The organism is Pseudomonas sp. PvP025 (genome assembly GCF_017832155.1).
Lineage (GTDB): Bacteria > Pseudomonadota > Gammaproteobacteria > Pseudomonadales > Pseudomonadaceae > Aquipseudomonas.
In genome coordinates this window covers 4,362,066-4,419,736 of sequence record NZ_JAFIBJ010000001.1, presented here as the reverse complement: position 1 = coordinate 4,419,736, position 57,671 = coordinate 4,362,066, and the positions used below count along the sequence as shown (strand labels likewise).

Below are 57,671 nucleotides of genomic sequence, written 5' to 3'. Positions count from 1 at the left end.
GGGGTGGAAATGATGACTGACATCACCAGCTACCTCGACTTTGTAATGACGCTGTTCTTCGCCTTCGGCGTGGCTTTCGAGATCCCGGTGGCCGTGGTGCTGCTGGTGTGGATCGGCGTGGTCGACGTGAAGTACCTGAAGAAGATCCGTCCGTACGTGATCATCGGCTGCTTTGTGGTGGGCATGATCCTCACGCCGCCGGACATTTTCTCCCAGACCCTGCTGGCCGTGCCGATGTGGATGCTGTTCGAGATCGGCATCCTGTTCAGTGGTTTGATCAGCAAGCGGGGCGAACACCCCGAAGACCAGCCTGACGACGACCAGCCGCCAGCGACCCAGCCGTGAACCTGCTGCTGCTTGAGGAGGCCGACTTCATCGCGGCCGACCGCGTGGTGCTGCGCGACCGGCGCCTGGTGCACATGCAGGACGTCCACCGCGCCGCCGTTGGCGACAACCTGCGCGTTGGCCGCATCGGCGGGCTGATGGGCAACGCGCAACTGCTGCGCCTGGAAGCCGCCGAGGCAGAGCTGCACGTCAGCTTCGACCAGCCGCCGCCGGCCAAACTGCCGCTGACCCTGCTGCTGGCCCTGCCCCGCCCGAAGATGCTGCGCCGCGTGCTGCAAACCGTGGCGGCCATGGGTGTGCCGAGGGTGGTGCTGCTCAACAGCTATCGGGTGGAAAAAAGCTTTTGGCAGACGCCTTTCCTGGAGCCAGAGGCGGTACGTGAGCAGCTGATTCTCGGCCTGGAACAGGCCCGCGACACGGTACTGCCGCAGATCATCATCGAGAAGCGCTTCAAGCCGTTCGTCGAGGATCGCCTGCCGGCCATGACCGAAGGCACCCTCGGCCTGATCGGCCACCCCGGCGACTACCCGCCCTGCCCACGCGGCCTCGACGAGCCCGTCACGCTGGCCATCGGCCCCGAAGGTGGTTGGATCCCCTACGAGGTGGACCTGCTGACCAGGGCTGGCCTGCAACCGGTGCAACTGGGCGCGCGCATCCTGCGCGTCGAGACCGCCGTCACCGCCCTGCTCGCCCGCCTTTTCTGAAAAAACCCTGCGACAGCGGGTATGCACGGCTACAGAATCCCGAGCCCCTGCCGATAGCCCCTGAATAAGTCCAAGCCTTGTTCCAGGGGAGTTTGCAACATGTATCGTCAGTTAGCCGAAAAGCTGGGTAATGTCAGCGTCAAAACCAAGCTGGCCGTGGGTTTTGGCCTGGTATTGGTGCTGACATTAATGATCACCTTCACCGGCTGGACCAGCTTGGGCGATGTGATTGGTCGGGGTGACAAGCTGGGTTACATCTCCAGCCTCAACGGCGTGACCAAAGACCTGCGTCTGGCGCGCCTGGACTTCGAAATGCGCCGCGGCGAGCAAGGCACCGGCGCGGTCGACAGCCTGATCGCACAATTGGACGACGGCCTGAAAAAAGCCGCGCAGTTGATCGAGCAACCCGACGACAAGGCCCTGGTCGAACAGCAGCAGGAAGCCTTGAGCCAGTACAAAAAGGCCTTCGCCGCCATAGTCCAGGCCGGGCTCAAGCGTGAAGGCGCGCGCAGCAAGCTGGGCGATACTGCCGACAACGCCGTGGCCAAAATCAACGAGATCGAAGCCGCGCTGCTGCAAGGTGACAGCGTCAGCCAGTTCAACAGCGTGGTGAGCCTGAGCAAACTGATTCAGCAGGCACGCTTTCAGGTACGCGGCTACACCTACAGCGGCAAGGTCGAGGCCGAACAGCCCGCGCTGGACGCCATCGACAACGCGCTCAAGAAAGCCAGCGAACTCGAAGGCCAACTGCCGGCGCAGTACCTGACCAACCTGCAACAGGCCGGCGTGTCGCTGCAGGCCTACCGTGCCGCCGTCAGCCAGTACCGTGACTCCCAGACGGCCGCCGCCGCTGCGCTGAAGACCATCAACGCCCAGGGCGAGATCCTGATGGGGCACAGCGAAAAACTCACGGTTTCACAGACCGCCGTGCGCGACCGCGATGCCGCGCAAGCCAAATACCTGCTGCTACTGGCCGCCGCGCTGGCATTGATCGTGGGCCTGTTCGCCGCCTGGGCGATCACGCGCCAGATCATCATCCCGCTCAACCAGACCCTGCAGGTCGCCGAGCGCGTGGCCTCGGGCGATTTGAGCCACAACCTCGAGTCCGGCCGCAAGGACGAACTGGGCCAACTGCAACGGGCCATGCAAAGCATGACCCTGGGGCTGCGTGAGTTGATCGGCGGCATCAGCGACGGCGTGACCCAGATCGCCAGCGCGGCCGAGCAGTTGTCGGCGGTTACCGAACAGACCAGTGCAGGGGTCAACAGCCAGAAGGTCGAGACCGACCAGGTGGCCACCGCCATGAACGAAATGGCCGCCACCGTGCAGGAAGTGGCGCGCAACGCCGAAGAGGCTTCGGAAGCCGCTGTGGCCGCCGACCAGCAGGCCCGTGAAGGCGACAAGGTGGTAGCGCAAGCCATCGCCCAGATCGAACGCCTGGCCGCCGAGGTGGGCAGTTCCACCGAGGCCATGGGCCATCTGCAGCGCGAAAGCGACAAGATCGGCAGCGTGCTCGACGTGATCAAATCCGTGGCCCAGCAGACCAACCTGCTCGCGCTCAACGCCGCCATCGAGGCCGCGCGGGCGGGCGAGGCCGGACGCGGTTTTGCCGTGGTCGCCGACGAAGTGCGCAGCCTGGCGCAGCGTACCCAGAAGTCCACCGAGGAGATCGCCGAGCTGATCGTCGGCCTGCAGAGCGGCACCCAGCAGGTGGCAACCATCATGGACAACAGCCGTGGTCTGACCGACAGCAGCGTCGAGCTGACCCGTCGCGCCGGCACTGCGCTGTCGAGCATCACGCTGACGGTGTCGACCATCCAGGCGATGAACTCGCAGATCGCCACCGCCGCCGAGCAGCAAAGCGCCGTGGCTGAAGAGATCAACCGCAGCGTGCTGAACGTGCGCGACATCTCGGAGCAGACCGCTGCGGCCAGCGAAGAAACCGCCGCTTCGAGCACCGAACTGGCACGCCTGGGCACCCATCTGCAAGCATTGGTCAGCCGCTTCCGGGTCTGACGCACTTGCCTGTGCGGCGACCGGATCTCGGTCGCCGCCGGCCACCTCTGAAATTTCCTACGCGTTTATCAGGCCCGCCTGACCATCAATGGGGCTAGCGTTTAACCACGCCGGTTACGTTCCCGTTGGAGGTCGATCATGCTTCGTCGAATGACTCATCTGCTGGGTGACCTGAGTGTCACCTTCAAACTGATCCTGGGGTTTTCCCTGGTACTCGCCCTGAGCCTCGTGATTGCCACGACGGGCTGGCAAGCCCTGGAGGCGTCTCTCTACCGCTCGCAGACGCTAACGCTGCTGTCGCAACTGGCGGTGGCCGGTGAAGAATTGCGCGCGGACCGCATTGTTTACCGAACCCTGAACGATGCCGACAGCCTCAACAAGTTGGGCACCGGCATGCAGAAAGTCGATGACCTGCTGAGGCAGCTTCCCAGCCGACTCAAGGCGCCCAAGGCGGCCGAGTACCAGCAGGAGATTACCCGTATTTCCGGCACCTTCAAAACCCGCCTCAAGGAGGTGCCGGCACTGGTTGAGCAGCGCGAGACCGCCCGTGCGAAACTCAAGGAAAATTCCGCACAGACCGGCGACGTGCTGACGCAACTGGCCAGCGACCTGCCCGATCAGGACGATCAAAAAGCCCTGGATGCCGTGGAAGACCTGCGTCAGGCCATCGAACAGGCCGACGACCGTGCGCAAAGCCCGGCCTGGGCCGCCAGCTCACTGGAGACCTACGCGCAATCGGTCAGCGATGCCGAACGCGACCTGGAACAGGCTCAGGCCGCCGTGGCGAAGTTGCCGGTCAACAGCAACCTGTTGAACACCACCGTGCTGGGCATCCGCACCCATCTCACACGGCTCAAGGACACGCAACTGAGCACCGAAGCCCGGCAAAACCAGTTGGAGCAGCTGCTGGACCAATTGCTCGCGCAAAGTGATCTGCTAAGCCAGGACCAGACCCAGCGCCGCGACGGCGAGGCCGAGCAGGCGCGCACCCATACCTTGCTCATCACCGCTGCCGCCTTGCTGTTCGGCGCGCTGGCGGCGTGGCTGATTGCCGGGCAAATCGTCAAGCCGTTGCGCAAGGCACTGTCGATGGCCAACCGCATTGCCCAGGGCGACCTCAGCGACGACCTGCAAACCCGACGCAAGGATGAGCTGGGGCAGTTGCAACGCAGCATGAACCAGATGACGGCGAATTTACGCGGGCTGATTGGCAACATCAGCGACAACGCACGACAAGTCGCCAGCGCGGCCGAGGAGCTGTCCACGGTCACCGAACAAACACGCGCCGGGGTGAACCATCAGCGCGCGGAAACCGAGCAGGTGGCGACCGCCATGAACCAGATGCTGGCGACTGCCCAGGAGGTCGCGCGGCATGCCGAACAGGCTTCAATTGCTGCCAGTGCAGCCAATCAACAGACCGAAATCGGCGATCAGGTGGTGACCGATGTGGTGGCGCAAATCGAACACCTGGCCCATGAAATGGCGCGCTCAAGCCAGGCCATGCTGGCGCTGCAACGGGAAAGCCAGAAAATCGGCAGCGTGCTGGACGTGATCAAGTCCGTCTCGCAGCAGACCAACCTGCTGGCGCTCAACGCCGCCATTGAAGCGGCACGCGCCGGCCAAGCCGGTCAGGGGTTTGCGGTGGTGGCCGACGAAGTCCGCACACTGGCCCGGCGCACCCAGCAGTCCGCCGAGGAAATCGAAGGGCTGATCAGCGGCCTGCACAGTGGCACGCAACAAGTGGCCGACATCATGGACCACAGCCGCACCCTCACCGACAGCAGCGTCGGCCTGGCGCGCAACGCTGGCGATGCGCTGACGGAGATTGCCCGCACCGTCGCGGTTATCCAGGACATGAATCCGCAGATTGCGGCAGCGGCCGAACAGCAGAGCGCGGTGGCCGAAGAGATCAATCGCAGCGTGTTGAAAGTGCGCGACGCCTCGGAGCAGACCGCCACCGCCAGCGAACAGACGGCAGCGGCGAGTGTTGAACTGGCACGGCTGGGCGTGAGCCTGCAGCAGTGCGTCGAGCAGTTCAAGGTCTGACCGCTACAGGACCTGACGCAGAAACGCCTGGGCACGCGGGTCCCTGGGCGCGGCGAAGAATTCGGCCGGGGCCGCGTCTTCGAGCAACTTGCCGTGGTCGAAGAACAGCACCCGGTCCGCCACTTCACGGGCAAAACCCATTTCGTGGGTGACGCAGACCATGGTCATGCCTTCCAGGGCCAGGGTCTTCATCACGTCCAGCACTTCGCCGACCATTTCCGGGTCCAGCGCCGAGGTGGGCTCGTCGAACAGCATCACCTTGGGCTCCATGGCCAGGGCGCGGGCAATCGCCACCCGCTGTTGCTGCCCGCCGGAGAGGCGTGAGGGAAACTCATTGGCTTTCTGCGCAATGCCGACCTTTTCCAGCAGCGCCAGGGCCTTGGCTTCGCGCTCCTTTTTACCGCGCTTGCGCACCACTTTTTGCGCCAGGCAGAGGTTTTCCAGCACGGTCATGTGGGGGAACAGGTTGAAGTGCTGGAACACCATGCCGACCTCGCGGCGGTAGGCGTTCACATCGGTCTTGGGGTCGGCCAGTTGCAGGCCGTCAATGCTCACCGAGCCCGAGTCGAAGGCTTCCAGGCCGTTAAGGCAGCGCAGGAAGGTGGACTTGCCGGAACCGGACGGACCGATCACTACCAGCACCTCGCCCCTGGCCACCTGGGTGGTGACGTGATCGACCGCGCGCACCACCTGCCCACGGGTATCAAAGACTTTTACCAGATCGCGGACTTCAATCACTTTGCGCGAGCCTCCGCTCAAGCCGGCTGGCCATTTTCGACAGCGGCAGGTTGATCAGCAGGTACAGGCCTGCGACGCAGAACAGGATTTCAAACGGCGAAAACGAGGTGGTGATCACCTCACGGCCGCTTTTGAGCAGTTCGGTGATGGCGATGACCGAGACCAGCGACGTGTCTTTCACCAGGCTGATAAATTGCCCGGCCAGAGGCGGCAGTACGCGCTTGAAGGCTTGCGGCAGTACCACGTGACGCATCGACTGGCTGGCACTCAGGCCCAGGGAACGCGCGGCCTCGTCCTGGCCACGGGTGATGGACTGCACGCCGGCCCGCACGATTTCCGCTACATAGGCGCCGGTGAACAACGACAGTGCGGCGATCCCGGCGAACTCCCGGGACAGGTTGAGCACGGTGCCGATGAAGAAATAGAAGATGAAGATCTGCACCAGCAGCGGCGTGCCACGCACCAGTTCGACGTAGAGCGTCGACAGGTCGCGCAAGGTGGGGTTGCTGGACAGTCGGCACAGGCCGGTCGCCAGGCCAATCGCCAACCCGAGGACCCCGGAGACCACCGACAGCCACAAGGTTGTCCACAAGCCCCACATCAGCGGGCCGAGTGCCCAATGGCGGTTCACCCCAATCACATCGCCTTCGGCCACATCATCGCCGCGCGCCACTTGCAGGCTGTTGTCTGCCACGCTCACGCGTTGCTCGGCGCCGGCGTCATTGCGCAGGGTCACTTCAGCGATGTCGCCCTTGCGCACCAGGTCGATAACGGTGGAGATGTCGGCAGCGCGCTGGGCTTCTTCGGCCTGATAGGCGAAGTACTGCGGCACGCGGTTCCAGCGCCACTCGTAGGCCATCAGCGAGGTGGCGTAATACAACGCGCCAGCCAGGCCGACCAGCACGACCACGGTCAACAGGTGCCAGGGCCATTGGGCTTTTTTCTGTTTCATTTCACTTTCCGAAAGATTTTTCGCCTGTGATGCCGTCTTCGCGAGCAAGCCCGCTCCCACCGTTGGAGTGCGTTCCAAGTGTGGCAGCGGGCTTGCTCGCGAAGGCCGCGACGCGGTGCTCAGCCAGGCTTATTCCATGTCCTTGAGCCACTCGGCGCTCTTGAACCACTTGTCATGGATGCGATCGTAGGTGCCGTCGTTGCGGATCTGGTGCAGAAAATTGTTGATGTAGTTGAGACTGTCGTAGTCGCCCTTCTTCAGGCCGAACGCCAGGGGTTCAAAAGTGAAGGGTTCGTCGAGGAACACCAGCTTGCCGTTGCCGACCTTTTTCTCGGCGACCACGTTGTACGGTGCGTCGTAGACGAACGCGTCGGCCTTGCCATTGACCACGTCCAGCACGCCTTCCTGTTCGTTGTCGTAGCCGTGGTACTTGGCTTTGGCGATCAGCTTTTTGGCGACCATCTCACCGGTGGTGCCGAGCTTGGAGGTCAGGCGGTACTTCTCGTCGTTGAGGTCTTTGTAGGACTTGATGGTGCCTTCCAGCTCCTTGCGAATCAGCAGCGTCTGGCCGACCACGATGAAGGGTTCGCTGAAGTTCAGGCGCAGGTTGCGCTCCTGGGTCAGGGTCATGCCGCTGCCGATCATGTCGAACTTGCCGGTGAGGAAGGCCGGGATGATGCCGTCGTAGCCGGTGGACACCAGCTCCAGCTTGACGCCCATGGACTTGGCCATGGCCTTGAGGATATCGACTTCGAAACCGATGATTTCACCGCGCTTGTCGGTCATTTCGAACGGCATGTAGGTCGGGTCCATGCCGACCTTGAGCGTGCCGCGCTTGACCGCATCATCGATGGCGCCGGCCTGGGCCGCCGTGGCGGCTACCAGCGCAGTGACGCCGAGCATCAGCATCGACAGATACTTTTTCATCATCAAGTCCCCTGAACCATTCTTGTAAGGTCGGCGCGCAAAAAGGGCTGCACCATTTCGGGGTGCGATCCTAACTCACTCGCTGCCTGTCACAAAGGTTTCACGGGTAAATCTTGTTGGCATCATGACCTTCACTCGACGTCCGCCATCCAGTCAGTGTCCTTGAACCACTTGTCGTGCAGGTGATCGTAGGTGCCGTCCTGGGCCACCTGATTGAGAAAGTGGTTGATCCAGTTGACGCTGTCGTAATCGCCCTTTTTGAGGCCGAACGCCAGCGGCTCAAAGGTGAAGGGCTGCTCCAGGGCCAGCAACGTGGCGTTTTCCGGACGCGCCATGGCAATCAGGTTGTACGGCGCATCGTGAATGAACGCATCGGCCTTGCCCTCCACCACCTGCCGCACACCTTCCTCGGGGGTGACGAAACTGCTGAACCGGGGCATGCGCAAAAAACGTCGCGCGGCAGCCTCGCCGGTGGTGCCCTGATTGACAGCGATGTGATAACCCGCCTCGTCGAGGTCTTCGATGCTGGACACCTTGCCGGCCAGGCGCGGATGCAGCAGCACGGTCTGGCCCACCACGATAAAGGAGTCGCTGAAGTTGAGCGCGAGGTTGCGCTCCTGGGTGACGGTCATGCCGCTGCCGATGAGGTCGAATTTCTTCGCCATCAGCCCCGGCACCAACTCTGTATACGGCACCACGACCAGCTCCAGCTCGACACCCAGGGCTCGGCTCATGGTGCGCAGCAGGTCGATCTCGAAACCGACAATGCGTCCCTGCCTGTCCTTCATTTCGAAAGGGGTGTAAGTGGGCGTGGTGCCTACTTTGAGCACGCCACGGCGCACCGCGTCGTCCAGCGCACCGGCCGCCGACACGCCGGCGTGCGTCAATGCGACAGCGCCGATCAGCAGTGCCGAACAAAACCTTTTGATCATGAGTGCCCCGTGGCGCATTGAATGTGGGGGGCGATGCTACCCCAGCCACAGGCGCCGCAATACGTCTCGAACAAAGGTCTTTTGTTTCGAAATAACAAGGGGTTAACGCTTAAAGGAAGAAGCCGGAAACGCTGTAGGATCCGCGCTGGAAACGCCCCCGAGGAAAACCCTCGGGGGTGTCTGAATCAGGCCGGTTGGGCCCGCGACACTTGTGGCTGCAGTGGCAGCAAAGGCGCGTGCGGATCAGCCTTGATCGAGGCACGCCAGGCGTCAAGCCACTCGGCATGCCCTTCGCTCCATACCTGTTCATGCAGGCGAGCCAGGGCGACCGGGTCGCTGAGCAAGGCCACACGCTCGGCGTTGGTCAGGCCGGCAGGGCCGACTTTCAACGCATGGCGCACACGCTCGACGCGCAGGTACTCGATCGGCTCCGCTTCACGGTGCCGCGAGGTCGCCAGGGCACAGGCCAGGGCGTTCTGCTGCGGGTCGACCACCGAACGCACGAACCCGTCATTGAGGGCGTGCCAGCGGTTTTCGTGGGTGTACTTCTCGGTCGACAGCAGCGCCTGCGGCGGGTTGTATTCCTCTGGGATGAGGAACAGGCTCTCGTCGCGGGATTTGAGACCCAGGTTGACCCGGCTGGATATCACCGACACCGGAATCGACAGCATCAGCGACCCGACAATCGGCACCAGCCACCACAGGAAGCTTGGGTTCAACCACACCACCAGCAGTGCCCACAGGAAGCCCAGCACGGTTTGCGGACCGTGGCGCTTGACCGCTTCGCTCCAGGGTGTGGAGTCGTCGTCACGCTGCGGCGAATTCCAGGTCGCAGCCCAGCCGAGGAACGCGGCGAGCACGAAGCGGGTGTGGAAGATCATGCGCACCGGCGCCAGCAGCATGGAGAACAGCATCTCCAGCAGCATCGACAGGGTCACCTTGAACTTGCCACCGAACTCTTTCGCGCCCTTGGCCCAGATCAGGATGATGCTCAGCAGTTTAGGCAGGAACAGCAGCACGATGGTGGTGGAGAACAGCGCCACCGCCTTGTCCGGATGCCATTGCGGCCACAGCGGATACAACTGGCGCGGCGCCATGAAGTATTGCGGCTCCATCAGCGTGTTTACCGCCAGCAACGCGGTGGACAGCACCAGGAACAGGAACCACAGCGGCGCCGACAGGTAAGACATCACGCCGGTGAGGAATACCGCACGGTGCACCGGGTGCATGCCCTTGACCAGAAACAGGCGGAAGTTCATCAGGTTGCCGTGGCACCAGCGACGGTCACGCTTGAGTTCGTCGAGCAGGTTCGGCGGCAGTTCTTCGTAGCTGCCCGGCAGGTCGTAGGCAATCCACACGCCCCAGCCGGCACGGCGCATCAGCGCGGCTTCAACGAAGTCGTGAGACAGAATGGAACCGGCGAACGCGCCTTTGCCCGGCAATGGCGCCAGGGCGCAATGCTCGATAAACGGCTTCATGCGGATGATCGCGTTGTGACCCCAGTAGTGGGATTCACCCAACTGCCAGAAGTGCAGGCCGGCGGTGAACAGCGGGCCATAAACACGGGTAGCGAACTGCTGCATGCGCGCATACAGGGTGTCCATGCCCGACGCACGCGGCGCGGTCTGGATAATCCCGGCATCCGGCGTGGCTTCCATCAGGCGCACCAGGCTGGTCAGGCATTCGCCGCTCATCACGCTGTCGGCGTCGAGCACCACCATGTACTTGTATTCACCGCCCCAGCGACGGCAGAAGTCGTCGAGGTTGCCGCTCTTGCGCTTGACGCGACGACGACGACGGCGATAGAAAATCTTGCCGAAACCGCCGGCTTCGCGGCACACGTCGAGCCAGGCTTGCTGTTCGGCGATGCAGATGTCGGCTTCGTTACTGTCGCTGAGCACGAAGAAGTCGAAGCGATCCAGGTCACCGGTGGCGGCCACCGATTCGAACGTGGCGCGCAAACCCGCGAATACACGCGGCACGTCTTCGTTGCAGATCGGCATCACCAGCGCAGTGCGCGCGTCTTTCGGAATGGGCTCGTCGCCGGCGCTTTTACCGGAGATCCGGTATTTGTCGTGGCCGGTCAGCAATTCGAGGAAGCCCATCAACGCGGTCCAGAAACCCGCCGACACCCAGCAGAACAGAATCCCGAACATGATCAGGATGCTGGTTTGCAAGGCGTAAGGCAGGACCTGGGTGGCGGTTTGCAGCAGGGTCTGGTTGCGGATCTCGTCGAAGTCGACCAGCGACCAGCCCTGGTACGGCATGATGCCTTTCATGTACCAGCCGGCCACGATGGTCTGGCCGAGCATCAGCACCAGCAGGATATAGCGGCGGATCGAACCCACGGTACGCCAGCGCGCGGCCGGCAATACGCGCTCGTCCTTGGGTGGCGCGGGCGGGTTGGAGCGCCCGGTGATACGGCGCCAGCCGCGCACCAGGATATTGGTGCGCCATGGCTCCGGCACGACCTTGGTGCGCCGGATCGGCGGCGTGGCCTTGAGGCACACGCGACCGCTGGCATCGAGCGCGAGCATTTCCGCGTCCTGCAGCTCTTCGGCGCTGTTGAGCGTCAGGCGCCGGCCAACCGACGCCTGGGCGGCGTCGACCGGTGCGTCGAAGGTGGCGGACGACAGGCGTTCGTGCAGCTCGCTGAAGGATGAGCAACCGGCCAGTTCGGCCCGTTGCTCAGCGGTCATCGGCAGGTGCGCCAGGTACTCGGACAACGTCTCTGGCTTGGCTTGAGAATTACTCATCGGCTGGCAACTGGTAGCTCCAGGTCTCGCTCAGGACTTGTTCGGTCTTGATCGGCTCTGGTGTGACTGGGGCGGCGTCCGGCTGCTTGGCTTCCTTGTCTTTCGCTTCCTTGGCGTCCTTTTTAGCCTGTTTTTCGTGTTGCTTGGCCAGCACTTTGTCAGCCTTGAGTACGTGACTGGTGTCCTGCTCGGGGGCAGGCGGGGCAACATCCTGCACCAGTGCGGCACGCATTTCGGTCGGCTTGCCTGCGTCCTTGATCTTCATGCGCAGGGTCAAACGCCAGCCTTTGGTGTGCTCGTTGTAGCGCACGCTGTTTTCAACCAGTTCGGCGTTGTCGCCAACGCTCACCTGGCTGCGCACCGGAGCATCGGGCGGCAGGTTCTTCAGGGACGGACCCTCGAAGTCCACCAGGTAGGCCACGGTGCCATCCGGCTGACGGATCAGGTTGGACTGCTTGACGTCGCCGGTCGAACGCAAGGTCTGCTTGACCCAGGCGCTGTCGGTCGGGTGCAGGGCTTTTTCGTCCATGGTCCAGTGCAGGCGATAGGAAACGTCCAGCGGCTCGCCGACTTTCGGCAGCTCGGCCGGGCTCCAGAACGCAACGATGTTGTCGTTGGTCTCGTCAGCGGTCGGGATCTCTACCAGGTCGACGGTGCCTTTGCCCCAGTCGCCTTCAGGCTCGATCCAGGCGCTTGGGCGCTTGTCATAGTTGTCGTCTAGGTCTTCATAGTGGCTGAAGTCGCGGCCACGTTGCAGCAGGCCGAAACCACGCGGGTTCTCGACGCCGAAGTTGCTGACCGACAAGTGTTTTGGATTGTTCAGCGGGCGCCAGATCCACTCGCCGTTGCCGGCATGGATCGACAGGCCGCTGGAATCATGCAGCTCGCGGCGGTAGTTGAGCACCTTGGACGGCTGATTGGCGCCGAACAGGAACATGCTGGTCAACGGCGCAACGCCGAGCTTGCTGACCTTGTCACGCAGGAACATCTGCGATTTGACGTCGACAATGGTGTCGCTGCCAGGGCGCAGAGTCAGGCGGTAAGCGCCGGTGGCGCGTGGCGAGTCGAGCAGCGCATAGATGACCAGTTGTTTTTCACCGGGCTTGGGGCGTTCGACCCAGAATTCGGTGAAGCGCGGGAACTCTTCGCCGGACGGCAGGGCAGTATCGATCGCCATGCCACGCGCGGACAGGCCGTAGGTCTGGCCCTTGCCGACGACGCGGAAATAGCTCGCGCCGAGCATGGTCATGATTTCGTCTTGCTTGTCGTTCTGGTTGATCGGGTACAGCACACGGAAACCGGCGTAACCCAGTTGTTCGGTGGCCTTGGGATCAAACTTGACGTCGCCGAAATCGAAGCGCGTCGGGTCGTATTTGATTTCCTGAACGCTGTCGGCGGTCACTTCGTTGATCTTCACCGGTGTATCGAAGTGCATACCCTGGTGATAGAAGGACAGCTTGAACGGGGTGTTCTGATCGGCCCATTCGGCTTTCTCGTTGCGGAAACGAATTTTCTGGTAGTCCGCAAATTTCATTTCACGGAATTCGTTCGGCAGATTGCTGCGCGGAGCTTCGTATTTCTGCCCAGCCAGCTCTTTAGCCTTGGCCGACACATCGTCCAGACTGAATGCCCACAGTTGACCCGCGCCGAACAGGCAAAACAGGGCAGAGCCCGTTACCAGTGCGTTTCGTAACCGTTTGGCAGACAATTTTGGTGCATTACAGGGACTAACAATCACGAGCAACCCTCGCCGAAAACAGATCAAAAAACCAACGGCCAGCTATCTAAATGCCAGGTTGGCGAGCATTGTTCCGACTCCCATGGGGCAAAATGATTCCCCGCTGGTGGTCAGACAAGTCTCTACCTAAGTCAAAATTGGACCAAACCACGCTGATCCCCGTAGCGCGCGATTATCTAGTAGCCCGCGAGACAACGCATCAGGGACAACAAAGTATTTATAGCGAAACCCCACGATTTTTGGCCTTGAAGTCGTTTTTAGTACATTCACGTCTGTAACAGGAAGGTCACAGGGCCATCATTGACCAGATGCACCTGCATATCGGCGCCGAAACGCCCTGAAGCCACCCTGCCATGCAATTGTTGCGCTTGTAACAACAAGTGATCAAAAAGCGCCGCGCCCAGGGCAGGCGGTGCCGCCGTGGTGAAGCTTGGCCGCAACCCGCTTTTGGTATCCGCCGCCAGGGTGAACTGCGACACCAGCAGCAAGCCGCCGTCAACGTCCTTCAACGACAGGTTCATCTTGCCCTCGTCGTCGCTGAACACCCTGTAGTTAAGCAGCTTGTGCAGCAATTTGTCGGCGCTTTGCGGCGTATCTGAAGGCTCGACCGCCACCAGCACCAGCAAACCCTGGTCAATGGCCCCTACGACTTCACCGGCCACTTCGACCCGGGCGCCACGCACCCGTTGCAGCAGCCCTTTCATGCTTCTTCTGGCGGCAGATCAAGCAGGCGCCGTGCCATCTCGCCGGTCGCGCGCACCAGAGCATCGGTGATGCCGGGCTCGGAGGCCGCATGCCCGGCTTCGCGGATCACTTGCAGCTCGCTGTTGGGCCAGGCCTGATGCAGCTCCCAGGCGTTATCCAGCGGGCAGATCATGTCGTAGCGACCGTGAATGATGACGCCAGGCAGATGGGCGATCTTGTGCATGTCGCGAATCAGCTGGTTGGGTTCCAGGAAGGAATTGTTGGTGAAATAGTGACATTCGATACGCGCGATGGACAGCGCCCGCTGCGGCTCGGAGAACCGCTCCACATGTTGTGGGCTCGGGCACAGGCCGAGCATGCGCCCTTCCCAGCCGGACCAGGCCTTGGCCGCGTGCATCTGGGCGATCTGGTCGTTGCCGGTAAGGCGCTTGTGGTAGGCCGCAATCATGTCGTGGCGCTCGTCCGCCGGGATCGGCGCGAGGTAGTCCTGCCAGTAGTCGGGGAACAGGCGGCTGGCGCCTTCCTGGTAAAACCAGTGAATGTCCTGCGGGCGCGCCAGGAAAATGCCGCGAACGATCAGCCCATGCACGCGCTCGGGGTGGGTCTGGGCGTAGGCCAGCGACAACGTCGAGCCCCAGGAACCGCCGAACAGCACCCATTTGTCGATGCCCAGGTGCTCGCGGATGCGCTCAAGGTCGGCGACCAGGTCCCAGGTGGTGTTGTTTTCCAGGCTCGCGCGGGGGGTGGAGCGCCCGCAGCCGCGCTGGTCGAAGGTGACGATGCGGTACAGGTTCGGATCGAAATAGCAGCGGCTCTGCGCATCGCAACCGGAGCCCGGGCCGCCGTGAATGAACACCACAGGCAAGCCTTCGGGGGAGCCACTTTCATCGACATACAAGGTATGGGTGTCATCGACGGCCAGATCGTGCCGGGCGTAGGGTTTGATCTGCGGGTACCAAGTCTGCATTGCGCGCTCCGTAGGGGGTCGGGTTCATCCCTGGGGGGACGTCTTTTATTTTGCCGTCTGGCACTATAAACCCGAATTGTGCAATGAGCATGTCCTTGAGCAGGCAACGCTGTGAATACCCTGCAATCTGGGGCACTTAGCGCTGCCACGGCGCAAACTGGAGCCTCTGTGGCGAGCGGGCTTGCCCCGCGTTGGGGTGCGAAGCGCCCCCTATCAAGGAAAACGCGGTGTACCTGACCCTTCGCAGAGCATGGTTTCAGGGCTGCTGCGCAGCCCAACGCGGGACAAGCCCGCTCGCCACAGGGATGTGGTTACCTGAAAGTCAACGTTAGCGGGCTTTCTCCCTTCCACAGGCGTTCTGTGTTGTGTCTATGCATAGCGCGCCTGACCCCAGGCCAGCATCTGCTCAAGCAACTGCCTGAGCACCACCCGCGTCGGTTCCGCCAGGTCAGGGCGATAGCGGAACGGTTCAACCTCTTCCATATAAGCGCTCTGGCACAGCTCCAGTTGCACCGCGTGGATATCCTGCGCCGGGTCGCCGTAATACCGGGTGATATGCCCGCCCTTGAAACGCCCGTTCAGCACGTGGCTGTATTGCGGATGCCTGGCGCAGATGGCTTCCAGCTGGCTGGCCAGTTCGGGGTCGCAGGCGGCGCCGTTGAAGGTGCCGAGGTTGAAGTCCGGGAGTTTGCCGTCGAACAGGTGCGGGATCACCGAGCGGATCGAGTGCGCATCGAACAGCAGCGCGTAGCCGAACTCGGCCTTGAGTCGTACCAGTTCCTCTTGCAGCGCGCGGTGATACGGCCCCCAGATCTTTTGCAGGTAGCTGGCGCGCTCTGCCTCGCTCGGCTCCAGGCCTTCACGGAACAATGGCACGCCATCGAACAATGTTGCCGGATACAGCCCGGTGGTAGCGCCGGCGTAGAGCGGCTTGTCGTCCGACGGCCGGTTCAGATCGATGACAAACCGCGAGTACTCCGCCGAGAGGGTGCTGGCTCCCAACGCCTCGGCAAAGTCGTACAGCGTGGGGATGTGCCAGTCGGTGTCCGGCAGGCTTTGTGCCTCGGGAATCAGCCCCGCCTCGACGGCGGGCGTGAGACGCAGGCCGGCGTGGGGCATGCTGATCAGCAGCGGCGTGCGGCCTTGTTTGAAGTTCAGAACCTTATCCACAGCAATGCTCCTTACACAGTGACGTCGACGCCGTGGCGCACCACGCGTTTGTCCAGGTCGCCGCCCAGCCAGTAGGCCAGGTCGGCGGGGCGATCAATCTGCCAGGCGACAAAATCGGCGACCTTGCCCACCTCCAGCGAACCATGGGTGTCGCCCATGCCCAGCGCGGTGGCCGCATGCCGGGTGGCGCCGGCCAGGGCTTCTTCCGGCGTCATGCGGAACAGGGTGCACGCCATATTCAGCATCAGGCGCACCGACAGTGCCGGCGAGGTCCCGGGGTTGAGGTCGCTGGCGATGGCGATTTTCACGCCGTGTTTGCGCAGGGCGTCCATCGGCGGCAGCTGGGTTTCGCGCAGGAAGTAGAACGCGCCCGGCAGCAATACCGCGACAGTGCCAGAGGCCGCCATGGCGATGGCGTCTTCCTCGGTCATGAACTCCAGATGATCGGCCGACAGCGCGTGGTAGCGTGCCGCCAGGCTGGAGCCGTGCAGCGACGACAATTGCTCGGCGTGCAGCTTCACCGGTAAGCCAAGCTGCCGGGCAACCTTGAACACGCGCTCCACCTGCTCGGTGGAAAACGCCAGGTACTCGCAGAACGCGTCGACCGCATCCACCAGCCCCTCTGCCGCCAGGGCCGGCAGCATCTCGTTGCAGATGTGCTCGATGTAATCGTCGGCACGGTCCTTGTACTCCGGCGGCAGTGCGTGTGCGGCCAGGCACGTGGCGCGCACGCTCACCGGCAGCGCGTCACCGAGGCGACGGGCCACGCGCAGCATCTTGCGTTCGTTGGCCAGGTCCAGGCCGTAGCCGGACTTGATCTCCACCGTGGTCACGCCGTCTCTCAACAGGCTGCGCAGGCGCTTGTGGGCGCTGGCGAACAGCTCGTCTTCGCTGGCGGCACGCGTGGCGCGCACGGTGCTGGCAATGCCGCCGCCCTGAGCGGCGATCTCGGCATAGCTCACGCCCTGAAGGCGCTGCTCGAATTCGCCGCTGCGGTTGCCGCCGAACACGGTGTGGGTATGGCAGTCGATCAGCCCGGGGGTGACCCAGGCGCCTCGCAGGTCATGCACCTGAGCGTAGTCCGCCGCCGGCAACTGGCTGCGCGGGCCGATCCATTCGATCAGCGAATCGGCGGTGACCAGGGCGGCATCCTCGATGATCGAGTAGGTGCCGTCAGCCATGGTTGCGACGTGACAGTGTTGCCAAAGGGTTTTCATCCAACCTCCTCGTTACAGGCTCGGCAGCAACCGCGCCGGCACCAGCTCGTTCAGGCAGCGACCGGCAAGCAGTTCGCTGGCGGCGATGATGTCCGGGGCGAAGAAGCGGTCCTTGTCGTAGAACGCCACTTTATCGCGCAGCAAGCCTCGGGCCTGTTCAAGTACCGGCGAGGTGTTGAGGCCTTCGCGCAGGTCCAGGCCCTGGCAGGCTGCCAGCCATTCCACGGCGAGGATGCCTCGGGTGTTCTCGGCCATTTCCCACAGACGCTTGCCGGCGGCCGGGGCCATCGATACGTGATCTTCCTGGTTGGCGGAGGTGGGCAGGCTGTCGACACTGTGGGGATGAGCGAGGGCTTTGTTCTCGCTGGCCAGCGCGGCGGCTGTGACCTGAGCGATCATAAAGCCTGAGTTGACCCCGCCATTGCCCACTAGAAACGGCGGCAATTGCGACATGTGCTTGTCCATCATCAGCGAGATGCGCCGCTCGCTCAGCGCGCCGATCTCAGCCAGCGCCAGCGCCATGTTGTCGGCGGCCATCGCCACCGGCTCGGCGTGGAAGTTGCCGCCGGAGATCACATCACCTTCGGCGGCGAACACCAGCGGGTTGTCCGACACCGCGTTGGCTTCGACCGCCAGCACCTCGGCCGCCTGGCGCAACTGGGTCAGGCAGGCGCCCATCACTTGTGGCTGGCAGCGCAGGGAATAAGGGTCCTGCACCTTGTCGCAGTTCTGGTGCGACTGCGACACCTGGCTGCTGTCACCGAGCAGCGATCGGTAAGCCGCCGCCGCATCGATCTGCCCACGCTGGCCGCGCGCAGCGTGGATTCGCGCGTCGAACGGTGAGCGCGAGCCCAGTACCGCTTCAACCGTGAGGCCACCGCAGACAAGCGCGCCGGCAAACAGGTCTTCGCCTTCGAACAGCCCGCGCAAGGCGTAGGCGGTGGACACCTGGGTGCCGTTGAGCAGCGCCAGGCCTTCCTTGGCGGCGAGGGTCAGCGGCGTGAGGCCGGCGATTTTCAGCGCGTCCACGGCCGTCAGCCATTCGCCTTTGTAGCGCGCCTTGCCCTCGCCCAGCAGCACCAGGGACATGTGCGCCAGGGGCGCGAGGTCGCCGGAGGCACCCACCGAACCCTTGAGCGGAATGTGCGGGTAGACCTCGGCGTTGATCAGCGCGATCAGCGCGTCGATCACCTGGCGACGGATCCCGGAAAACCCGCGGCTCAGGCTGTTGACCTTGAGCACCATGACCAGCCGCACCAGCGCGTCGCTGATGGGTTCGCCGACGCCGGCGGCGTGGGACAGCACCAGCGAGCGCTGCAGGTTTTCCAGGTCTTCGCTGGCGATGCGGGTCGAGGCCAGCAGGCCGAACCCGGTGTTGATGCCGTAGGCGGTGCGGTTCTCGGCGAGAATCTGTTCCACGCAGGCGACGCTGGCTTCGATCTGGTTCGATGCACTGTCATCCAGGCTGAGGGTGACCGACTGCTGGTAGACGGTGCGCAGTTGGGCAAGGCTCAGTTGGCCTGGAATCAGGTTGAGTGCAGTCACGTTCATGCTCCTTGTGAATTATTTTTTGATTTCAATGCAAATTCGGTAATGCAGTGTCGGTGAGCACCCTGGCGGCGGCTTCAATGTCCGGCGCCAGCCAGCGGTCCTGCTCATACGCGGGGACCACCTCGCGCAGCAGACGCCAGGCGCGATCGGTGCCTGCACCGAAGCGCTGGTCCTTGAGAAACTCGAACGCCTGGGCGGCCAGCAGGTATTCGATGGCCAGAATCCGCGTCACGTTGGCCAGCAGCTGGTGCAGCTTGAGCGCGGCGTTGGTGCCCATGCTCAGGTGGTCTTCCTGCAGGCCCGAGGTGACGAAGTTGTCGAGCACCGCCGGTTGCGCCAGCTGGCGGTTCTGGCCGCACAGCGACGCGGCGACGTATTGCACGATCATCATCCCGGAGTTCACCCCGGGGTTGCTCACCAGAAAGGCCGGCAGGCCGCTGACGTGCGGGTTGATCAGGCGGTCCAGGCGCCGCTCGGCCACCGCGCCGATTTCGGCCATGGCGATGGCGAGCAGGTCGGCGGCCATGGCCACGGACTGACCGTGGGGGTTGGCCTGGGACACCACGCGGTAATGGTCCGGCGTGCCAAGCAGCAGCGGGTTGTCGGTGGCGCCGTTGAGCTCGGTTTCGATCTGGCGGGTCGCGTGCTCCACCTGATCGCGCGAGGCGCCGTGGATCTGCGGGATCGAGCGCAGGCTCAGGGCGTCCTGGGTGCGGATGCCCCTGCTGCCGGCGATCACTTCACTGCCGGCGAGCAGCGCGCGCAGGTTGCTGCCGACGCGCTGCATACCGGGGTGGCGCTTGAGGGCGAGGATCTCTTCGTCAAACGCATCGAGCTGGCCGCGCTGGGCCTCGAAGCTCATGGCGCCGATCACGTCGGCCCATTGCAGCAGGTGATGCGCGTCGGCCAGGGCCAGGCAGCTCAGGCCGGTCATGCACGGCGTGCCGTTGACCAGGCACAAACCATCCTTGGCGCCGAGCATCACGGGCTGCAAATCTTCTGCTTTCAGTGCGTCCTGCGCCGGGACGATCCGGCCGCGATAGCTGACGTCGCCAATTCCCAGCAACGCCACGCCGACATGGGCCATATGGGTCAGGTAACCCACCGATCCCTGGGACGGCACTTGCGGGGTGATGCCGTGGTTGAGCAACGCCAGCAGCGCTTGCACCACCTGCCGATGCAGGCCGGAGTGGCCGTGGCTGTAGTTGATGATGGCGGCGCAGATGATCGCGCGGGTCTGCTCGTCACTCAGCGCCGGGCCGACGCCGCAGGCGTGGCTCAGCAGGGTATTGCGCGACAGCTGGCTGAGCTGTTCGCCCTCAAGCGAGACATTGCACAGCGCCCCCAGCCCGGTGTTGACGCCATAGGCGCGCTCGCCGCTGGTGACGATGCGCTGCACGATGGCCTGGGCATTGTCGATGCGCGCCCAGGCCTGGCCCGACAGTTCGAGCACGGCGCCGTGGCGGGCGACGGCGACCACGTCCTGCCAGCGCAGCGGAGCGTCGGCGATGAGGATTGTTGCTGGCTGGGGCATCTTTGTACCTTCTTCAATGTTTGTGCAGCGTTGCCGGCCCTATCGGGAGCAAGCCCCCTCCCACAGGGAAGCGCATTTCAAATGTGAGAGGGGGCTTGCTCCCGATGAGGCCAGTCGCCTCACCACAAAACCCTGATCAGACCACCGCCGCCCGCCGCTGAACAAACCGGTCCACATACTCATCGGCCGGCGAGTGCAGAATCTCGCGCGGCGTGCCGACCTGGATCAGCTTGCCGTCCTTGAGGATCGCAATGCGGTTGCCGATGCGCACGGCCTCATCCAGATCGTGGGTGATGAACACGATGGTCTTGTGCAGGGTCTTTTGCAGCTCGAGCAACTGGTCCTGCATCTCGGCGCGGATCAGCGGGTCGAGGGCGCTGAAGGCTTCGTCCATCAGGATGATGTCGGTGTCGGCCGCCAACGCGCGGGCCAGGCCGACGCGCTGGCGCATGCCGCCGGAAAGCTGGTGCGGGTATTTGTTTTCGTAGCCCTTGAGGCCTACGGTGTCGACCCAGTGCGCTGCACGTTCGGCGCACACTTGCCTGCTTTCGCCGCGCACCTTGAGGCCATAGGCGACGTTGTCGAGCACACTCTTGTGCGGCAGCAGGCCGAAGCTCTGGAACACCATGCTGATCTTGTGGCGACGCAATTGGCGCAGCGCTTCCATGTCCAGCTGCAGAATGTCTTCGCCGTCCACCAGGATCGCGCCGCTGGTGGGGTCGATCAGACGGTTGAAATGGCGCACCAGGGTCGATTTACCGGAACCCGACAGGCCCATGATCACGAAGATCTCGCCAGTGGCGATGCTCAGGGACAGGTCATTGACCCCGACCACGCAGCCGGTCTCGGCCAGCACCTGGTCCTTGGTCTTGCCCTGGCCGATCAGCGCCAGGGCCTCCCTGGAGCGGTTGCCGAAAATCTTGAATACGTTGCGCACTTCGATTTTGCTGACGCTCGTCATTTGCTCGCCTCATGCCGTGGACGACCATAGGCCTGGGTAATGCGGTCGATGACCACCGCGAGAATCACAATCGCAAGGCCGGCTTCAAGGCCACGGCCAACGTTGAGGGTCTGGATGCCGACCAGTACGTCTTCACCCAGGCCACGGGCACCGATCATCGAGGCGATCACCACCATCGACAGCGCCATCATGGTGGTCTGGTTGATGCCGGCCATGATGCTCGGCAGGGCCAGCGGCAATTGCACGCCGAACAGTTGCTGCCAGCGGTTGGCGCCGAAGGCGTTGATGGCTTCCATGACTTCGCCGTCAACCTGGCGAATACCCAGGTCAGTGAGGCGAATCAGCGGTGGCGCGGCGTAGATCACCGTGGCGAAGATCGCCGGCACCTTGCCCAGGCCGAACAGCATCAGCACCGGGATCAGGTACACGAAGCTGGGCATGGTCTGCATGATGTCGAGCAGCGGCATCAGCACCGACCGCAGGCGATTGCTGCGCGCCGACAGGATGCCCAGCGGAATGCCGATCAGCACCGAGATCACCGTGGCGACCATCATCAGCGCCAGGGTTTGCATCAGCTTGTCCCACAGGCCCACGGCGCCTACCAGAAACAGCAAACCGACGATCACGGCGGTGGTCACCACCTTGCGCGTGGCGTGCCAGGCAATGGCGCCGACAATCGCCAGCATCAGCCACCAGGGCGCGGCGCGCAGCAGGCCTTCCAGGTTGACGATGGCCCACAGCAGGGTGTCGGAGATGTGCCGGAACACATCGCCGTAGTTGGTGACCAATGCGTCCACCCACTCGTTGACCCAGTCGGCGATGGAAAACGTAAAACTCTCAGGAAACATAGCGTGCTCTCGATCCAATGGGGTGTGGCCAGGCGCCCGGCCAGCCCTTCAGGGTAGCCGGACGCGCTTGACCTACAAGGCCGCGTCGATTTTTTTGGCGGCCTCGTCGCTGACCCAGGCGTGCCAGACCTCAGGATGTTCCTTGAGGAATATTTTCGCCAGTTTCGGCGATTCGATGCGCTCCTTGGCCATACGGCCCAGGTTCTGGTTGAGCAGGTCGATGGGCAGGTTGACCTTTTCCAGCACGGCCACCAGTTCCGGCGCCTGTTCATGGAATGCCTTGGACAGGCCGACCTTGATGCTCACGCTTTTATCCACGCCGGGTTTTTCCTGCAGCTTGACCAGGTCGACCTGACCCATCAGCGGCGTCGGCGACCAGTAGTAGAACAGGATCGGCTCGCCACGCTTGTAGCTCGACAGCACCGCCGCATCCAGCGCCGGGCCGGTGCCCGGGCGGAAGTTGGTGTAGGTGTTCTCCAGGCCGTAGCTTTTCAGCATTTCGCTGTTGTCCAGTTCGCAGGTCCAGCCGGCCGGGCAGTTGTAGAAGCGGCCCTTGGACGGTTCTTCCGGGTCCTTGAACACCTGGGCGTACTTGGCCAGATCTGCGATGTTCTTCAGGTCCGGCGCCTTGGCGGCAAGCTTGCGCTTGGCGTCGCCTTCGATCACGTAACGCGGCACGTACCAGCCCTCGATCGCACCGACGATAGGCGCGCCGACGCCCACGACCTTGCCGGCCTTCTCGGCCTTGTTCCAGACTTCGCTGCGGCCCACCCACTCTTCGGCGAACACCTGAATGTCGTTACTGCCCAGGGCGTTTTCCATGGTGATGGAGTTGCCCGGCAGGCTGTCGGTTTTGCAGTCGTAGCCTTTTTCCAACACGGTTTGCAGGATATCGGTCAGCAGCATGCCGCTTTCCCAGTTGAGGCCTGCGAACTTCACCGGCTTGCCGGATTCGCACCAACCGGCCGCCTGGGCGCCGGCGCTTGCCAGAAACAGAGTGGCCAGCAGGGTCTTATGTATTTTCATTGTGGTGACGCTCCCAATCTTGAAATGGATTACGGCAGTCAGTAGGCGTCCTGCCCTGTCCACGTCCCATCAGGCCTGTGCAACCGGCCTGGTTTTTATTGGCGCAGCGCCCTGCTCTGGCGGCAGGATCAGGTGGTCAGGTACCGCGCTGTGCCATTTTTTTGCGCACAGGTAATACAGGCCGGCGGGCAGCACCAGGCCGATGATCCAGGAGATATCCACGTCACCGAGGGCGGCCACCAGCGGGCCGGTGTAGAACTGGGTGGAAATGAACGGCAACTGCACCAGCACGCCAAACACATAGACGCTGATGCCCAGCAGGTTCCAACGTCCGTAGCGTCCGTTCGGATCGGCCAGGGCCGGCACGTCATAGCGCTCGCGGGTGATGCAGTAATAGTCGACCAGGTTGATCGCGCTCCACGGCGTGAAGAACGCCAGCAGAAACAGGATGAACGACTTGAACGCACCGAGGAACGAGTGCTGGCCGAGCAACGCGATCAGGGTTGCCGCGCCGACGATGACCAGCACGAACCCCAGACGCTGCCAGCGCGTGACTTCGAGGCGACCGCGAAAGCCGCTGATGATGGTCGCGATGCACATGAAGCTGCCGTAGGAGTTCAGGGTGGAAATCGTGACCTTGCCGAACGCGATGCTGAAATACAGCAACGCAGCGGTAGCCCCCGTGCCGCCCAGGCCGACGATGTAGGCCACTTCGTGACCGGCGAATTGCCCGTTGGACAACGCGGCGGCGAACACACCGAGGATCATCGCCACCTGCGCGCCGATCACCGAACCGGCACCGGCGGCGAGGAAGGTTTTCAGTGAGGACGTACGGCTCGGCAGGTAGCGTGAGTAGTCCGCCACATACGGGCCGAACGCGATCTGCCAGGAGGCCGCGAGCGACACTGCCAGCAGGAAACTGCTCCAGCTGAAGTGACGGATTTGCAGGAGCGCGCCAACGTCGGCCTGGCTCATCAGGCGGCTGAACAGATAGACAAACGCCACCATCCCAATGACGCTGGCGACGCGGCCGATGAAATGGATCACCCGATAGCCAAGCACCGTGACCAGCACGATGACACTGGCGAACATCAGGATACCGGTGCTGTCACTGACGCCGAACAGCTGGCCCAGCGCCTGGCCGGACAGCACGGTGCCGGTGGCGGTGAAGCCCAGGTACATCAGGCACACCAGCACAATCGGGATGGCCGCGCCGTACACCCCGAACTGCACACGGCTGGAGATCATCTGCGGCAGGCCGAGCTTGGGCCCTTGCGCCGCATGCAGGGCCATGACGCCGCCGCCGATCAGTTGGCCGATCAACAGACCGATCAACGACCAGAACACATCACCGCCCAGCACCACGGCCAGGGCCCCGGTGACGATGGCGGTGATCTGCAGGTTGGCGCCGAGCCACAGGGTGAACTGGCTCAAGAGACGACCGTGTCTTTCCGCTTCCGGGATGTAGTCGATCGAACGTTTTTCGATCAGCGGGGTGCTGCTTGCACGAGCGTCATTTACAGCCATTGTTGTTCAACCTCTGATGGATTGTTCTGCATGCGCATTGCTCTTCTGTGGGAGCTGGCTTGCCTGCGATGGCATCACCTCGGTCTTACTGACAAACCGAGTCGCCTGCATCGCGGGCAAGCCCGGCTCCCACAACAACCGAGCCGGTCTTTATTTGATCATCGGCAGGTTCAGGCCCTGCTCTTTGGCACAGTCGATCGCGATCTGGTAGCCGGCGTCCGCATGCCGCATCACCCCGGTGGCCGGGTCGTTGTGCAATACCCGCGCGATGCGTTCGGCCGCTTCATCGGTGCCGTCGCAGACGATGACCATGCCCGAATGCTGGGAGAAGCCCATGCCCACGCCACCGCCGTGGTGCAGCGAGACCCAGGTCGCGCCGCTCGCGGTGTTGAGCAAGGCGTTGAGCAGCGGCCAGTCGGACACGGCGTCGGAGCCATCCTGCATGGATTCGGTTTCGCGGTTGGGGCTGGCGACCGAGCCGGAGTCGAGGTGGTCCCGGCCAATCACCACCGGCGCCGACAGCTCGCCGCTGCGGACCATTTCGTTGAACGCCAGGCCCAGCTTGGCGCGCTGGCCCAGGCCGACCCAGCAGATACGCGCCGGCAGGCCCTGGAAGCTGATGCGTTCACGCGCCATGTCCAGCCAGTTGTGCAGGTGGGCGTCGTCCGGGATCAGCGCTTTGACTTTGGCGTCGGTCTTGTAGATGTCCTGCGGGTCGCCCGACAGCGCAGCCCAGCGGAACGGGCCGATGCCACGGCAGAACAGCGGGCGGATATAGGCCGGCACGAAGCCCGGAAAATCAAAGGCGTTTTCCACGCCGACTTCCAGGGCCATCTGGCGGATGTTGTTGCCGTAGTCGAAGGTCGGGATGCCCTGCTTCTGGAATTCGAGCATGGCTTTTACATGCACGGCCATCGACTGCTTGGCGGCCTGGATCACGACGGCCGGCTCGGTTTTGGCGCGGGCGCGGTATTCGTCCCAGGTCCAGCCGGCCGGCAGGTAGCCGTTGAGCGGGTCGTGGGCGCTGGTCTGGTCGGTGACCATGTCCGGGCGCACGCCGCGCTTGACCAGCTCCGGCAGGATTTCGGCGGCGTTACCCAGCAGGGCGATGGAAATGGCCTTGCCTTCCTGGGTGTATTTGGCGATACGGGCCAGGGCGTCGTCGAGGTCGGTGGCCTGCTCGTCGACATAGCGGCTGGCCAGACGGAAATCGATGCTGACCTGCTGGCATTCGATGTTCAGCGAGCACGCACCGGCCAGCGTGGCCGCGAGTGGCTGCGCGCCACCCATGCCGCCGAGGCCGGCGGTGAGCACCCAGCGGCCCTTGAGGTTGCTGTCGTAATGTTGGCGACCGGCTTCGACGAAGGTTTCGTAAGTGCCCTGGACGATGCCCTGGCTGCCGATGTAGATCCAGCTGCCAGCGGTCATCTGGCCGTACATGGCCAGGCCCTTGGCATCCAGTTCGTTGAAGTGTTCCCAACTGGCCCAGTGCGGCACCAGGTTGGAGTTGGCGATGAGCACGCGTGGCGCGTTGCTGTGGGTTTTGAACACGCCGACCGGCTTTCCCGACTGCACCAGCAGGGTTTCGTCGTCGTTCAGATGGGTGAGGCTCTCGACGATCTGGTCGTAGCACTCCCAATTGCGCGCCGCACGGCCGATGCCGCCGTACACCACCAGTTCTTTCGGGTTCTCGGCCACTTGCGGGTCGAGGTTGTTCATCAACATGCGCAGCGGCGCTTCGGTCAGCCAGCTTTTAGCGGTGAGCTTGTTACCGCGGGCGGCACGGATTTCGACATCACGGAACTGGGTAGGCTTGGTCACAACGCTGACTCCTGGGCGATCGATGCGCGAACAGGTGCGTGGGGAGGAAGAGTCTTACGCACACACCTTTACTTGTATGTACAAGCATATGCAATCGAGCGGCCAACTTGATGAGTCGGTCAGGGGGAATTTTTTATCGAATACACGGGAGCCTTGAGAATTAAGGCTTTGGGGGCTTTGTGAAATTTCCTGGGTGGGTGTTTTCAACGAGGGCGAAACACTGGAGTTGCATCACGCTGGGGCATTCGGTAACAAATTGGTGCACCGTTTTGTAAACACCGCCGAGAAATGTGGGAGGGAGCAAGCCCCCTCCCACATTTTTTAACCGCGCGCGGTCAGTTCGATAATGCAGCTACGGCCTGCCACGGAAATATCCAGCAAGCCGGTATTACCCTCCACTTGCAGGCAATCGTGATGGCCCAACTTCTGGTCCAGCACCTTCACTTCATCCGCCACGCTGAACACCAGCACCGTCTGCGCGGTGCTGAAAAAGCGCTGCACGCCGTCCACCCATTGCAAACGCGCGTGGTAACGCTGGGGCGAATAGATCAGGTTGAAATCGCGAATAGGCCCGGTGATCAGCCGGCAGGACACCTGACTGTCGCCACTGAAGGCGAAGGGTTGCAGCGGCAAGAGGCCGCGCTGCTCCTCGCCGTCCACGGTCAGCACCATGCCTGCGCCCTTGATCACGGTGATCACGCGCTGGTAGCCGGCGAAGGTGGAGAAACCGCCCGATTCGGCAATATCGGCAATCGACAGACGCCAGCCAAACCCCTCCAGGCCTTCGCCTGCATCACGGGTGATTTCTTCGGTGCTGCCGCCGCCATTTTTCCAGGGCATGCGCACATAGTCGGTGGCGCGCCACACGCTGACTTCACTCATTTGCTGAAACGCCCTTCGAGGCTGTGCCGGGAACCGGGGTGGATCAAGCGTGCGGCGGTTACCGGCTGACGGCCCGACCAGGTGCGCCGGCGAATCAACAGGCAGGGTTCGCTCGGCTCGATCTGCAGCAGTTTGCATTCGGCGGCGTCAGCGAGAATCGCTTCGACCACGTGCTCGCCTTCGGTGAGCGGCGCCACCTGGTTGAGGTACGCGTAGGGGGTTTGCTGGGTGAAGTCCTGCTGCAGGTAGTCGGGCGCGACTGCGGCGTTGACGAAGCGGTCTTCGATCTGCACGGGGATATCGTTTTCGTAGTGCACGATCAGCGAGTGGAACACCCGCCCGCCTTCACGCATTTCCAGCGCAACGGCGCGCTCGGAACCGGCAGCCTCTTCGCACAGGTGGATGACCTGGCAGGTATGACGATGGCCGCGCGAGGCAATCTCATCGGCAATGTTGTGCACTTCGAACAGTGCCGACTGGCTCTTGGGTTCAGCGACGAATGTGCCCACGCCCTGCATGCGCACCAGCAACCCTTCGGCGGTGAGTTCGCGCAGGGCGCGGTTGATGGTCATGCGGCTGAAGCCCAACTGGCTGACCAGTTCGCTTTCCGACGGCACGCGGTAATGGGGCGGCCAGTTACCGTTGAGAATCTGCTGGCTGATCATCTGTTTGACGCGGGCATACAAGGGCGCCGGACTTTCGTCCATGTGGGCAACCAGCGAAGACTTGGCAGGCGGAGTCGGCACAGGGAATCCTTGCAGGGAAAAAAGAAGCATAGATTGCCGGAGTTTACCGAGCAGGCAAACGTCTGTATATGTATATACAAATAAACACACGACCGGAGTCTTCTGATCATGTCCGCATTCTTTGCCGAACGCGCGCTGCTGCCTGATGGATGGGCCAACGATGTACGCCTTGAGGTGGGCGTCGACGGACTGCTGACTCGGGTCGAGGCCAATGCCGACGCAGACGGCGCCGAGCGGCTCAGAGGCCCGCTGTTGGCCGGCATGCCGAACCTGCATTCCCATGCCTTCCAGCGCGCCATGGCCGGCCTGGCGGAAGTGGCGGGCAACCCGAATGACAGTTTCTGGACCTGGCGCGAGCTGATGTACCGCATGGTCGGCAAGATCAGCCCGGACCAGTTGCAGGTGATCGCGCGCCAGCTGTACATCGAAATGCTCAAGGCCGGCTACACCTCGGTGGCCGAGTTTCATTACGTGCATCACGATGTCAGCGGCCAGCCTTACGCCGACCGCGCCGAGCTGTCGCGGCAGATCAGCCAGGCGGCCGCCCACAGCGGTATCGGCCTGACGCTGGTGCCGGTGCTCTACACCCACTCGGGGTTTGGTGGCCAGGCGCCGAACGAGGGCCAGCGGCGGTTTATCAACAGCACCGACAGTTACCTGGACCTGCAGGCCCGCTTGCGTCCGATGCTGGCGGCACAACCGGCGCAGCAGCTGGGGCTGTGTTTCCACTCGCTGCGCGCGGTCACCCCGCAGCAGATCCACGACGTGCTCGCAGCCGGCGACAAGGCGTGCCCCGTGCATATCCACATCGCCGAGCAGCAGAAAGAAGTCGACGATTGCCTGGCCTGGAGCGGCAAGCGTCCGCTGCAATGGCTGTATGACAACGTTGAGGTCGATGAGCGCTGGTGCCTGGTGCACGCCACCCATGCCGATGCGGACGAAGTCGCGCGCATGGCCAGGAGCCGTGCGATTGCAGGGTTGTGTCTGACCACTGAGGCGAATCTGGGTGACGGGATTTTCCCGGCGGTGGATTTTCTCGCCCAGGGTGGGCGCATGGGCATCGGCTCCGACAGCCATGTGTCGCTGAGCGTGGTGGAGGAATTGCGCTGGCTGGAATATGGCCAGCGGTTGCGGGATCAGCGGCGCAATCGTCTGTATCGCTCCGATCAGCCGATGGTCGGCCGCACGCTGTTTGATGCGGCGCTGGACGGTGGGGCCCAGGCGCTGGGGCAACCGGTGGGTCGATTGGAAGTGGGCAAGCGGGCGGACTGGATCGTGCTTGACGGTAATGATCCGTACCTGGCCACGGCGAGCGGAGATGGGATTCTCAATCGCTGGCTGTTCGCCGGAGGAGATCGGCAGGTGCGTGATGTGCTGGTGAACGGCAAATGGGTGGTGCGCGAGGGGCATCATGCCGACGAAGAGGAAAGCGCGACGGCCTTCACGCAGGTGTTGAGGACTCTACTCGGATAAAAAATGTGGGAGGGGGCTTGCTCCCGATTGCGGCATGTCAGTCATGAATATAGCGACTGATGCACGGCTATCGGAAGCAAGCCTCCTCCCACATTGGGTTGAGGGTGTTGCCGAGGTTATTGCGAGGTCTTGGCCATCTGCTTGTCCGAGGTGCGGAAGATCAGGCGCGTGGTGTCATAGCCCTGTTGCCGCGCCCTGCTGAGCAGGTCTTCACGAGTTTCAGCGCTCACCGTTGGTGTACGCGACAGGATCCACATGTAGCGACGGCTCGGGCTGCCCACGATGGCGGTCTTGTAGTCATCGCTGACGTACAACACCCAGTAGTCGCCCTTGGCAACGCCCGGCAGCAGCGCAGTAAACCAGTTATTGAATTCCACCCAGAGCTTGTCGGTCTTGCCCGGCACTTGCGGTGTGGCGGTGCCCTTGGCTTCTTCCCACTTCCACTCGGTGGTCAGGCAGCGATTGAACACCGACATGTCGCCATCCGGCAGCAGGTTGTAGCGGGCTTCCGACTGCGCGCAGTTGCGCTGGAAGTACATCGGCAATCGAGCCAACTCGTACCAGGTGCCCTGGTAACGTTTGAGGTTGACGTTGCTCGCGGTCTTGGGTTGCAGATCATCGCCAGAATGGCTGGCGCAGCCTGCCAAAAACAGGCTGGCGCAAAGGAACAAAACAAAACGCATCATTCTTCTTCTCCCGCAGGCTTGCGCCCCGGTTTACTTCAGGCCTTGCCCGGAAAACAACACAACCTTGTCACCGGCATATTGAACGCTGATAAAACTGTTTTTATCGCCCCAGGTGCAGCTGGACATGCCCAGTGCGCCGGAACAGTCAGTCGGCGTGCCCAGCAACGACTCCACCTCAGCCTTGGGCATCCCGGCCGACAACTTTGCGTAATTCTCTTGATTGACCTTGCTGCAAGCGGCCAGCAGCACGCAAAAAGTCAGCAAGGCGAGACGACGTAACGACATGGATAAACTCCTGGAAGGGCGAAGCAGCGTGGGTATCTGCCAGAACCTTAGAAGGGAAAAGGGGGGTCTGGTTCCCGACGCGCAAAAACAAAAAAAACCCCGAAAACGCTGAAACGTTTCGGGGCTTCTTCAACGGTGATCCGCCTCACAACACGGCGGATTGTTTATCGCACGCGCTTACTTCTTGTGATACGACGTCACGCGCTCAACTTCTTCCTTCGAACCCAGGAACACCGCCACACGCTGGTGCAGGCCTTCAGGCTGGATGTCGAGGATGCGCTGGTGACCGTCGGTGGACGCGCCGCCAGCCTGCTCAACCAGGAACGACATCGGGTTGGCTTCGTACATCAGGCGCAACTTGCCCGGTTTGGACGGCTCGCGGCTGTCGCGTGGGTACATGAACAAGCCACCACGGGTGAGGATACGGTGCACGTCGGCCACCATTGCAGCCACCCAGCGCATGTTGAAGTTTTTCTTCAGCGGGCCTTCTTCGCCAGCCATCAGCTCGCCAACATAGCGGGTCACCGGCTCTTCCCAGTGACGCTGGTTGGACATGTTGATCGCAAACTCCTGGGTGGACGCAGGAATGGTGATGTCTTCGTGGGTGAGTACGAAGCTGCCCATTTCGCGGTCCAGGGTGAAGCCTTTTACGCCGTCGCCCAGGGTCAGCACCAGCATGGTCTGCGGGCCGTAGATTGCGTAGCCGGCAGCCACCTGCTCGGTGCCTGGCTGCAGAAAGGCCTTTTCGTTCAGCGCTTCGTTCTGGCTCAGGTATTCGTTGGGGCAACGCAGTACCGAGAAGATGGTGCCGACCGGTGCGTTGATGTCGATGTTGGACGAGCCGTCCAATGGGTCGAATACCAGCAGATAGGCGCCCTTCGGGTATTTGCCCGGAATCTGGTAGGCATTGTCCATTTCCTCGGACGCCATGCCGGCCAGGTGACCGCCCCATTCGTTGGCTTCGAGCAGGATCTCGTTGGAGATCACGTCGAGCTTCTTCTGCACTTCGCCCTGCACGTTTTCAGTGCCCATGCTGCCCAGGACACCCCCCAATGCGCCTTTGGACACGGCGTGGCTGATTTCCTTGCAGGCACGCGCCACCACTTCGATAAGGAAGCGCAGATCGGCAGGCGTGTTATTGCTGCGGGTCTGCTCGATCAAATAGCGACTCAAGGTAACGCGGGACATGTAAGGCTCCGGACAATGGGGGGCTGAAAACCCGCGCAGTTTAGCGCGAGTCGGGGCTTAAATCCTCTCATCAGAGGATTTAAGCGCAATAGAGTTCATGGTCTGGCAACAGATCCAATGCGGGAGGGAGCAAGCCCCCTCCCGCACTGTGCATTGCAGCGTTTAGTCGAGCGCTTTCCAGATTTCGGTGGCGTACTCGCGGATGGTGCGGTCCGAGCTGAACCAGCCCATGCGCGCGGTGTTGAGCACCGCCGAACGCCACCACGCCTTGGAGTCGTGCCAATGCGCTTCTACCCGTGCCTGGGCGTCCCAGTAGGAATCGAAGTCGGCGCACACCAGGAAGCGGTCGTAGTCGATCAGCCCGTCGATCAGGCCCACGTAGCGGCCCGGATCATCCGGCGAGAACACCCCGCCGCGGATGGCCTGCAGCACGTCGTTGAGACGATGGGATGCAGCAATGTCCGGCCCGGCGCTGAATTCACCGGCGTGCTTGCGGGCTTCCACCTGCTGCGCGCTGAGGCCGAAGATGAACATGTGCTCGGCGCCGACCTGCTCGTGCATCTCCACATTCGCGCCATCCATGGTGCCGATGGTGAGCGCACCGTTGAGGCCGAACTTCATGTTGCTGGTGCCCGAGGCCTCGAAGCCGGCAGTGGAAATCTGCTCCGACAAGTCCGCCGCCGGGATGATGCTTTCTGCCAGGCTCACGTTGTAGTTGGGCAGGAACACCACCTTGAGCAGACCACGTACGGTCGGGTCGTTGTTCACGGTGCGCGCGATGTCGTTGGTCAGCTTGATGATCAGCTTGGCCTGGTGATAGCTCGCCGCCGCCTTGCCCGCGAAGATCTTCACCCGCGGCACCCAGTCGGTGCCCGGCTCGGCACGGATCGCCTGGTACAGCGCCACGGTGTGCAGCAGGTTCAGCAGTTGGCGCTTGTACTCGTGGATACGCTTGACCTGTACGTCGAACATCGCCGCCGGGTTGACCGAAATGCCCAGGCGCTCATGGATGATCTCGGCCAGCGCACGCTTGCTGTGCAGGCGCTGGTCGGCGAAGGCTTTGCGGAAGGCCTGTTTCTCGGCGAAGGTTTCAAGCTCCGTCAGGCGGGTTTCCATGGTGTCGAGAATGTCCGGCCCCAGCGCTTCCACCAGCATCTGCGTGAGCTTGGGGTTGGCCTGGTACAGCCAGCGGCGGAAGGTAATGCCGTTGGTTTTGTTGTTGATGCGTTCCGGGTAGAGCTTGTGCAGTTCGGAGAACACGGTGCTGCGCATCAACTGGGTGTGCAGGCCGGATACGCCGTTGACGCTGTGGGAACCGAGGAACGCCAGGTTGCCCATGCGCACGCGGCGGCCGTTGTCTTCTTCGATCAGCGAAACGGCGCGCAGCACGTCGAAATCGTGGATGCCTTTGGCGCGCAGCGAGTCGATGTGCTGGGCATTGATCAGGTAGATGATCTGCATGTGCCGGGGCAACATGCGCTCCATCAAGCCGACCGGCCAGGTTTCCAGGGCTTCAGGCAGCAGGGTGTGGTTGGTGTAGGACAGCGTTTCGACGGTCACGTCCCACGCGGCTTCCCAGGGAATGTCGTGCAGGTCCACCAGTTGACGCATCAGTTCGGCCACGGCGATGGACGGGTGAGTGTCGTTGAGCTGGATCGCGGCGTGTTCGCCCAGGCTCAGGACCGAGCCGTGCATGTTCTTGTGGCGGCGCAGCAGATCCTGCAACGAAGCGGAGACGAAGAAGTACTCCTGGCGCAGGCGCAGTTCCTGCCCGGCTTCGGTGCTGTCGGCCGGGTAAAGCACGCGGGAAATACTTTCGGCGCGGGCCACTTCGGCGACGGCGCCCAAGTGGTCACCGGCGTTGAAGCGCTCCAGGTGCAAGTCCTCAACGGCGCGCGCACGCCACAGGCGCAGGGTATTGACGCTGGCACCGCGCCAGCCGACCACCGGCGTGTCGTAGGCAACCGCGCGCACGGTTTCGCCGGGCGTCCACACCTGGATCATCTTGCCGGACGCATCCGGCAGGGTTTCGACGCTGCCGCCAAAACCAATCGGGTAAATCACTTCGGCGCGTTCGAATTCCCATGGGTTGCCGAAATCCAGCCAGCGTTCGGTCTGCTCCTGTTGCCAGCCATCGACAATCGCCTGGCGGAACAAGCCGTGCTCGTAGCGGATGCCGTAACCATGCCCGGCGATGCCGAGGGTGGACATGCTTTCCATGAAGCACGCGGCCAGACGCCCCAGGCCACCGTTGCCGAGCGCCGCATCGGGCTCCAGCAGACGAATGCGCTCAAGGTCGACGCCCAGCTCAGCCAGTGCGTCGCGCGCGATCTCCAGCACGCCCAGATTGCTCAAGCTGTCGTAGAGCAAGCGGCCAATAAGAAATTCCAGCGAGAGGTAATACACCCGCTTCTGGCCTTTGCGGTAGATACGCCGCGTGTGGTCCATCCAGTGGTCGACCATCTGGTCGCGGGCGGCCAGGGCAATGGCTTCGAACCAGTCGTGGTCGAAGGCGTGATCCGGGTCCTTGCCCACCGCGTAAGTGAGTTTGGTCAAGACGGCATCGCGAAATGCGGCTACCTCTGCTTCTCGTGCAAGTGGTTCCTGAGACATCAATTGCGACCTCGGGCGAGATAGAAGGAGTTGCTAGAGCCTAGACCGTCTGACAGACGGTAGCGGCTGCGGTTCGTCAGTTTTTTAACTCATTAACGGTTTGGTGAATTTGATGCAGGCGCCGTGCCCGCTTTTGGCTCAGGCGTGCCTTTTGGCTGAAACCCGCAAAATATTGTTCAAAAAACCACCAATCCCGGTATGATCGCGCGCCCTGCTACCGCCCCACCCTGGAACCCTGATGAAGCCTCAACTGATCGCCGCCGCGGAACTCGACCGTCTGGAAACCTGGCAGAAATATTCCGCCCACATGTGCGGCGGCTGCGTGTCCAGCTGCTGCACGCTGCCGGTCGAGGTGAAGATCAAGGACCTGATCCGCATTGGCATCGTCGACGAATTCGAGCGCGGTGACCCGCCGAAGAACATCGCCAAGCGGTTGCAGAAGGAAGGCATCGTGGAGCGCTACAACAACAAATCCGAGATCTTTACCCTGCAGCGCATGAGCAACAACGATTGCCTGTACCTGGATCGTAAGACGCGCTTCTGCACTATTTATGACAAGCGCCCGGATACCTGCCGCAACCACCCGAAAATCGGCCCGCGGCCGGGGTACTGCGCGTACAAGCCGAAGGAAGTGGTGCGCGAGACCAAGTTCAAGACCCTCGATAAGTTCTGATTCGGGTTTTGTGGGGCTGTTGAGGGCCCTATCGGGGGCAAGCCCCCTCCCACATTTTGATCTGTGAACACATTCAAAGGTGGGAAGAGGCTTGCCCCCGATGAGGCCAGTACAGCCACCACCAAAAACTGCAGGCATAAAAAAACGCCCCCGGCCTTTCGACCGGGGGCGTTTTTATTCAGCCTGAGTTAACTCAGTTCTTGGATTTCTTGGCAGCGCGGGTACGCTCGCCTTCGTCCAGGATCTTTTTACGCAGGCGGATCGACTTAGGCGTCACTTCGCACAGCTCGTCGTCCTGGATGAATTCCAGGGCCTGTTCCAGGGTGAAGCGAACAGGTGGGACCAGAGCGATGGTTTCGTCTTTGCCCGAAGCACGCATGTTGTCGAGCTTCTTGCCTTTGGTTGGGTTGACGCCCATGTCGTTGTCACGGCTGTTCAGACCAACGATCTGACCGTTGTAGATCTCTTGACCGTGTTCAACGAACAGCTTGCCACGCGCCTGGAGGGTTTCCAGGGAGTAGGTCAGCGCCTTGCCGGTTTCTACCGATACCAGAACACCGTTCTGACGACCGGACATGTCGCCGGACTTCATGGTGTCGTAGCGATCGAAGATCGAGGTCAGGATGCCAGCGCCGTTGGTCAGGGTCAGGAACTGGTTACGGAAACCGATCAGACCACGAGCAGGGATGTTGTATTCCAGACGTACACGGCCCTTGCCATCCGGCACCATGTTGGTCAGGTCGCCCTTACGCAGGCCCATCTCTTCCATGACCTTGCCCTGGGATTCTTCAGGGGTGTCGATGGTGACGTTTTCGAACGGTTCCTGCTTCACGCCGTCAACCTGACGGATGATCACTTCCGGACGACCAACACCCATTTCGAAGCCTTCGCGACGCATGGTTTCGATCAGTACCGAGAGGTGCAGCTCACCACGGCCGGAGACTTTGAACTTGTCAGCCGAGTCGCCTTCTTCAACGCGCAGTGCAACGTTGTACAGCAGCTCTTTGTCCAGACGCTCCTTGATGTTACGGGAGGTCACGAACTTGCCTTCCTTGCCGCAGAACGGCGAGTCGTTCACCTGGAAGGTCATCGAAACGGTTGGCTCGTCAACGGTCAGAGGCTTCATCGCCTCGACAGTGTCCGGCTGGCACAGGGTGTCGGAGATGAACAGCGAGTCCATGCCGCTGACGCACACGATGTCGCCGGCAAATGCTTCTTCAACGTCGATGCGGTGCAGACCGTGGTGGCCCATCAGCTTCAGGATACGACCATTACGCTTCTTGCCGTCGGCGCCGATAGCCACAACCGGGGTGTTCGGCTTGACGCTGCCACGGGCAATACGGCCAACGCCGATAACACCCAGGAAGCTGTTGTAGTCCAGTGCCGAGATTTGCATCTGGAACGGGCCTTCACGGTCAACTTTCGGCGGCGGTACGTTGTCGACGATCGACTGGTACAGCGGGGTCATGTCTTCAGCCATGTCGGTGTGGTCAAGACCAGCAATACCGTTCAGGGCCGAGGCGTAGATCACCTGGAAATCGAGCTGTTCTTCGGTGGCGCCCAGGTTGTCGAACAGGTCGAAGATCTGGTCCAGAACCCAGTCCGGACGCGCGCCTGGACGGTCAACCTTGTTGATGCACACGATCGGACGCAGGCCGGCTTCGAACGCCTTCTTGGTCACGAAACGGGTTTGCGGCATAGGGCCGTCTTGAGCGTCAACCAGCAGCAGCACGGAGTCGACCATCGACATTACGCGTTCTACTTCGCCGCCGAAGTCGGCGTGGCCCGGGGTGTCCACGATGTTGATGTGGTAGCCGTTCCAGTTGATGGCGGTGTTTTTCGCCAGGATGGTAATACCGCGCTCTTTTTCCTGGTCGTTGGAGTCCATCACGCGCTCGTCGTTGAGCTCGTTGCGCTCCAGGGTGCCGGATTGGCGCAGGAGTTTGTCTACCAGGGTGGTTTTACCGTGGTCAACGTGAGCAATGATGGCGATGTTACGTAGATTTTCGATCACTTGTGTATCTCGATCAGAGGATTCGGTGTGCTGACAGGTCGTGGCAGCGATTAACAGTAGAGTCAGGCCTTGCCGTTACAGCTTGACGGCAGAGTCGGGGGGCCGGTGACGCAGGCCACAGGCAAACAGCCCCGGGCTCTTAGCTCGGTCGATAAACGCGCACATTGGCATGCCCCTCACTGAGCAAATGGTGGGCATGCAGGCGACTCATCACGCCTTTGTCGCAATACAGCAGGTACTGACGGCTGTTATCCAGTTCCTTGAAACGCGCGTTCAATGCATAGAACGGCAGCGTTTGTACGTCGATGCCGGCGATTTCCAGCGGCTCATCCTCGGCGGCATCCGGGTGACGGATATCGACGACGATCTGACCGGCCAGGGCTTCGCTGACTTCTTCGATCTGCACATCCTGGCCCAACTCGTCGATCACGCGATCGATCGGGACCAGTTTGGCGTTCTCGAGCGCACGCTCCAGAACCGCCATATCAAACTGTTGTTCTTCATACTCCACGCGGTTGCGCTTGGCGTGGGTCTTGGGGTTCACCGAGATGACCCCGCAGTATTCCGGCATATGCTTGGCGAAATCGGCGGTGCCGATTTCTTCGGCCAGGTCGATGATGTCCTGCTTGTGGCTGGCGATCAGCGGGCGCAACACCAGCTTCTCGGTCACGCAGTCGATCAGCGACAGGTTGGGCAGCGTCTGGCTGGCCACCTGGGAGATCGCTTCGCCGGTCACCAGCGCGTCGATCTGCAACTGATCGGCAATGCGGGACGCAGCGCGCAACATCATACGCTTCAAAACCACGCCCATATGACTGTTATCGACTTTAGCGAGAATTTCGCCCAGCACTTCCTCAAACGGCACGCTCACAAACAGCACGCGCTGGGAGCTGCCGTACTTCTTCCAGATAAAGTGCGCGACTTCCATCACGCCCAATTCGTGTGCACGCCCGCCCAGGTTAAAGAAGCAGAAGTGGCTCATCAGGCCGCGGCGCATGATCTGGTAGGCCGCCACCGTGGAGTCGAAACCACCGGACATGAGCACCAGGGTCTGTTCCAGGGCGCCCAGCGGGTAGCCGCCGATGCTGTTGTGCTGGCTGTGGATCACAAACAACCGTTGGTCGCGAATCTCCATGCGCACTTCAATTTGCGGCGCTTTGAGGGAGATTCCGGCCGCGCCGCACTCGCGACGCAGCTTGCTGCCGACGTATTTCTCCACATCCATGGAGCTGAACGGATGTTTGCCGGCGCGCTTGCAGCGTACCGAAAAAATCCTGCCTTCCAGCTCATCGCCAAAGTGCAGTTTGCACTTCTCGGTGATGTCATCGAAGTCGCCCAGCGGGTACTCGTCCACCTGCAGGAAATGCGCGATGCCCGGCATGCAGCTCAGACGCTCGGTCATGTCCTTCAGGGCTTTGGCGTCGGTCAGGCGGGTTTCCAGCTCGAGGTTGTCCCACACACCGTTGACCACCACAGCCGGGTCCAGATCGCGGAGCACGGCACGGATGTTCTTGGCCAACTGACGGATGAAACGCATCCGTACCGGTCGGCTCTTGATGGTGATTTCAGGGAAGACTTTTACGATTAATTTCATGGAAACAGCGCGTGCCGGGCCTGCTGAAAAAGGGGGGCGCGGATTATAGCGGAAATCGCTCAAGGTTTAACCAGTTAATATGCACCGCACTTGCCACGCACTAAATGCGTGCATTTTCATCGGGCAACGCTACATTGCAGTGCGCATCTTTTTGCCATTTGTCGTTATGCACCTTTATAGGGTCGCATTTGGAGCACAAAACCCATGTTGGCGCACTGGCATGCAATTTGCTCTCTTGTGAGGCAGGTTGCCATGGCGGACTATCCGCGCCGGCATCACCCACATTCTAAGGGCTAACTCCACTACCCCAGCCCGAAGCCACCCGGAGGACACCATGTCGAAGTCGGTTCAACTCATCAAAGATCATGACGTTAAATGGATTGATCTGCGCTTCACGGACACAAAAGGCACTCAGCACCACGTGACCATGCCGGCTCGCGACGCGCTGGATGATGCTTTCTTCGAAGAAGGCAAAATGTTCGACGGTTCCTCCATTGCTGGCTGGAAAGGCATCGAAGCTTCCGACATGATCCTGATGCCGGACGACAGCACTGCCGTCCTCGACCCGTTCACCGAAGAGCCTACCCTGATCCTGGTATGCGACGTGATCGAGCCTTCGACCATGCAAGGCTACGACCGCGACCCACGTGCGATCGCCAAGCGTGCCGAGGAATACCTGAAGTCGACCGGTATCGGTGACACCGTATTCGTGGGCCCGGAGCCAGAGTTCTTCATCTTCGACCAAGTGAAGTTCAAGTCCGACATCTCCGGCTCCATGTTCAAGATCTACTCCGAGCAAGGCTCCTGGATGTCCGACCAGGACGTGGAAGGCGGCAACCATGGCCACCGTCCAGGCATCAAAGGCGGCTACTTCCCGGTGCCACCGTTCGACCACGACCACGAAATCCGCACCTCCATGTGCAACGCCATGGAAGACATGGGCCTGGTCATCGAAGTGCATCACCACGAAGTGGCCACTGCCGGCCAGAACGAAATCGGTGTGAAGTTCAACACCCTGGTAGCCAAGGCTGACGAAGTTCAGACCCTGAAATACTGCGTACACAACACCGCCGTTGCCTACGGCCGTACCGCGACCTTCATGCCAAAGCCTCTGTACGGCGATAACGGTTCGGGCATGCACGTTCACCTGTCCATCGCCAAAGATGGCAAGAACACCTTCGCCGGCGAAGGCTATGCCGGCCTGTCCGACACCGCCCTGTACTTCATCGGCGGCATCATCAAGCACGGCAAGGCCCTGAACGGCTTCACCAACCCGTCGACCAACTCCTACAAGCGTCTGGTCCCAGGTTTCGAAGCGCCGGTCATGCTGGCCTACTCGGCCCGTAACCGTTCGGCCTCGATCCGTATTCCTTACGTGTCCAGCCCGCGCGCTCGCCGTATCGAAGCACGTTTCCCGGATCCGGCAGCCAACCCGTACCTGGCCTTCGCTGCGCTGGTCATGGCTGGCCTGGACGGCATCCAGAACAAGATCCACCCTGGCGACGCCGCCGACAAAAACCTGTACGACCTGCCGCCTGAAGAGGCCAAGGAAATCCCGCAAGTGTGCGGCAGCCTGAAAGAGGCCCTGGAAGAGCTGGACAAGGGCCGTTCGTTCCTGACCAAAGGCGGCGTGTTCAGCGACGACTTCATCGATGCCTACATCGAGCTCAAGAGCGCTGAAGAAATCAAGGTGCGCACCTTCGTACACCCACTGGAATACGAGCTGTACTACAGCTGCTGATCCGGTAGCGCCGCCTAAGGCGGCGTGATGAAAAAAGACCTCCTTCGGAGGTCTTTTTTTTGCCTGAGCATGAAGAATGCGGGACGGGGCATACCCCGATGGCAGAGTGTCAGGCAATACCTGTATAACCTGACCCACCGCCATCGGGAGCAGGCCCCCTCCCACAAGGAGATCACCTTTGAAAGTACGTTTTTTGTTTGCCTTGATGTTTGCCAGCGCCACCGCCAGTGCCGCGCCGCCCACCCTTGAGCCGCTGCTCAACAGCATCGCCGAGCGTCTGGAGATCGCCGACCAGGTGGCCCTGAGCAAGTGGGACAGCCACAAGCCTGTGGAAGACAGGAAGCGCGAGCAGGAAGTGATCGCCAGCGTTGTCGCCCAGGCACCGAGCTACAAGCTCGACCCTGCCGCCGCCGAGCAGTTCTTCTCGGCACAGATCGAAGCGAACAAACTGGTGCAGTACACCCACTTGTCCGACTGGCAGTTCCAGGGCAAGGCGCCCGACGATCCGCGCCCTGACCTGGTCAAGCAAATCCGTCCGCAATTGGATGAGCTGCAAAAGAGCCTGCTCAAGCAACTGGCTGATTTCACCCCTCAGCGCACGGATCCGCAGTGCCCGCAATGGCTGGCCGAAGCCGTGCATGAACCGCTCAACGACCCGCTGCGCCAGCTGGCGATGATCCGCGCCACAGCCGAGTTGTGCATCTACAAAGGCTAGGCCTGTAACCCGATTAAAAATGTGGGAGGGGGCTTGCCCCTCCCACATTGGACTGTATGCATTCAGGACGTTCTCTGACACCTTGCTGAACAACCTTCACAAAATCGCACTATATTAGTGCGACAGTTTGCACCCTACCCATTCGCCGATCCCATTTTGGTTCGAAACTTCCCGCTCAAGCTGGCAGAACGCCACAGTTTCGCGCCTGCCCCCCCTATTTCAGGGCCTGCGCGCTTCTTTTCGGAGCCTTGGTTTGGTTTTTGCATTTTCCTTGTATCAGCGTGTGCCTCAAGCCTGCGCCTTGCTCCAAAAGAGGTCCTGATGACCATCAGCGATGCACTGCACCGTTTGTTACTCGACAACCTGACCACCGCGACCATCCTGCTCAATGCCGACTTGCGCCTTGAGTACATGAACCCCGCGGCGGAGATGCTCCTGGCCATCAGCGGCCAGCGCAGCCATGGGCAGTTCATCAGCGAATTGTTCACCGAGTCCGCCGAAGCCCTGAGCTCGTTGCGCCAGGCGGTCGAGCAGGCACACCCGTTTACCAAGCGCGAAGCGATGCTCACCGCCCTCACCGGCCAGACGCTGACCGTCGACTACGCCGTAACCCCCATCCTGAGCAACGGCGCCACTCTGCTGCTGCTGGAAGTGCACCCGCGTGATCGCTTGCTGCGCATCACCAAGGAAGAAGCCCAGCTGTCCAAGCAGGAAACCAGCAAGATGCTGGTGCGCGGCCTGGCCCATGAGATCAAGAACCCCCTCGGCGGTATTCGCGGCGCGGCGCAGTTGCTCGCGCGCGAGCTGCCCGAGGAGCATCTCAAGGACTACACCAACGTCATCATTGAAGAGGCCGACCGCCTGCGCAATCTGGTGGACCGCATGCTCGGTTCCAACAAGCTGCCGTCCCTGGCGATGACCAACGTGCACGAAGTGCTCGAACGCGTCTGCCAACTGGTCGAGGCCGAAAGCCAGGGCTGCATCACGCTGGTGCGAGACTACGACCCGAGCATTCCCGACGTATTGATCGACCGCGAACAGATGATCCAGGCGGTACTCAATATCGTGCGCAATGCCATGCAGGCCATCAGCAGCCAGAACGAGTTGCGCCTGGGCCGCATCAGCCTGCGCACCCGCGCGTTGCGCCAGTTCACCATTGGCCACATACGCCATCGCCTGGTCACCAAGGTCGAAATCATCGACAACGGCCCGGGCATTCCTGCGGACCTGCAGGACACCATTTTCTTTCCCATGGTCAGCGGCCGTCCGGACGGTACCGGACTGGGCCTGGCCATTACCCAGAACATCATCAGCCAGCATCAGGGCCTGATCGAATGTGAGAGCCATCCCGGCCACACCACGTTCTCGATCTTTCTGCCACTGGAACAAGGAGCCCCATCGACATGAGCCGTAGTGAAACTGTCTGGATCGTCGATGACGACCGTTCTATCCGCTGGGTCCTGGAGAAAGCCCTGCAACAGGAAGGCATGACCACCCAGAGCTTCGACAGCGCCGACGGCGTCATGAGCCGCCTGGCGCGTCAGCAGCCCGACGTGATCATCTCCGACATCCGCATGCCCGGCGCCAGTGGCCTGGACCTGCTGGCGCGGATTCGTGAGCAGCACCCGCGCCTGCCGGTGATCATCATGACCGCGCATTCGGACCTGGACAGCGCTGTCGCCTCCTATCAGGGCGGGGCTTTTGAATACCTGCCCAAGCCGTTCGACGTGGACGAGGCGGTGGCGCTGGTCAAACGCGCCAACCAGCACGCCCAGGAACAGCAGAATCAGGAAGCGCCACCGGCCCTGACCCGCACCCCGGAAATCATCGGCGAAGCGCCAGCGATGCAGGAAGTGTTTCGCGCTATCGGCCGCTTGAGCCATTCCAACATCACCGTGCTGATCAACGGCGAGTCGGGCACCGGCAAGGAACTGGTGGCCCACGCCCTGCACCGTCACAGCCCACGGGCAGCGTCACCGTTCATTGCATTGAACATGGCCGCCATCCCCAAGGACCTGATGGAATCTGAACTGTTCGGCCACGAGAAGGGCGCGTTCACCGGCGCGGCCAACTTGCGTCGCGGACGCTTCGAACAGGCTGACGGCGGTACGCTGTTCCTCGATGAAATCGGCGACATGCCGGCCGATACCCAGACCCGCCTGCTGCGCGTACTGGCGGACGGCGAGTTCTACCGGGTTGGCGGACACACGCCGGTCAAGGTGGATGTGCGCATCATCGCTGCGACCCACCAGAACCTGGAAACCCTGGTGCATGCGGGCAAATTCCGTGAGGACTTGTTCCACCGCCTCAATGTGATCCGCATCCATATTCCGCGCATGTCGGACCGTCGCGAAGACATCCCCACCCTCGCGCGCCACTTCCTCAGCCGCGCTGCCCTTGAGCTGGCGGTTGAGCCGAAGTTGCTGAAAACCGAGACCGAGGAATACCTCAAGAACCTGCCGTGGCCGGGCAACGTGCGCCAGCTGGAAAACACCTGCCGCTGGATCACGGTGATGGCGTCCGGGCGCGAAGTGCATATCAGCGACCTGCCGCCGGAATTGCTGAGCCTGCCGCAGGATTCGGCCCCGGTGACCAACTGGGAACAGGCCCTGCGCCAATGGGCCGACCAGGCGCTGGCACGCGGCCAGTCGAACCTGTTGGACAGTGCAGTGCCGGCGTTCGAGCGGATCATGATCGAAACCGCGCTCAAGCATACGGCTGGGCGTCGTCGCGACGCGGCGGTGTTGTTGGGTTGGGGACGCAATACCCTGACGCGCAAGATCAAGGAACTGGGCATGAAGGTGGACGGTGGAGACGACGACGAGGGCGATGACGCCTGATACTTTTCAGCATCCATCACCGTTCAAGTGTGGGAGGGGGCTTGCTCCCGATGGCAGTGTTTCTGTCAGCTTATCTTTAGCTGACACACCGCAATCGGGAGCAAGCCCCTCCCACACTTGGATCTTCATAGAGTTCGGGATAGTGCACCGCTTCAATGCACCATGAACCGGCATCGGGCATGAACACCGCGCCCAAAAACCAGACCCATTGAAAAAAAGTTTAAAGCTGAAAACACCAAAGCCCCGTATTCCGGGGCTTTGCGCTTTATGGCAAACGTTTTTAGCAAACCATGCAAACTCTGGCACGCGCCCTGCAATAACCCTTGTACAACCCAGTTTCGGGGACCTTGGTACAGGCAGGCCGAGAATCCCCTCTTTAACACCGAAGCCTCTGGCTTCACCCCGTTTTGGGAGCCCTGGTACAGGCAGGCCGGGAACTCCCTCTTTTATTGCTCCTGGAGATGGACCTCCAACCGCCAGCGGTCGTCGAACGACTCGCCCTTCCACTCCCCGCGCAACGGCCGAGCTGACACCAGGTTCAGCAGCAGGCCACCATCGGTCTTGCGCACGCGCCAGTTCACCAGACTTTCATTGACCTGCAATTGCCCTCCGGCAGACTTGCCCTGCGCGCCGAACAGCAGTGCCACGGTGCCGTCGATGTGTTCGCCATGCAGCTTGGGTTCGCGGTTGAACCACACCACGACGCCATCAGCGACAGTCTCCACCCGCAGCAGCTCCACCGGGTCCGGAATGGTCAGGCGACCAATCATCAACCCCACCATCAAGCCGACAATGGCCAAAGAGCCGATCACACGCGGCAATAGCTTCGGCCTCGGATCGTCTTCAGGGGTAGAATGCAGCGCATCTTTGCCTTCGGAGCCGTGCATGTTTCACGTCATCCTTTTTCAACCAGAAATTCCGCCGAATACCGGCAACGTTATCAGGCTGTGCGCCAACAGTGGCTGCCACCTGCATTTGATCGAGCCTCTGGGCTTCGACATGGACGACAAGCGCCTGCGCCGCGCCGGGCTGGACTACCACGAGTACGCCACGCTCAAGCGCCATGCCGACCTTGCCAGTTGCCTGGAAAGCCTGGGCCACCCCCGGCTGTTCGCGTTCACCACCAAGGGTTCGCGGCCCTTCCATGATGCCAGTTTTGCCGACGGCGACGCGTTCCTGTTCGGCCCGGAAAGCCGTGGCCTGCCGGCCGAGGTGCTCGACGCGCTGCCCGAGGGTCATCGCCTGCGCCTGCCGATGCGCGAGGGCTGCCGCAGCCTGAACCTGTCCAACACCGTAGCCGTCGCCGTGTACGAAGGCTGGCGCCAACTCGGTTTCAAATAACACACATAACAAATGTGGGAGGGGGCTTGCCCCCGATAGCGGTGGATCAGCCAGCTTATCTGTAGCTGACCCACTGCAATCGGAGGCAAGCCCCCTCCCACATTTTTACAGCATCGACTTATTGAACGGTCGACGTGCCTTCCTGTTGCATGCGCTGCAGCTCTTGCGCGTACAGCGCATCGAAGTTCACCGGAGCCAGCATCAGCGCCGGGAACGAGCCACGGGTAACCAGGCTGTCCAGGGTCTCACGGGCATACGGGAACAGGATGTTCGGGCAGAACGCGCCCAGGGTGTGGCTCATGGACGCTTCGTCCAGGCCCTGGATCAGGAAGATACCGGCCTGTTGCACTTCGGCGATGAAGGCCACTTCTTCACCGTTCTTGACGGTAACCGACAGGGTCAGCACGACTTCATGGAAGTCACCTTCCAGCGCCTTTTGACGGGTGTTCAGGTCCAGCGCAACGCTTGGGGTCCATTCCTGACGGAAGATGGCCGGGCTTTTCGGCGCTTCGAACGACAGGTCACGCACGTAGATGCGCTGCAGCGAAAATTGTGGGCCTTGGGCTTCTGCTGCTTCGGTGTTCTGTTGGTCAGTCATCGCAGGTCCTTGATCTTGGGGCTGTTAGGGGTTGGGAGTCAGGCGAGCAGCGCATCGAGCTTGCCGCCGCGCTCAAGGGCAAACAGGTCGTCGCAACCACCGATGTGCTTGGCGCCGATCCATATCTGCGGCACGGACGTGCGCCCCGCCTTCTGGGCCATTTCGGCGCGCACCTGGGGTTTGCCGTCGACCTTGATCTCTTCGAAGGCAACGCCCTTCTTCTCCAGCAAGGCCTTGGCCCGCATGCAGTAAGGGCACCAATCGCTGGAATACACGACAACCTGGCTCATATCACTTCACCAGCGGCAGGTTATCGGCCTTCCAGCTGCCGATACCGCCAGACAGCTTGGCGGCGGTGAAACCAAGCTTGAGCATTTCGCGAGCGTGGGTGCCGGCGTGCTGGCCCTGGGCATCGACCAGAATGATGGTCTTGGCCTTGTGCTTTTCCAGCTCGGGCAGGCGCGCGATCAGCTTGTCCTGAGGAATGTTCAGAGCACCGACGATGTGGCCGGCGGCGAAATCCTTGGCCGGGCGAATGTCCACCACGACGGCCTCGTCCTTGTTGACCAGCGAGGTCAGCTCCGACGTGCTCAAGCTGCGGCCACCACGGCTCATCTCGTGAGCGATCAGCAGCGCCAGCAGGATGACGAAAGCACCCACGAGCAGATAGTGGGCAGTGGCAAATGCAATCAGGTGATCAACCATCAAGGAGGTTCCAGGGCGTTAAAATGGCGGTAAGTATACACAGCCGTCAGGGGGGGCCAACCCCTGTAAAGCGGTGACTCAGTCTGAACTTCGCTTTAAACTGCCACTCACTTTTCAAACGCCTTCCTTTATTACCGCCGCGAGAGGATCTATGACTACCACGCCTAAACCTTTGGTCCTGATAATTCTCGATGGCTTCGGACACAGTGAAAGCCACCACGACAACGCGGTATACGCGGCGCGCAAGCCGGTGCTGGACCGCCTGACCGCCACTGTGCCCAACGGCCTGATCTCCGGATCGGGCATGGACGTGGGCCTGCCGGACGGCCAGATGGGCAACTCGGAAGTGGGCCACATGAACCTCGGCGCCGGACGAGTGGTATACCAGGACTTCACGCGCGTCACCAAAGCGATCCGCGACGGCGAGTTCTTCGAGAACCCGACCATCTGCGCAGCGGTCGATAAAGCAGTGGCCGCCGGCAAGGCCGTGCACTTCATGGGCCTGCTGTCCGACGGCGGCGTACACAGCCATCAGGACCACCTGGTCGCCATGGCCGAGCTTGCCTTCAAGCGCGGCGCCGAGAAGATCTACCTGCACGCCTTCCTCGATGGCCGCGACACTCCGCCAAAAAGCGCGCAATCGTCCATCGAACTGCTGGACGCCACCTTCGCCGCCCTGGGCAAGGGCCGCATTGCCAGCCTGGTCGGGCGCTACTTCGCCATGGACCGCGACAACCGCTGGGACCGCGTCGCCCAGGCCTACAACCTGATCGTCGACGGCCAGGCCGAATTCAATGCCGCCACCGCCCAGCAAGGTCTTGAAGCGGCCTATGCGCGTGGCGAGAGCGACGAGTTCGTCAAGGCCACCACCATCGGCGAGCCGGTGAAGGTCGAAGACGGCGACGCCGTGGTATTCATGAACTTCCGCGCCGACCGCGCCCGCGAGCTGAGCCGCGTGTTCGTCGAAGATGGCTTCAAGGAGTTCGAGCGCGCGCGCCAGCCCAAAGTCCAGTACGTGGGGCTGACCCAATACGCCGCCAGCATCCCGGCCCCCGCCGCCTTTGCCGCGAGCAGCCTGGACAACGTGCTGGGCGATTACCTGGCCAAAAATGGCAAGACCCAGCTGCGCATCGCCGAGACCGAGAAGTACGCCCACGTAACTTTCTTTTTCTCCGGTGGGCGTGAAGAACCGTTCCCGGGCGAAGAACGCATCCTGATCCCATCGCCAAAAGTGGCCACCTACGACCTGCAGCCGGAAATGAGCGCGCCTGAGGTGACCGACAAAATCGTCGATGCCATCGAGCACCAGCGTTATGACGTGATCGTGGTCAACTACGCCAACGGCGACATGGTCGGCCACAGCGGCAACCTGCAAGCGGCGACCAAGGCCGTGGAATGCCTGGACCTGTGCGTGGGTCGCATTGTGGATGCGCTGGAAAAGGTCGGCGGCGAAGCCCTGATCACCGCCGACCACGGCAATTGCGAGCAGATGTCCGACGAATCCACCGGTCAAGCCCACACCGCCCACACCACCGAGCCGGTGCCGTTCATCTATGTGGGCAAGCGCGATTTCAAGGTGCGTCACGGCGGCGTACTGGCAGATGTGGCGCCGACCATGCTGATGCTGATGGGGATGGAGAAGCCGGTGGAGATGACCGGGACTTCGATCCTGGTTTGATCTAAAAAGCGCCGCGAAACAATGTGGGAGGGGGCTTGCCCCCGATAGCAGTGGCTCAGCCAGCCTATATTTAGCTGACACACCGCCATCGGGAGCAAGCCCCCTCCCACATTGGATCTCCAGTGTTTAGAAGATGTCCTATTGCCATACCGGCGCCACTCGGAACCTATCTTGCCTTCCAGCCCGAATTGGGCGTTTTTTTTGCCGCGCTTGGCGGGCATACTAGGCCGTCCATTTCCCTGGTGTCGCCCGCCTCTATGCTTCGCGCCTTGATTACCCTTGCTCTTGTCTGCCTGCTCCAACCGGCGTTTGCCGATGAGCGCGCACAAACCCAACAACAGTTGGACGCTACGCGTCAGGATATTACCGAGCTGAAAAAACTGCTCGGCAAACTCCAGGAAGAAAAATCCGGGGTGCAGAAAGACCTGCGCGGTACGGAAACCGAGATGGGCAAGCTGGAGAAGCAAGTCCAGGAGCTGCAAAAAGAACTAAAGAAGAGCGAGTCGGAACTGGAGCGACTCGACGCTGAGAAAAAAAAACTCCAGAGCGCACGCGTTGAACAGCAACGCCTGATTGCGATCCAGGCCCGCGCCGCTTACCAGAGCGGCCGCCAGGAATACCTCAAGCTGCTGCTCAATCAGCAGAACCCCGAGAAATTCGCACGCACCCTGACCTATTACGATTACCTGAGCAAAGCGCGGCTGGAGCAATTGAAAGGGTTCAACGAAACCCTGCGCCAGTTGGCCAATGTCGAACAGGAAATCGCCGACCAGCAATCGCAGCTGCTCGACCAGAAAACCGTCCTCGATACCCAGCGTGACCAGCTCGATAAGGTACGCAAGGAACGCCAGCTGGCCCTTGCCAAGCTCAACGACGACGTCAAGGCCCGCGACGCCAAGTTGCAGGCCCGCGTGCAGGACCAGGCCGACCTGGCCAAGGTGCTCAAAACCATCGAGGAAACCCTGGCCCGCCAGGCTCGCGAGGCTGAAGAGGCGCGGCAAAAAGCGCTGATCGCCCAGCAGGAAGCCGAAAAAAAGCGCCAGCGTGAGGCCGAACAGGCGGCCACCACCGACGCGCCAGCGCCGCGTAAACCGGCGCGTGCAGCGCCCGGCCCGCTGGTTTCCAGCACCGGCGAGTCGTTCGGCGGCCCTTTTGCTTCAGCACGCGGCAAACTTCCATGGCCGGTTGATGGTCGATTACTGGCACGCTTTGGTGAAACCCGTGGCGATGACACCCGCGCCAAGTGGGATGGCGTGATGATCAGCGCCGCTGCCGGCAGCCAGGTCCACGCCGTTCACGGTGGGCGCGTGGTGTTCGCCGATTGGCTGCGCGGCGCTGGCCTGCTGGTGATTCTTGACCACGGCAATGGCTATTTGAGCCTTTACGGCCACAATCAGACATTACTCAAGTCGGCAGGTGATGTTGTAAAAGCCGGTGAATCCATCTCCACTGTGGGTAACAGTGGTGGCCAGGACACCCCGGCGCTGTACTTCGCTATTCGTCAGCAGGGCCGCCCGAGCGACCCTGCACAATGGTGCCGTTCCCAAGGATAGGGCCGTACCTACATTAGGAGTTCGTTCGACATGCTGCATTTGTCCCGCCTCACTTCGCTGGCCCTGACGATCGCCCTGGTGACCGGCGCGCCGCTGGCTTTCGCCGATCAGGCCGCTGCGTCCGCACCCGCCGCCACAGCCGCGACCTCTGCCGCGACCACCAAGGCGCCGTTGCCGCTGGACGAGCTGCGCACCTTTGCCGAGGTCATGGACCGCATCAAGGCAGCCTATGTCGAACCGGTAGACGACAAGACCCTGCTGGAAAATGCCATCAAGGGCATGCTCAGCAACCTCGACCCGCATTCTGCGTACCTTGGTCCGGAAGATTTCGCCGAGCTGCAGGAAAGCACCAGCGGTGAGTTCGGTGGCCTGGGTATTGAGGTGGGCGCTGAAGACGGCCAGATCAAAGTGGTCTCGCCAATCGACGACACCCCGGCGTCCAAGGCAGGCATCCAGGCCGGCGACTTGATCGTCAAGATCAACGGCCAGCCCACCCGCGGCCAGACCATGACCGAAGCCGTCGACAAGATGCGCGGCAAGCTCGGCCAGAAAATCACCCTGACCCTGGTGCGCGACGGCGGCAACCCGTTTGACGTGACCCTGGCCCGCGCGACCATCACGGTCAAGAGCGTGAAGAGCCAATTGCTGGAGTCGGGTTACGGCTACATCCGCATCACTCAATTCCAGGTCAAGACCGGCGACGAAGTGGCCAAGGCCCTGGCCAAGCTGCGCAAGGACAACGGCAAGAAGCTCAACGGCATCGTGCTCGACCTGCGTAACAACCCGGGCGGCGTGCTGCAATCGGCGGTGGAAGTGGTCGACCACTTCATCACCAAGGGCCTGATCGTCTACACCAAGGGCCGCATCGCCAATTCCGAGCTGCGTTTCTCGGCCACCGGTAACGACCTCAGCGAAAACGTGCCACTGGCCGTGCTGATCAACGGCGGCAGCGCCTCGGCCTCGGAAATCGTCGCCGGTGCCCTGCAGGACCAGAAGCGCGGCGTGCTGATGGGTACCACCAGCTTCGGCAAGGGCTCAGTGCAAACCGTGTTGCCGCTGAACAACGAGCGCGCCCTGAAAATCACCACTGCGCTGTACTACACGCCGAACGGGCGCTCGATCCAGGCCCAGGGCATCGTGCCGGACATTGAGGTGCGCAAGGCCAAGATCACCAACGAGATCGACAGCGAGTACTACAAGGAGGCCGACCTGCAAGGTCACCTGGGCAATGGCAATGGCGGCGCCGACCAGCCTACCGGCAGCGGCGCCAAAGCCAAGCCGATGCCACAGGACGACGACTACCAGTTGGCCCAGGCGTTGAGCCTGCTCAAGGGCCTGAGCATCACGCGCAACCGTTGATATGCGCCTTGCCCTGATTATCGCCGTGCTGTGTAGCCTGGCAGGTGTCGCCCACGCGACGCCTGCCGGCGAATCTCAAAAGGCCTACCTGACCCTGATCATCGACGACCTGGGGCAAAACCTGCCACGGGATCGGCGTGTGCTGGCCCTGCCTGGGCCGGTCACCACCGCGATCATGCCCGACACGCCCCACGCCGCCGAATTCGCCCGCGAAGCCCACAAGGCCGGCAAGATCGTGATCCTGCACATGCCCATGGACCCGGCCACCGGCCCGTTCGCCTGGCACCCTGAATTGCCCATCGAAGAACTCGGCAAGCGCCTGGACGCCGCCTTCGAAGCCGTGCCTTTCACCGCTGGCATCAACAATCACATGGGCAGCCGCATGACCGCCCAGCCGCAGGCGATGGCCTGGCTGATGGGCGAGCTGCAGCGTCGTCACAAGTTCTTTGTCGACAGCCGCACCAGCGCGCAGACCGTTGCCGCCGCCGAGGCGCAGAAGATTGGCCTGGCCAGTGTCTCGCGGGATGTGTTTCTGGATGACGAACGCACCGAAGCGGCCATCACCACCCAACTGCAAACCGCGATCAAGCTGGCGCACAAGCAGGGATCGGTGGTGATGATCGGCCACCCTTATCCACAAACCCTGGCGGTACTGGAGCGCGAACTGCCCCGGCTCAAGGCACAAGGCGTCGAATGGATCGATATCAAATCGATGATCAGCCTGCGCAGCAATCAGGCCATGGGCGGCCATGGCAAGAACGGCCAGTACCGTTAGAAAAGATGGCGACATACCACTGTGGGAGCAGGATTGCCCTAATGCTATTCAGTTAAGAGCAGACCCCTATGTGAGCGGCGGTGTGCCTGGCCTGCGAAAGCGGTGCGTCAGTCAGCATCCATGTTTACCGGGCCGACGCCTTCGCAGGCAAGCCAGCTCTTATCAAACACAAAATAACGTATTGATTTTAAAACCTGAAGTTTCAGTCAGCCACATTCCTGTGGCGAGCGGGCTTGCCCCAATGCCGTTCAGTCAAGCGCAGATTCCCTGTGGCGAGCAGGCTTGTCCTGCGTTGGGCTGCGCAGCAGCCCCAAAACCAGGCGCTGAGCCGTATCAGGTACACCGCGTTTTGCTTGATTGGGGGCGCTTCGCACCCCAACGCGGGGCAAGCCCGCTCGCCACAGAGGCCCCAGTTTGCTGCGCGACAGCGCTAAGTCGAAGACTTGGCGGAGCCTCCCACATTTTTGACCGTGTTTGTCCCGCTGATTGCCGTGCTGCAGTCGTGGGAGCTGGTGACTGCAGGTTAAAGGTAGCGCGCCATGATCTCGTCGACCACGCCGTCTTTACGCAATTGATCCAGCGTGGCCTGAAGCTTCGCCACCAGTTCATCCGACACGTTCTTGTTCAACGCGAGGTAGAGTTGAGCGCTATTGAAGCGCAACACGGTCTTGAGCCCGGTCACGCCCACCTGACGCGCCAGATAACGCCCGGCGGGATCGCCGGTGGCCCAGAGGTCGATCTGGCCGTCCATGAGTCGTTGCGCATTGTCCTGATCGCGCAGCACAACCAGCGGCTTTAGGCCTTGCCTGTCCAGGGTCTGGGCAATGGCATCGCCCTTGTAGGCACCGATTTTATAGCGGCGCGCCTGCTCGAGGCTGCTGAGCTCAATCCTGCTGTCGGCCTTGGCCAGCAGCACCCAATCATCCGGGCCGATGGGGCCTACCCATTTGAACAACGCTTCACGCTCGGGCAGGCGCGCCATCACGAAAATGCCGTAGCCGGGTTTTTCCAGGGTGAGTTTATAGATGCGCTCCCAGGGGAACCGCAGGGTGAGGTTGTAGGCAATGCCGGCGCGCTTGAAGGTCTCGCGCACGATATCTGCGGCGATGCCTTCGATGTTCTCGTCCCTGGCGAAGTTCTTGCCGTTTTTTGCCATGTTGTAGGGCGGAAAATTTTCCGTCAGCAACACCAGCGCGGCGTCAGAAGGTTCGTCGGCGTGGGCCGCACCAGCCAACAGCAGGGACGTGGCAAGCAGGAGTTGTTTGAACATGTAGGCTACCGGAATCCATGGCAAGCGCAGAGAGTGCCGCGCGCCTGCCATGCTGTCCAGCAGCGTTTAGCGCACCACGATACCGCGCGCGGCCATGTAGGCCTTGGCCTCGGGAACGGTGTATTCGCCGAAGTGGAAAATGCTCGCCGCCAGCACTGCGCTGGCGTGGCCTTCGATCACGCCATCGGCCAGGTGCTGCAGGTTGCCGACGCCGCCGGAGGCGATCACCGGGATGCCGAGCGCGTCGCTGATGGCGCGGGTCACGCCCAGGTCGAAGCCGTTTTTCATGCCGTCCTGGTCCATGCTGGTCAGCAGGATTTCGCCCGCACCCAGGCCTTCCATCTTCATCGCCCACTCCACCGCGTCCAGGCCGGTCGGCTTGCGCCCGCCGTGGGTGAAGATCTCCCAGCGCGGGGTTTCGCCGGGGCCCGAGACTTTCTTGGCGTCGATGGCGACCACAATGCACTGCGAGCCGAAGTGCTGCGCAGCCTCGCCGACGAACTCCGGATTGAACACTGCGGCGGTGTTGATCGAGACCTTGTCGGCACCGGCGTTGAGCAGGTTGCGAATATCCTGCACGGTGCGTACGCCACCGCCCACGGTCAGCGGGATGAACACCTGGCTGGCCATGCGCTCGACGGTATGCAGCGTGGTGTCGCGGCCGTCGACGCTGGCGGTGATGTCGAGAAAGGTAATCTCGTCGGCACCCTGCTCATCGTAGCGACGGGCGATTTCCACCGGGTCGCCGGCATCCCGGATGTTCTCGAACTTGACACCCTTGACCACGCGACCGTTGTCGACGTCCAGGCAAGGGATGATGCGTTTGGCCAGCGCCATGGGCTTATCTCCGATAAGAGTTGCAAGCTTTGAGCTGCAAGCTGCAAGTAGAAGCGGGTCTGCTTTTACTTGCAGCTTGCAGCTTACAACTTGAAGCTGGCCTCATAGCCATCACACAGGGCCTGAGCTTCGGACACATCCAGGGTGCCCTCATAAATCGCACGGCCGGTGATGGCGCCGATGATGCCAGGCGCCTTGGCGTCCAGCAGCGACTTGATGTCGCCCAGGTTGTGGATACCGCCAGAGGCGATCACCGGGATTTTCGTCGCGGCGGCCAGCGCAGCGGTAAACGGCACGTTGCAGCCCTGCATCATGCCGTCCTTGGCAATGTCGGTATAAACGATGGCGGAGACGCCGTCGGCTTCGAACTGTTTGGCCAGGTCGATCACCTGCACGGTGCTGATTTCAGCCCAGCCGTCGGTGGCGACGAAACCGTCCTTGGCATCCAGGCCGACGATCACCTTACCGGGGAACGCGCGGCAGGCCTGGGCGACGAAGGCCGGGTCTTTCACGGCCTTGGTGCCGATGATCACGTAGCTCACGCCCGCCTTGACGTAGTGCTCGATGGTTTCCAGCGAACGGATACCGCCACCGATCTGGATCGGCAGGTTGGGGTAGCGTTTGGCGATGGCGGTGACCACCTCACCATTGACCGGCTGGCCTTCGAAGGCGCCGTTCAGGTCCACCAGATGCAGGCGACGGCAGCCCCCTTCCACCCACTTGGCGGCCATGCTCACCGGGTCATCGGAGAACACGGTGGAGTCTTCCATGCGGCCCTGGCGCAGACGTACGCAAGCGCCGTCCTTGAGATCGATAGCGGGGATAATCAGCATCTGGCAAACCTTATTCGATATTCAGCAATGCTTGGGAAATCAGGGTTTCTCAAGCGACCACAAGTCGCTTTCGAGGCTTTCGAACCTTTCTTTAAGGAGCGTCTGCGTGTCGAAAATCGCCCTGTTGTAATAGTGCGGCGCCACCTCAAGGGTGAACAGCTCAAGAATCTCGGACACTTCGAACGAGCCCAGCGTGAGCTCGAAACGGTCCTGCATGAAGCGCTTGATCTTGTCGGTGGCCTCACGCTCCTGCTCGGGCGTGAGGGTCAAGATCGGTGCTTTGGCCTTCCTGGCCATTACCAGCGGCCATCCCACGCGGCGAAGTTCTGCAGCAATTGCAGGCCATGGGTATGGCTTTTTTCCGGGTGGAACTGCACGGCAAAACGCGAGCCTTCGGCCAGCGCGGCGGCGAAGTCGACGCCGTAATGCCCGCCGCCTGCCACCTGGCCGGCTTTACCGGCGGCGATGTAGTAGCTGTGCACGAAGTAAAAGCGCGCCATGTCCGGCACCTCATGCCACAACGGGTGATCCAGCGTCTGGCGCACTTCGTTCCAGCCCATGTGCGGGACTTTCAAGTGGGCGCCGTCTTCGTGCAGGTCTTTGCCGAAGAACTTCACATCGCCGGGGAACAGGCCGATGCAGTCGACGCCATTGTTCTCTTCACTGCGATCCAGCAGGGCTTGCATGCCCACGCAGATACCGAGGAAAGGACGGTCCTGGCTGACTTCACGCACCAGGCTGTCAAAGCCCAGGCGACGAATCTCGGCCATGCAGTCGCGAATCGCGCCCACACCGGGGAACACCACGCGGTCGGCTTCGCGAATCACATCGGCATCGCTGGTGATCAGCACCTTGCCGGCACCCACGTGTTCGAGGGCCTTGGCCACCGAATGCAGGTTGCCCATGCCGTAGTCGATAACCGCGACCGTCTGCATTACAGGACGCCCTTGGTCGACGGCATTTGCCCGGCCATGCGGTCGTCCAGCTCCACCGCCATGCGCAGCGCGCGGCCGAAGGCCTTGAACACGGTTTCGATCTGGTGGTGGGTGTTGGTGCCGCGCAGGTTGTCGATGTGCAGGCTGACGAGTGCGTGGTTGACGAACCCCTGGAAGAATTCCTGGAACAGGTCGACGTCGAAGCCGCCTACGGTGGCGCGGGTGTAGGGCACGTGCATCTGCAGGCCCGGGCGACCGGAGAAGTCGATGACCACGCGCGACAGCGCTTCATCCAGCGGCACATAGGCATGGCCGTAGCGACGGATGCCTTTTTTGTCGCCGATGGCCTTGGCAAAGGCCTGGCCGAGGGTGATGCCCACGTCTTCCACCGTGTGGTGGTCGTCGATGTGCAGGTCGCCCTTGCTGACGATATCCAGGTCGATCAGCCCGTGACGGGCGATCTGGTCCAGCATGTGCTCAAGGAAGGGGACACCGATATCAAATCGGGCCTTTCCGGTGCCATCCAGGTTGATCGAGGCTTTGATCTGGGTTTCCAGAGTGTCGCGCTCGACGGACGCCATACGTTCGACCATCACCAGCTCCGCAAATCATTGGGCGAAAAAGGTGGCCATTATAGGGGTGCGGGCGGCAAACAGAAACATCGGAGGGGATAAGACTGATGGAGTGTCGGGGATAGACATGTGCATACAACTGGAACCCGCTGATGCGAACTCGGCCCCCCCCAATGTGGCAGGGGGCTTGCTCCCGATAGCGGCGGATCAGCCTGCAAATAGGCAACTGACCCATCGCCATCGGGAGCAAGCCCCCTCCCACAAGTTATTGCGGCGTTATCAGTGGAACAGTACCGCCGTCTTCTGCAGGGTCACCCACACACCCCACGCCAACGGAATACCCACCACCAGCCAGGCGGCAATCGCCAGCGGCTTGCTGCCAGGGGAGGCTTTCCACTCCAGCACGGTGGACGCATCAGCGCCCTTGTCATGGCCCAGCGCCTGTTCGGCAGCCAGTTCGGCGTCGCTCATGAAGTACTTGTCGGCCACCGGGCGCACCAGCAGGTTGCAGATGAAGCCCAGCACCAACAGACCGGCGAGGATGTACAAGGTAATGTCATAGGCCGCAGCGCGTTCAACGCCAATGCTCAATTGATATTCACGCAGGTAGTTCACCAGCACCGGGCCCAGCACGCCGGCCGCAGCCCAGGCGGTCAGCAGGCGACCGTGGATCGCACCGACCATTTGCGTACCGAACAGGTCAGCCAGGTAAGCCGGCACGGTGGCGAAGCCGCCGCCGTACATCGACAGGATCACGCAGAACGCCGCCACGAACAGCGCCACGTTGCCCAGGTGCCCCAGGTTCGGGATCAGCGCGTACAGGGCAAAGCCCAGGGCGAAGAACACGAAGTAGGTGTTTTTGCGGCCCAGGTAGTCAGAGAACGACGCCCAGAAGAACCGGCCGCCGATGTTGAACAGGCTCAACAGACCGGTAAAGCCCGCCGCAATCGCAGCAATCGACGCCAGTTGCCCGGCATCCAGCTGGCCAAACGGCACATTCACGCCCAGCAACTTGCCGCCGAACACTTCCTGCAGCAGCGGCGAAGCCATGCCCAGGATGCCGATACCGGCGGAAACGTTCAGGCACAGCACCAGCCACACCAGACGGAATTGCGGGGTTTTCCAGGCCACGTTCACGTGCACGTGACGGTGGGTGATCATCGCATTGCTGGCTTTTTTCGCCGGCGCCGTCCAGCCCTCAGGCTTCCAGCCGGTCGGCGGTACGCGGTAGGACAGTGCGCCGCCGATCATGAACACGAAGTAGATCGCAGCCATCACCAGGAA

Annotated in this window: 51 protein-coding genes (2 of these 51 cut by a window edge); 15 read left to right on the top strand and 36 right to left on the bottom strand. The window is 61.8% G+C overall.

The annotated features are described in order from the left end of the window. The 4 genes from tatC to JOE32_RS19175 all read left to right on the top strand — a co-directional run. Positions 1 to 345, top strand: the 3' portion of a protein-coding gene (tatC, locus tag JOE32_RS19190; protein WP_209987545.1) for a twin-arginine translocase subunit TatC. It extends 444 nt beyond the left edge of the window; 345 of the gene's 789 nt are visible here — the last part of the coding sequence; its start codon lies off the left edge, out of view; its stop codon occupies positions 343 to 345. Further along, the gene (locus JOE32_RS19185) at positions 342 to 1,049 is read left to right on the top strand and encodes a 16S rRNA (uracil(1498)-N(3))-methyltransferase (RefSeq protein ID WP_209987542.1); all 708 of its coding nucleotides are present in this window, start codon (positions 342 to 344) and stop codon (positions 1,047 to 1,049) included. The genes tatC and JOE32_RS19185 overlap by 4 nt, the downstream gene beginning before the upstream one ends. A gap of 99 nt (positions 1,050 to 1,148) precedes the next feature. Then, the gene (locus tag JOE32_RS19180) at positions 1,149 to 3,065 is read left to right on the top strand and encodes a methyl-accepting chemotaxis protein (protein WP_209987540.1); all 1,917 of its coding nucleotides are present in this window, start codon (positions 1,149 to 1,151) and stop codon (positions 3,063 to 3,065) included. A gap of 138 nt (positions 3,066 to 3,203) precedes the next feature. Beyond that, on the top strand, positions 3,204 to 5,111 hold the full coding sequence (locus tag JOE32_RS19175) for a methyl-accepting chemotaxis protein (protein WP_209987536.1): 1,908 nt from the start codon (positions 3,204 to 3,206) through the stop codon (positions 5,109 to 5,111). A 3-nt stretch (positions 5,112 to 5,114) separates the two neighbouring features. Here the strand turns inward: JOE32_RS19175 and JOE32_RS19170 are convergent, their stop codons facing one another. The 19 genes from JOE32_RS19170 to hutC form a co-directional block, all read right to left on the bottom strand. Continuing rightward, a complete protein-coding gene (locus tag JOE32_RS19170) occupies positions 5,115 to 5,849 on the bottom strand; it encodes an amino acid ABC transporter ATP-binding protein (protein WP_209987533.1) in 735 nt (244 codons plus the stop codon). Then, positions 5,842 to 6,801, bottom strand: coding sequence for an amino acid ABC transporter permease (locus tag JOE32_RS19165; RefSeq protein WP_209987531.1), 960 nt, complete (start codon positions 6,799 to 6,801; stop codon positions 5,842 to 5,844). Before JOE32_RS19165 ends, JOE32_RS19170 begins: the two co-directional genes overlap by 8 nt. A gap of 129 nt (positions 6,802 to 6,930) precedes the next feature. Continuing rightward, positions 6,931 to 7,728, bottom strand: coding sequence for a transporter substrate-binding domain-containing protein (locus tag JOE32_RS19160; RefSeq protein WP_209990623.1), 798 nt, complete (start codon positions 7,726 to 7,728; stop codon positions 6,931 to 6,933). A gap of 131 nt (positions 7,729 to 7,859) precedes the next feature. Next, a complete protein-coding gene (locus JOE32_RS19155; protein WP_209987528.1) occupies positions 7,860 to 8,660 on the bottom strand; it encodes a transporter substrate-binding domain-containing protein in 801 nt (266 codons plus the stop codon). Positions 8,661 to 8,845: 185 nt separating this feature from the next. Further along, positions 8,846 to 11,416, bottom strand: a complete 2,571-nt coding sequence (gene mdoH, locus JOE32_RS19150; protein WP_209987525.1) for a glucans biosynthesis glucosyltransferase MdoH — start codon at positions 11,414 to 11,416, stop codon at positions 8,846 to 8,848. Next, on the bottom strand, positions 11,409 to 13,154 hold the full coding sequence (locus JOE32_RS19145) for a glucan biosynthesis protein G (protein WP_209987523.1): 1,746 nt from the start codon (positions 13,152 to 13,154) through the stop codon (positions 11,409 to 11,411). Before JOE32_RS19145 ends, mdoH begins: the two co-directional genes overlap by 8 nt. A gap of 266 nt (positions 13,155 to 13,420) precedes the next feature. Continuing rightward, positions 13,421 to 13,858 (bottom strand): D-aminoacyl-tRNA deacylase, encoded by a 438-nt coding sequence (gene dtd, locus JOE32_RS19140; protein ID WP_209987520.1) that lies wholly within the window; start codon positions 13,856 to 13,858, stop codon positions 13,421 to 13,423. Then, positions 13,855 to 14,826, bottom strand: coding sequence for a prolyl aminopeptidase (gene pip, locus JOE32_RS19135; protein WP_003237417.1), 972 nt, complete (start codon positions 14,824 to 14,826; stop codon positions 13,855 to 13,857). The genes dtd and pip overlap by 4 nt, the downstream gene beginning before the upstream one ends. A 369-nt stretch (positions 14,827 to 15,195) precedes the next feature. Then, on the bottom strand, positions 15,196 to 15,996 hold the full coding sequence (gene hutG, locus JOE32_RS19130) for an N-formylglutamate deformylase (protein ID WP_209987517.1): 801 nt from the start codon (positions 15,994 to 15,996) through the stop codon (positions 15,196 to 15,198). An 11-nt stretch (positions 15,997 to 16,007) separates the two neighbouring features. Further along, positions 16,008 to 17,213: an imidazolonepropionase gene (gene hutI, locus JOE32_RS19125; protein ID WP_209987514.1), complete on the bottom strand. Its 1,206-nt coding sequence runs from the start codon at positions 17,211 to 17,213 to the stop codon at positions 16,008 to 16,010. 12 nt (positions 17,214 to 17,225) lie between these two features. Next, positions 17,226 to 18,764, bottom strand: coding sequence for a histidine ammonia-lyase (gene hutH, locus JOE32_RS19120; protein WP_209987511.1), 1,539 nt, complete (start codon positions 18,762 to 18,764; stop codon positions 17,226 to 17,228). A 25-nt stretch (positions 18,765 to 18,789) separates the two neighbouring features. Continuing rightward, positions 18,790 to 20,298, bottom strand: a complete 1,509-nt coding sequence (gene hutH / locus JOE32_RS19115; RefSeq protein WP_209987508.1) for a histidine ammonia-lyase — start codon at positions 20,296 to 20,298, stop codon at positions 18,790 to 18,792. 136 nt (positions 20,299 to 20,434) lie between these two features. Then, complete coding sequence (locus JOE32_RS19110) at positions 20,435 to 21,259, bottom strand: glycine betaine/L-proline ABC transporter ATP-binding protein (protein WP_209987504.1); 825 nt, start codon at positions 21,257 to 21,259, stop codon at positions 20,435 to 20,437. Then, entirely contained in the window at positions 21,256 to 22,107 is an 852-nt protein-coding gene (locus JOE32_RS19105) for a proline/glycine betaine ABC transporter permease (protein WP_209987501.1), read from the bottom strand. Before JOE32_RS19105 ends, JOE32_RS19110 begins: the two co-directional genes overlap by 4 nt. 72 nt (positions 22,108 to 22,179) lie before the next feature. After that, entirely contained in the window at positions 22,180 to 23,133 is a 954-nt protein-coding gene (locus tag JOE32_RS19100) for an ABC transporter substrate-binding protein (protein WP_209987498.1), read from the bottom strand. A 69-nt stretch (positions 23,134 to 23,202) separates the two neighbouring features. Continuing rightward, positions 23,203 to 24,660 carry a cytosine permease gene (locus JOE32_RS19095; protein ID WP_209987493.1) on the bottom strand — a complete coding sequence of 486 codons (1,458 nt, stop codon included), beginning with the start codon at positions 24,658 to 24,660 and terminating at the stop codon, positions 23,203 to 23,205. Between the two features lie 150 nt (positions 24,661 to 24,810). Beyond that, positions 24,811 to 26,481, bottom strand: a complete 1,671-nt coding sequence (hutU, locus tag JOE32_RS19090; RefSeq protein ID WP_209987491.1) for a urocanate hydratase — start codon at positions 26,479 to 26,481, stop codon at positions 24,811 to 24,813. A 321-nt stretch (positions 26,482 to 26,802) separates the two neighbouring features. Continuing rightward, a complete protein-coding gene (locus tag JOE32_RS19085) occupies positions 26,803 to 27,363 on the bottom strand; it encodes a HutD family protein (protein ID WP_209987488.1) in 561 nt (186 codons plus the stop codon). Beyond that, positions 27,360 to 28,139 (bottom strand): histidine utilization repressor, encoded by a 780-nt coding sequence (hutC, locus tag JOE32_RS19080; RefSeq protein WP_209987485.1) that lies wholly within the window; start codon positions 28,137 to 28,139, stop codon positions 27,360 to 27,362. The genes JOE32_RS19085 and hutC overlap by 4 nt, the downstream gene beginning before the upstream one ends. 78 nt (positions 28,140 to 28,217) lie before the next feature. Here hutC and JOE32_RS19075 point away from each other — a divergent pair, with 78 nt between their 5' ends. Next, positions 28,218 to 29,582 carry a formimidoylglutamate deiminase gene (locus JOE32_RS19075; protein WP_209987480.1) on the top strand — a complete coding sequence of 455 codons (1,365 nt, stop codon included), beginning with the start codon at positions 28,218 to 28,220 and terminating at the stop codon, positions 29,580 to 29,582. A 116-nt stretch (positions 29,583 to 29,698) separates the two neighbouring features. Here JOE32_RS19075 and JOE32_RS19070 read toward each other — a convergent pair whose 3' ends face one another. The 4 genes from JOE32_RS19070 to JOE32_RS19055 form a co-directional block, all read right to left on the bottom strand. After that, the gene (locus tag JOE32_RS19070) at positions 29,699 to 30,268 is read right to left on the bottom strand and encodes a lipocalin family protein (protein ID WP_209987474.1); all 570 of its coding nucleotides are present in this window, start codon (positions 30,266 to 30,268) and stop codon (positions 29,699 to 29,701) included. Between the two features lie 30 nt (positions 30,269 to 30,298). Further along, a complete protein-coding gene (locus tag JOE32_RS19065; protein ID WP_209987470.1) occupies positions 30,299 to 30,553 on the bottom strand; it encodes a hypothetical protein in 255 nt (84 codons plus the stop codon). Between the two features lie 177 nt (positions 30,554 to 30,730). After that, positions 30,731 to 31,741 (bottom strand): class 1 fructose-bisphosphatase, encoded by a 1,011-nt coding sequence (locus JOE32_RS19060; protein WP_209987467.1) that lies wholly within the window; start codon positions 31,739 to 31,741, stop codon positions 30,731 to 30,733. Between the two features lie 162 nt (positions 31,742 to 31,903). Next, entirely contained in the window at positions 31,904 to 34,354 is a 2,451-nt protein-coding gene (locus tag JOE32_RS19055) for a glycogen/starch/alpha-glucan phosphorylase (protein WP_209987464.1), read from the bottom strand. A 238-nt stretch (positions 34,355 to 34,592) separates the two neighbouring features. Between JOE32_RS19055 and JOE32_RS19050 the strand changes: the two genes are divergently transcribed. Continuing rightward, a complete protein-coding gene (locus JOE32_RS19050; RefSeq protein WP_024072902.1) occupies positions 34,593 to 35,027 on the top strand; it encodes a YkgJ family cysteine cluster protein in 435 nt (144 codons plus the stop codon). 193 nt (positions 35,028 to 35,220) lie between these two features. Here JOE32_RS19050 and typA read toward each other — a convergent pair whose 3' ends face one another. Together typA and thiI are read right to left on the bottom strand one after the other, a co-directional pair. Next, entirely contained in the window at positions 35,221 to 37,041 is a 1,821-nt protein-coding gene (gene typA, locus JOE32_RS19045; protein WP_057008554.1) for a translational GTPase TypA, read from the bottom strand. A gap of 139 nt (positions 37,042 to 37,180) precedes the next feature. Further along, the gene (thiI, locus tag JOE32_RS19040) at positions 37,181 to 38,635 is read right to left on the bottom strand and encodes a tRNA uracil 4-sulfurtransferase ThiI (protein WP_209987462.1); all 1,455 of its coding nucleotides are present in this window, start codon (positions 38,633 to 38,635) and stop codon (positions 37,181 to 37,183) included. Positions 38,636 to 38,969: 334 nt separating this feature from the next. Between thiI and glnA the strand changes: the two genes are divergently transcribed. The 4 genes from glnA to ntrC all read left to right on the top strand — a co-directional run bounded on the left by glnA (position 38,970) and on the right by ntrC (position 43,931). Beyond that, positions 38,970 to 40,376, top strand: coding sequence for a type I glutamate--ammonia ligase (glnA, locus tag JOE32_RS19035; RefSeq protein WP_057008556.1), 1,407 nt, complete (start codon positions 38,970 to 38,972; stop codon positions 40,374 to 40,376). Positions 40,377 to 40,554: 178 nt separating this feature from the next. Further along, positions 40,555 to 41,091 carry a chorismate mutase gene (locus JOE32_RS19030; protein WP_209987459.1) on the top strand — a complete coding sequence of 179 codons (537 nt, stop codon included), beginning with the start codon at positions 40,555 to 40,557 and terminating at the stop codon, positions 41,089 to 41,091. A gap of 321 nt (positions 41,092 to 41,412) precedes the next feature. Continuing rightward, positions 41,413 to 42,498 (top strand): nitrogen regulation protein NR(II), encoded by a 1,086-nt coding sequence (glnL, locus tag JOE32_RS19025; protein WP_003237475.1) that lies wholly within the window; start codon positions 41,413 to 41,415, stop codon positions 42,496 to 42,498. Next, positions 42,495 to 43,931 carry a nitrogen regulation protein NR(I) gene (gene ntrC, locus JOE32_RS19020; protein ID WP_057008558.1) on the top strand — a complete coding sequence of 479 codons (1,437 nt, stop codon included), beginning with the start codon at positions 42,495 to 42,497 and terminating at the stop codon, positions 43,929 to 43,931. The genes glnL and ntrC overlap by 4 nt, the downstream gene beginning before the upstream one ends. Before the next feature lie 446 nt (positions 43,932 to 44,377). Here ntrC and JOE32_RS19015 read toward each other — a convergent pair whose 3' ends face one another. Next, complete coding sequence (locus tag JOE32_RS19015) at positions 44,378 to 44,818, bottom strand: hypothetical protein (protein WP_209987455.1); 441 nt, start codon at positions 44,816 to 44,818, stop codon at positions 44,378 to 44,380. Here JOE32_RS19015 and JOE32_RS19010 point away from each other — a divergent pair. After that, positions 44,817 to 45,272, top strand: a complete 456-nt coding sequence (locus JOE32_RS19010; protein WP_209987451.1) for a tRNA (cytidine(34)-2'-O)-methyltransferase — start codon at positions 44,817 to 44,819, stop codon at positions 45,270 to 45,272. The genes JOE32_RS19015 and JOE32_RS19010 overlap by 2 nt on opposite strands. A 118-nt stretch (positions 45,273 to 45,390) precedes the next feature. Here the strand turns inward: JOE32_RS19010 and secB are convergent, their stop codons facing one another. From secB to JOE32_RS18995, 3 genes are read right to left on the bottom strand one after another with little or no spacing between them, the layout of a single operon-like run. Next, positions 45,391 to 45,870, bottom strand: a complete 480-nt coding sequence (gene secB / locus JOE32_RS19005; RefSeq protein ID WP_057008561.1) for a protein-export chaperone SecB — start codon at positions 45,868 to 45,870, stop codon at positions 45,391 to 45,393. A 38-nt stretch (positions 45,871 to 45,908) separates the two neighbouring features. Continuing rightward, positions 45,909 to 46,160: a glutaredoxin 3 gene (grxC, locus tag JOE32_RS19000; protein ID WP_209987449.1), complete on the bottom strand. Its 252-nt coding sequence runs from the start codon at positions 46,158 to 46,160 to the stop codon at positions 45,909 to 45,911. A gap of 1 nt (position 46,161) precedes the next feature. Beyond that, complete coding sequence (locus JOE32_RS18995; RefSeq protein WP_003237494.1) at positions 46,162 to 46,575, bottom strand: rhodanese-like domain-containing protein; 414 nt, start codon at positions 46,573 to 46,575, stop codon at positions 46,162 to 46,164. Positions 46,576 to 46,726: 151 nt separating this feature from the next. Here JOE32_RS18995 and gpmI point away from each other — a divergent pair, with 151 nt between their 5' ends. The 4 genes from gpmI (at position 46,727) to JOE32_RS18975 (ending at position 51,940) form a co-directional block, all read left to right on the top strand. After that, positions 46,727 to 48,253: a 2,3-bisphosphoglycerate-independent phosphoglycerate mutase gene (gene gpmI / locus JOE32_RS18990; RefSeq protein ID WP_209987448.1), complete on the top strand. Its 1,527-nt coding sequence runs from the start codon at positions 46,727 to 46,729 to the stop codon at positions 48,251 to 48,253. A 257-nt stretch (positions 48,254 to 48,510) separates the two neighbouring features. Continuing rightward, positions 48,511 to 49,806, top strand: coding sequence for a murein hydrolase activator EnvC (locus tag JOE32_RS18985; protein WP_209987446.1), 1,296 nt, complete (start codon positions 48,511 to 48,513; stop codon positions 49,804 to 49,806). A gap of 30 nt (positions 49,807 to 49,836) precedes the next feature. Further along, complete coding sequence (locus JOE32_RS18980) at positions 49,837 to 51,165, top strand: S41 family peptidase (RefSeq protein ID WP_209987444.1); 1,329 nt, start codon at positions 49,837 to 49,839, stop codon at positions 51,163 to 51,165. 1 nt (position 51,166) lies between these two features. After that, a complete protein-coding gene (locus JOE32_RS18975; protein WP_209987442.1) occupies positions 51,167 to 51,940 on the top strand; it encodes a divergent polysaccharide deacetylase family protein in 774 nt (257 codons plus the stop codon). Between the two features lie 523 nt (positions 51,941 to 52,463). Here JOE32_RS18975 and JOE32_RS18970 read toward each other — a convergent pair. The 7 genes from JOE32_RS18970 to JOE32_RS18940 all read right to left on the bottom strand — a co-directional run. Next, positions 52,464 to 53,210 (bottom strand): ABC transporter substrate-binding protein, encoded by a 747-nt coding sequence (locus JOE32_RS18970; protein ID WP_209987439.1) that lies wholly within the window; start codon positions 53,208 to 53,210, stop codon positions 52,464 to 52,466. A 66-nt stretch (positions 53,211 to 53,276) separates the two neighbouring features. Further along, complete coding sequence (gene hisF / locus JOE32_RS18965; protein WP_003171107.1) at positions 53,277 to 54,047, bottom strand: imidazole glycerol phosphate synthase subunit HisF; 771 nt, start codon at positions 54,045 to 54,047, stop codon at positions 53,277 to 53,279. Positions 54,048 to 54,130: 83 nt separating this feature from the next. After that, a complete protein-coding gene (gene hisA, locus JOE32_RS18960) occupies positions 54,131 to 54,880 on the bottom strand; it encodes a 1-(5-phosphoribosyl)-5-[(5-phosphoribosylamino)methylideneamino]imidazole-4-carboxamide isomerase (protein WP_209987438.1) in 750 nt (249 codons plus the stop codon). Positions 54,881 to 54,919: 39 nt separating this feature from the next. Next, complete coding sequence (locus JOE32_RS18955; protein ID WP_209987435.1) at positions 54,920 to 55,177, bottom strand: DUF2164 domain-containing protein; 258 nt, start codon at positions 55,175 to 55,177, stop codon at positions 54,920 to 54,922. After that, positions 55,177 to 55,815 (bottom strand): imidazole glycerol phosphate synthase subunit HisH, encoded by a 639-nt coding sequence (gene hisH, locus JOE32_RS18950; protein ID WP_057008572.1) that lies wholly within the window; start codon positions 55,813 to 55,815, stop codon positions 55,177 to 55,179. Before hisH ends, JOE32_RS18955 begins: the two co-directional genes overlap by 1 nt. Further along, positions 55,815 to 56,408, bottom strand: a complete 594-nt coding sequence (gene hisB, locus JOE32_RS18945; RefSeq protein ID WP_003237513.1) for an imidazoleglycerol-phosphate dehydratase HisB — start codon at positions 56,406 to 56,408, stop codon at positions 55,815 to 55,817. The genes hisH and hisB overlap by 1 nt, the downstream gene beginning before the upstream one ends. A gap of 258 nt (positions 56,409 to 56,666) precedes the next feature. Next, positions 56,667 to 57,671: the 3' portion of an OFA family MFS transporter gene (locus JOE32_RS18940; protein ID WP_209987433.1), read on the bottom strand. It continues 630 nt past the right edge of the window; the window shows 1,005 of its 1,635 coding nt (coding positions 631–1,635); the start codon falls outside the window, past its right edge; its stop codon occupies positions 56,667 to 56,669.

Excerpts from the sequence above, each read along its gene's own strand:
- JOE32_RS19180 (WP_209987540.1), top strand. The coding sequence starts at position 1,149 with ATGTATCGTCAGTTAGCCGAAAAGCTGGGTAATGTCAGCGTCAAAACC.
- JOE32_RS19175 (WP_209987536.1), top strand. The coding sequence starts at position 3,204 with ATGCTTCGTCGAATGACTCATCTGCTGGGTGACCTGAGTGTCACCTTC.
- JOE32_RS19165 (WP_209987531.1), bottom strand. The coding sequence starts at position 6,801 with ATGAAACAGAAAAAAGCCCAATGGCCCTGGCACCTGTTGACCGTGGTC.
- JOE32_RS19160 (WP_209990623.1), bottom strand. The coding sequence starts at position 7,728 with ATGAAAAAGTATCTGTCGATGCTGATGCTCGGCGTCACTGCGCTGGTA.
- JOE32_RS19155 (WP_209987528.1), bottom strand. The coding sequence starts at position 8,660 with ATGATCAAAAGGTTTTGTTCGGCACTGCTGATCGGCGCTGTCGCATTG.
- mdoH (WP_209987525.1), bottom strand. The coding sequence starts at position 11,416 with ATGAGTAATTCTCAAGCCAAGCCAGAGACGTTGTCCGAGTACCTGGCG.
- dtd (WP_209987520.1), bottom strand. The coding sequence starts at position 13,858 with ATGAAAGGGCTGCTGCAACGGGTGCGTGGCGCCCGGGTCGAAGTGGCC.
- pip (WP_003237417.1), bottom strand. The coding sequence starts at position 14,826 with ATGCAGACTTGGTACCCGCAGATCAAACCCTACGCCCGGCACGATCTG.
- hutI (WP_209987514.1), bottom strand. The coding sequence starts at position 17,213 with ATGAAAACCCTTTGGCAACACTGTCACGTCGCAACCATGGCTGACGGC.
- hutH (WP_209987511.1), bottom strand. The coding sequence starts at position 18,764 with ATGAACGTGACTGCACTCAACCTGATTCCAGGCCAACTGAGCCTTGCC.
- hutH (WP_209987508.1), bottom strand. The coding sequence starts at position 20,298 with ATGCCCCAGCCAGCAACAATCCTCATCGCCGACGCTCCGCTGCGCTGG.
- JOE32_RS19110 (WP_209987504.1), bottom strand. The coding sequence starts at position 21,259 with ATGACGAGCGTCAGCAAAATCGAAGTGCGCAACGTATTCAAGATTTTC.
- JOE32_RS19105 (WP_209987501.1), bottom strand. The coding sequence starts at position 22,107 with ATGTTTCCTGAGAGTTTTACGTTTTCCATCGCCGACTGGGTCAACGAG.
- JOE32_RS19100 (WP_209987498.1), bottom strand. The coding sequence starts at position 23,133 with ATGAAAATACATAAGACCCTGCTGGCCACTCTGTTTCTGGCAAGCGCC.
- JOE32_RS19095 (WP_209987493.1), bottom strand. The coding sequence starts at position 24,660 with ATGGCTGTAAATGACGCTCGTGCAAGCAGCACCCCGCTGATCGAAAAA.
- JOE32_RS19085 (WP_209987488.1), bottom strand. The coding sequence starts at position 27,363 with ATGAGTGAAGTCAGCGTGTGGCGCGCCACCGACTATGTGCGCATGCCC.
- hutC (WP_209987485.1), bottom strand. The coding sequence starts at position 28,139 with ATGCTTCTTTTTTCCCTGCAAGGATTCCCTGTGCCGACTCCGCCTGCC.
- JOE32_RS19075 (WP_209987480.1), top strand. The coding sequence starts at position 28,218 with ATGTCCGCATTCTTTGCCGAACGCGCGCTGCTGCCTGATGGATGGGCC.
- JOE32_RS19070 (WP_209987474.1), bottom strand. The coding sequence starts at position 30,268 with ATGATGCGTTTTGTTTTGTTCCTTTGCGCCAGCCTGTTTTTGGCAGGC.
- JOE32_RS19065 (WP_209987470.1), bottom strand. The coding sequence starts at position 30,553 with ATGTCGTTACGTCGTCTCGCCTTGCTGACTTTTTGCGTGCTGCTGGCC.
- JOE32_RS19060 (WP_209987467.1), bottom strand. The coding sequence starts at position 31,741 with ATGTCCCGCGTTACCTTGAGTCGCTATTTGATCGAGCAGACCCGCAGC.
- JOE32_RS19055 (WP_209987464.1), bottom strand. The coding sequence starts at position 34,354 with ATGTCTCAGGAACCACTTGCACGAGAAGCAGAGGTAGCCGCATTTCGC.
- JOE32_RS19050 (WP_024072902.1), top strand. The coding sequence starts at position 34,593 with ATGAAGCCTCAACTGATCGCCGCCGCGGAACTCGACCGTCTGGAAACC.
- thiI (WP_209987462.1), bottom strand. The coding sequence starts at position 38,635 with ATGAAATTAATCGTAAAAGTCTTCCCTGAAATCACCATCAAGAGCCGA.
- glnA (WP_057008556.1), top strand. The coding sequence starts at position 38,970 with ATGTCGAAGTCGGTTCAACTCATCAAAGATCATGACGTTAAATGGATT.
- glnL (WP_003237475.1), top strand. The coding sequence starts at position 41,413 with ATGACCATCAGCGATGCACTGCACCGTTTGTTACTCGACAACCTGACC.
- ntrC (WP_057008558.1), top strand. The coding sequence starts at position 42,495 with ATGAGCCGTAGTGAAACTGTCTGGATCGTCGATGACGACCGTTCTATC.
- JOE32_RS19010 (WP_209987451.1), top strand. The coding sequence starts at position 44,817 with ATGTTTCACGTCATCCTTTTTCAACCAGAAATTCCGCCGAATACCGGC.
- JOE32_RS19015 (WP_209987455.1), bottom strand. The coding sequence starts at position 44,818 with ATGCACGGCTCCGAAGGCAAAGATGCGCTGCATTCTACCCCTGAAGAC.
- secB (WP_057008561.1), bottom strand. The coding sequence starts at position 45,870 with ATGACTGACCAACAGAACACCGAAGCAGCAGAAGCCCAAGGCCCACAA.
- grxC (WP_209987449.1), bottom strand. The coding sequence starts at position 46,160 with ATGAGCCAGGTTGTCGTGTATTCCAGCGATTGGTGCCCTTACTGCATG.
- JOE32_RS18995 (WP_003237494.1), bottom strand. The coding sequence starts at position 46,575 with ATGGTTGATCACCTGATTGCATTTGCCACTGCCCACTATCTGCTCGTG.
- gpmI (WP_209987448.1), top strand. The coding sequence starts at position 46,727 with ATGACTACCACGCCTAAACCTTTGGTCCTGATAATTCTCGATGGCTTC.
- JOE32_RS18985 (WP_209987446.1), top strand. The coding sequence starts at position 48,511 with ATGCTTCGCGCCTTGATTACCCTTGCTCTTGTCTGCCTGCTCCAACCG.
- JOE32_RS18980 (WP_209987444.1), top strand. The coding sequence starts at position 49,837 with ATGCTGCATTTGTCCCGCCTCACTTCGCTGGCCCTGACGATCGCCCTG.
- JOE32_RS18975 (WP_209987442.1), top strand. The coding sequence starts at position 51,167 with ATGCGCCTTGCCCTGATTATCGCCGTGCTGTGTAGCCTGGCAGGTGTC.
- JOE32_RS18970 (WP_209987439.1), bottom strand. The coding sequence starts at position 53,210 with ATGTTCAAACAACTCCTGCTTGCCACGTCCCTGCTGTTGGCTGGTGCG.
- hisF (WP_003171107.1), bottom strand. The coding sequence starts at position 54,047 with ATGGCGCTGGCCAAACGCATCATCCCTTGCCTGGACGTCGACAACGGT.
- hisA (WP_209987438.1), bottom strand. The coding sequence starts at position 54,880 with ATGCTGATTATCCCCGCTATCGATCTCAAGGACGGCGCTTGCGTACGT.
- JOE32_RS18955 (WP_209987435.1), bottom strand. The coding sequence starts at position 55,177 with ATGGCCAGGAAGGCCAAAGCACCGATCTTGACCCTCACGCCCGAGCAG.
- hisH (WP_057008572.1), bottom strand. The coding sequence starts at position 55,815 with ATGCAGACGGTCGCGGTTATCGACTACGGCATGGGCAACCTGCATTCG.
- hisB (WP_003237513.1), bottom strand. The coding sequence starts at position 56,408 with ATGGTCGAACGTATGGCGTCCGTCGAGCGCGACACTCTGGAAACCCAG.